This window comes from Shinella pollutisoli (assembly GCF_024609765.1).
GTDB classification, from domain to species: Bacteria; Pseudomonadota; Alphaproteobacteria; order Rhizobiales; family Rhizobiaceae; genus Shinella; species Shinella pollutisoli.
On sequence record NZ_JANFDG010000028.1, the window covers coordinates 1 to 56,708 of the forward strand.

Below are 56,708 nucleotides of genomic sequence, written 5' to 3' on the forward strand. Positions count from 1 at the left end.
GACGCGCCAGCATTGGCCGCATAACTTAAACCAAACGGTCTCCGGAAAAGCCGGGCCGGTTCATATCTACGATGTGCCTGACACCACGGTAGTTCAATAGGGGCGCGCTTTGTCGGGTTGCTCGCCCAATATGGCCAGCCTGCTTTCGGCCCCAAATCGGACATCCAGCGTGCGTAAGCTGAAGTCCGTGAACCCCTATACAGCAGTATCCAGAGTGTACATTCTGCAGGCTGCTGATAGTGAATGTGGGAACCATTGCCGCAAATCAGTATGGAGCTGATACGTTACAAGTCTCTGTGTCCTCATGCCCCCGCAACCAGATCAAACAAAAACCCCTGCGAAACAAACCGCAGGGGTTTTTGCGTTAAAGGCGCATTCGCTCAAGGCGTTCCTGGCGGCAAGCAAACGCACGCCCAAACCAAACCCCACACAACACAGGCCAACACGCATCCCATCAACGCACGCCGAAGGCACGGTGCGAGCGGCGGTAGCGCGCCGGCGTCACGTGGTAGGTCCGCCTGAACCAGTGGACAAAATGCGCGCAGTCCTGCGTCCCCGACGACGGGAATGGGGACGATGTCCCTGATGATGAGACCTCCCCGTCACGCCGCTGGCTGAAGCTGATCGGTAGGCTTTACCTATGCCGCCGCCAGTTGTGTCTGCCTTCCGGGAAACGGTCGGAAGGTCGCCAGGATCAGCACGGCCGCCAGCCCCATGCCCCACGACCCGACGTACATCAGCGCGTAGGAGTCGAAACGGTCGTAGATCAGGCCGCCCAGCAGCGGGCCGATCGACATGCCGAGGCTGCCGGCCATCGCCGTGCCGCCAATGATCGTGCCCATTATCCTGAGCGGAAAGTTCTCGCGGATGATCACCGCATAGAGCGGCATCGTGCCGGCATAGATGAAGCCGACGAGAGCCGCGACGGCATAGAAGGGACCGAGCGTGGAGACGAACATATAGGCAAGCACGCCGAAGGCCTGCGCCAGCAGCCCGATGACGAGAACGCGCTGCGCGCCGAACCGGTCGCCCGCGAGGCCGAAGCCGATACGGCCGAGCATGCCGGCAAGCCCCTCGACGCTATAGATCGATACGGCCGCCATCGTCGGAATGCCGCAGGTCACGGCATAGCTCACCGTATGGAAGATCGGGCCGGAATGGGTGGCGCAGCAGAAGAAGTTCGCCAGCATCAGGATGACGAACTGCGGCGAGCGCACAGCCTGCCGGACGGTCATGTCCGGCTGCGGCTCGTCGGCGATCATCGCGTCCGGCCCGGCCTCCAGCGCGGGCGGCCGGCGCACGAGCAGCGCCGCGGGGATCATCAGAGCCGCCGCGATGCCGGCGACGATCAGCATGGCCGCGCGCCAGTCGTGGACGGTGACCAGCCACGCCGCGAGCGGCGCCATGGTCAGCGGCGCCATGCCCATGCCGGCGGAGACCAGCGAGACGGCGAGGCCGCGCTGCGTGTCGAACCAGCCGGTCACGCACGCCATCATCGGGGCGAAGACGGCGGCGGTCGCAGCCCCAACCAGAAGGCCGAACAGCAGCTGGAACTCGACGAGCGACCCCGCCCGGCTGGCAAGCGCGAGGCTTGCCGCCAGCACGGCCGATCCCGTGAGCACCACCGGGCGCGGCCCGAACCGGTCGGAGAGGCCGCCCCACGCCATGCTGGCCGCCGCCATGGCGAGGAAGCCGATCGTCATCGCCGTCGAGATGCCGGTGACGGACCAGCCCGTGTCCTCCGCCATCGGCCGGAGGAAGATCGGCAGCGAGAACATGGCGCCGCCCGCGACGCAGCCGAGCAGGCCGCCCGCCGCGACGATCACCCAGCGGTAGGAATGGTTCATGACGATCTCCCGGATGTTGCCGCACCGCTCCCGCCTCCCGGCGCGGCCGATGCCCCAAGGACGTGCCGGCACCGCCGGCACCGACATCGGCTTCATTTCCTGCCGACATTTTTCGTGGCATCAGCCCTGCGGCTGCGACGGCTGCCAGCCGGCCGACGGTATGACGTTGATCATCCACGGCACGCCGAACCTGTCGACCAGCGAGCCGAAACCGGGCGACCAGAAGGTCTCGCCGAACGGCATGACCGCCTTGCCGCCTTCGGACAGTTGATCGAACCAGCGCCAGCCCTCCGCCTTGTCCCCGGTGTGCAGGGTGACGTCGAAGCCGTTCTTGGGCTTGTCGATGTTCGGCGCCCATTGGACGTCCATGTCCGCGCCCATCAGGGCCTGGTCGCCGACCTCCAGCCAGCAGTGCATCAGCCAGGTCTTGTACTTCCCGTCGGTGATCGGCATGCCCGGAGGCGCGTCGCCGTAAGGCATGGCCGCGGTGATCCTTCCGCCCAGGACCCTGGCGTAGAACTCGAACGCCTCCCGGCACTGGCCCTGGAAGCTGAGGCTGGTCACGATCTTCATGGTCTTTTCCTCTCTTGCCGGACGTCACGGCATCGCGGGTCGACCCGCCGGCACAGGTCGGCCGCTTCTATTGGGTTGATATCAACGCAATATGACGGTAGATGTCAACCATGCAGGTGCAATCTTCTGAAGCCGTTCGCCGGAGCGGTACCTGCCCTATCGCGATAAAATTCAACTGATCGGTTGACTATCCCGCCGATCATGCAATACTCAACCGCATGGTTGAACAAGAGCTCGACACGACCTTCCACGCGCTTGCGGACCCGACGCGCCGGGGCATGCTGGCAAGCCTCGCGCTCGGCGAAAAGTCGATCGGCGAACTGGCGCAGCCCTTCGCGATCAGCTTCGCCGGTGCATCGAAGCATGTGAAGGTGCTCGAAGGGGCGGGGCTGATCGCGCGGCGCAAGGTCGGCCGCATGCAGCTCTGCCGGCTGAGGCCCGAGCCGCTCGCCCGGGCCGACCTCTGGCTGCGCCAGTGGGAGACGTTCTGGACGGTCCGGCTCGACAGACTCGAAGCGCTGATCGAGGCCGAGAAGTCCCGCAGTTAGGAGAGAATCATGTCCTATATCGATGGCTTCGTCCTTGCCGTTCCAAACGCCAACCGCGAGCGGTTCCGCGCCATGGCGGTCCGCGTTGCGAAAATCTTCATCGAGCACGGCGCGGTGCGCGTGGTCGAGAACTGGGGCGACGACGTGCCTGCTGACGAGGTGACCGACCTCGGGCGCGCGGTTGCGCTGAAGGAGGGCGAGACGGTCGTCTTCTCGTGGGTCGAGTGGCCGTCGAAGGAGGCGCGCGACAAGGGCAACGAGACGCTCGCCGCCGATCCGCGCCTCCGGCCCGATTCCGGCGAGGCCGACATCATGGACCCCAGGCGCATGATCTTCGGCGGCTTCGTTCCGATCGTCGACATGCGCGCCTGATCAGGGAGGACGAAATGGCCAGAGCCACGCCTTTTCTCATGTTCCAGCACGGCAAGGCGGAGGCGGCGCTGGATTTCTACGTCGCGACCGTTCCCGGCAGCCGCATCGTTTCGCTCGAGCGGTTTGGCCCCGACGGCCCCGGCCCGGAGGGCACCCTGTTGCGCGCCCACGCAGAGATCGCCGGCCAGCCGGTGATGGCGCATGACAGCTTCATCACGCATGGCTTCGACTTCACGCCGTCCTTCTCCTTCTTCCTCGACTGCGCCGACGAGGCGGAGACCGAGCGGCTGTTCGCAGCCCTCGGCGAAGGCGGCCAGGTGCTGATGCCGCTCGACAGTTACGGCTGGAGCCGCAGGTTCGGCTGGATATCCGATCGCTTCGGCATCTCCTGGCAGGTCAACCTCCCATGAGCGGTCCGGTGATCCTCACACTGACGCGCGATTTCGCGGCTCCCGCCGATCGCATCTTCGACGCCTGGCTCGATCCGGCCGACGCATCCCGCTTCCTGTTCGCGACGCCGGCAGGCGAGATGAAGCGGGTCGAGATCGATGCCCGCGTCGGCGGCGAGGCCCTGATCGTCGAGCGACGCGCGGAAGGCGAGGTGCGCCATCGGCTGCGTTTCGAAGTGATCGATCGCCCGCGCCGCCTCGTGTTCCTGTTTTCGGCCGATCCCTCGGACGACGGCAAGCGGACGCGCGTCTCGATCGACATCGCCGCGACGCCCGCCGGCTGCACCCTGACGCTCACGCATGAGATGGAGGCGGCCTGGGCCGGGCATGCGCCGCAGGTCCGAAGCGGCTGGACGATGATCCTCGACGGCCTCACGCGCCTATTGGAGAAGACCATGATCGACATCGAACGCATCGCACCGGATACGATCCGGATGGAACGTCTGCTCGACGCGCCCGTCGAGACCGTCTGGCGCTGGCTCACCGAGCCCGACCTTCGCAGGCAATGGTTCGCCGGCGGCCGCATCGATCCGCGCGTCGGCGGAGAGATCGAGCTGGTCTTCGACCACGACGATCTCTCGGCGGATGACGTGCCCTATCCCGCGCAATACGCCGAATACAAGGGGGCGATCGGCCGCGAGCGGATCGTCGAGTACGACCCTCCGCGCCGTTTCGCCATCAGCTGGGACGAAGGCAGGGAAGGCACGGCGCTGTTCGAGCTGTTCGAGGCGGGCGAGCGCACGCGGCTGGTGCTCACCCACAGCGGCATCAGCGGCCCCGGCCCGATGGCGAATTTCGGCGGCGGCTGGCATGCGCATCTTGCCGTGCTGGAAGCCCGGCTGGCCGGGCGGCAGGTGCGCGATTTCTGGGCGCTGCACGCGCAGTCCGAGGAAGCCGTGGCGCGGCAGTTGCGCTAGCGTCCCGCCGGATTGCGCGGGCGGTCCCGCCGCGGCGAAGCCGGGGCCTGCATCGCCGCCGAGTATCGCGCGATCGGAGGACGACGGGCGGCATAATGCGGGGAACCGCGCCGGCCGGTGACTATACTCACCACCGGTCGGTGCGCATGGAAGGTCAGTAGGTCGGTGGCGTGATCGCGCTCAGGATCTCGCTTTGACCGTCATGCACGTTGCGGAAGCGGTGCGGCAGGCGGCTGTCGAAATAATAGCCGTCGCCGGCCTTCAGCACGCGCTTCTGGCTTCCCACGGTCACCTCCACCGCGCCGGAAAGAACCATGCCGGCCTCCTGCGCCGCATGCGTGAACTCCTCGCCCGAATCCGCGCCGACCGCATATTTCTCGTGCAGCATGAGCAATTGCCGGTTCGGATGGTTGAGGCCGATCACGCGGTAGGAGATCGTCTCGACCTTTCCGATCTCCACGAGGTCCGGCGCTGCATAGAAGGGCGTGTAGGGCAGGCTCGACTGCAGGTCGGAGAAGAAGCCGGGCAGCGTGGTTCCGAGCGCATCGAGCACGGCGCCCAGCGTATCGATCGACGGGCTCATCCTGTCCCGTTCGATGAGCGATATGGTGGAGTGCGAGATTCCGGAGCGGGCCGCCAGTTCCCGCACGCCCAGATCGCGGCGACGGCGGAGTTCACGAAGCTTGCTGCCGATCTTGGGCATATGGTCCCTTCCTGAGGATGGAGGCGAGGGGTCTCCCGGCCGGTCCGTTCCGAAGCGGTGAAAATACTAAACATGCGGTCGGCGGGCAATTGCCGGAGCGCGCCGCTTGGCGGATGCTGGCGCCAATCCCGACATGCAAGGAGGCCTCTATGACGTCGCGGCTCGCTGCCCTCAAGGGCAAATTCACCCAGATCAAATCGCCGAGAAGGGATGCGGTTTCGGATACCGCGTCGATCGAGCAGACCGTCAAGGACATCATCGCCAATGTCCGCGAACGCGGCGACGCGGCCGTGCGGGACTATTCCGTCGCCTTCGACAAGGCAGACGTCTCCAGCTTCGAGGTGACGGAGGAGGAGAAGCGGAAGGCCGTCGCCGAGCTCGATCCGCAGACGCGGGAAGACACGGAATTCGCGATCGCGCGCGTGCGCGCCTTCGCCGAGGCGCAGCTCGGCACGATCCTGCCGCTGGAGATCGATGCCCTGCCGGGCCTACATCTCGGCCACCGGGTGATCCCGATCGAGGTCGTCGGCTGCTATGTGCCGGGCGGCCGCTATCCGATTCTCTCGGCCCCGGTGATGACGATCGTCCCGGCCAAGGTCGCCGGCTGCGACCAGGTCATCGCCTGCCTGCCGCCGAACGCGCACCCGGCCATGATCGCCGGCTGCCATCTCGCCGGCGCCGACCGCATCTTCCGGGTCGGCGGCGCCCAGGCGATCGCGGCGATGGCCAACGGCACGGAGACGATCCCCGCCGTCGACAAGATCGTCGGCCCCGGCAACGCCTATGTGAACGAGGCCAAGCGCCAGGTGTTCGGCCAGGTCGGCATCGACCAGCTCGCCGGCCCGAGCGAGATCTTCGTCGTCGCCGACGAGACGGGCAACGCGGCGATGATCGCCACCGACCTCCTCGCCCAGGCCGAGCACGACGTGCGCACCCGCGTCGGCCTCATCACCACCGACCGCAGGCTCGCCGAGGCGACGCTAGCCGAGGTGGAAAGGCAGCTCAAGGACCTGCCGACCGCCGACGTCGCCGGCGCCGCCTGGCGCGACTACGGCGAGATCACGGTCTGCGCGGACGAGGCGGCGATGATCGCCTATTCCGACCATATCGCCGCCGAGCACCTCGAGGTGCATACCCGCGACGCCAGGGAGACGGCGACGAAGCTGCGCAACTACGGCTCGCTCTTCATCGGCGAGCTTGCGAGCGTCGTCTATTCCGACAAGTGCTGCGGCACCAACCACACGCTGCCGACGATGGCCGCCGGACGCTATACGGGCGGGCTCTGGGTCGGCTCCTACGTCAAGATCTGCACCCACCAGTGGCTCGACGAGCGCGGCGTCGCCGCCGTCGCCCCGCCGGCGGCGCGCCAGAGCGCGACGGAAGGGATGGAAGGCCATCGCCGCGCCGCGGCCCTGCGTCTCAGCCCCGGACAGTTCGCCGCCGCCGGCTGAATCCTTAAAGGCAGCCCACAGAAGAAACCGCCCGGCTCGCGCCGGGCGGTTTCTGCTTGTCGTCAAATCTTTCGTCCGCCCTGTCGTCACCCTCGGCCTTGAGCCGAGGATCGGGTCAAGGCCGGTCACGATGGAGGAGAGATTTCCGGATTTTGTCAGCAGTCCGGAAGCCGCCGGCTCGCGCCGGGCGGTTCATTCCAGAAGCAGGAGATCCTCGGCGGCGAAGGAGAAGCCGGCCGTCGTACCGACGTCGAGGCTTCGCACCTGGCTTGAGGAGACATTCGGCACGACCACGCTGAGCGGCGCGCCGCTGGTCTTCAGGGCGAGCTCGACATAGCTGCGGTCGCCGCGGAAGGAGAGCGCCGTCACGGTGCCTTCGCCCGCGATCCGGCCCGGGGCCGCGGCGGCGCCGGCGGCCTCGATGGCGACCTGCTCGGGCCGGACGGCCATCCGGAGCCTGCCGGAAGCGGTGGACGGAGCCGGCTCAGCGACGGAGATCGTGCCGAAGTCCGGGCTCTCGACGGTCGTCCGCCCGCCGGTGGCCGATCGGAGGACGCCGTCGAACAGGTTGATCGTGCCGATGAACTGGGCGACGTCGACGCTCTTCGGCCGGTTGTAGAGGTTCCTCGGCGTGTCGACCTGGGCGATCCTGCCGTCGAAGAGGACCGCCACGCGGTCCGACAGCGCCATCGCCTCCTCCTGGTCGTGGGTGACGAAGACGAAGGTGATGCCGACGCGCTGCTGGATGGCGCGCAGCTCCTTCTGCATCTCGTCGCGCAGCTTCTTGTCGAGCGCGCCGAGCGGCTCGTCGAGCAGCAGCACCTCCGGCTTCAGCGCCAGCGCCCGGGCGAGCGCCACGCGCTGCTTCTGCCCGCCGGAGAGCTTCTCGACGTTGCGGTTCTCGAGGCCCTTCAACTGCATCAGGTCGATGAGGCCCTCAATGGTGGCGCGCTTCTCCGCCTCGCTCGCCTTCCGGCGCTTCAGGCCGTAGCCGATGTTTGCGTAGACGTCGAGATGCGGAAAGAGGGCATAGCTCTGGAACACCATGTTGGTGTTGCGCCGGTAGGGCGGCACGTCGTTGACGCGCGTGCCGGCGATGATGACGTCGCCCGCGCTCGGCGCCTCGAAGCCGCCGAGGATCTTGAGCAGGCTCGTCTTGCCGCAGCCGGAGGGGCCGAGCAGGGAGAAGAACTCCCCCTTCGCGATCGAGAGGTCGATGCCCTTGAGGGCGACGAAGCTGCCATAGGCCTTCGACACGCCCTCGATGCGGATATGGTGGTTGCCAGACATCATTGCGCGTCCTGTTGTGCGGGATTGGTTGCGGAGCGGGCCTTGAGGGCTTCGGTCGCGAGGATGACCAGCACCGTGAAGGTCAGCATGCAGCTGCCGAGGGCGAGGATGACCGGAAGCCTGTCGGGGAAGCGGAGCTCGCCCCAGATGTAGACCGGCAGGGTCGCGTCCGTGCCGGAGACGAAGAAGGCGAGGATGAACTCGTCCAGCGATATCGTGAAGCAGAGGAGCAGGCTGGAGACGATCGCCGGCCAGCAGATCGGCAGCGTCACCCGGAAGAAGGTCATCCACCAGTTGTCGCCGAGGTCGCTCGCGGCCAGGAACAGGTTGCGGTCGAAGCCGCGCAGCCGGGCGGCGAGCGTCAGGAAGGCGAAGGGGATGCACAGGAAGACATGGGCGATGGAGACGGTGACGAGCGACAGCGGCATGCCGAGCCCGTTGAAGAACAGCAGCATGAAGATGCCGAGGATGATGAAGGGGATCGCCACGGGTGCGGCGACCGTCATCGTCACGAAGGTCCTGCCGGGCGCATCGTAGATCGTCACGCCGAGCGCGCAGAACAGGCCGAGCGCGGTCGCGACAATGCTCGCCGCGATCCCGACGGCGACGCTGTTGGAGAGCGCCGACAGGAGCGCCGGGGTCTGGAAGAGCTGCTCGTACCAGCTCCAGGTGAAGCCCTTGAGGGGCAGCGCCACGTAGATGGAATCGTTGAACGAGAACAGCGGGATGAGCAGGATCGGGAAATAGAGCGCGGCGATGTAGAGGAAGGCATAGGGCTTGAGCAGGCGGGAGCCGGACGAACGGAGCATCACTTCACCTCCACCTTGTGGACGCCGAGGAGCCGCGACGCCGCAAAGACGATCAGGCCGATGGCGAGAAGCGACATCAGCGCGATGGCGCTGCCGAGCGGCCAGTTGTTGAGCTTGGTGAACATTGCGAAGATCAGGTTGCCGATCATGATGCCGCTGGTGCCGCCGACGAGCTGCGGCGTCACGTAGTCTCCGACCGTCGGGATGAAGATCAGGATGCCGGCCGAGAAGACGCCGGACAGCGTCAGCGGCCAGACGACCCGGCGGAAGGCCTGGAGCGGCGTGTCGCCGAGATCGGCCGCCGCCTGCAACAGCGAGCGGTCGATCCGCTCCATCGACAGGAAGATCGGCACGACCGCGAAGGGCGCCCAGGAATGCGTGAGCGTCAGCACCACTGCGAAGCTGTTGTGGAGCAGCGCCTCGACCGGGGCCGATATGAGGCCGAGCGTGCCGAGGCCCGTGTTCAGAATGCCGTTGTAGCCGAGGATCAGCTTCCAGGAGAAGACCCGGAGCAGATAGCTCATCCAGAACGGCAGGGTGAGGATGGTGATCCAGAGCAGCTTGCGCCGTTGGACCTTGAAGGACACGTAATAGGCGACCGGATAGGCCGCGAGCACCGTGATCACCGAGGCGCCGAGCGCGATCAGCAGCGACTTGCCCAGCAGGAACAGGAACATCGGCTCCCGGAAGAAGCGCTGGTAGTTCAGGGTGGTCGGGGTATGGTCCATGTCGAGATAGGTCTGCGTCCAGATGCTGTAGCAGACGAGGCTCGCAAACGCGAAGGCGACGATGCCCGACACGACGAGAACCGCGGGCGCCGTCAGGAGAAGACCCTGGCGCGAGCCGCTGGCCGCAAAGATGGTCCTAGTCGTCAAGCTTGCCTCCTGCGGGCGGGAGCGTCCAGGGACCGAGGCGGCTGAGGCGCCCGGTCCATGCCGCGCTGTCATGGACGGTTGTCGCGATCGAAAGCGCCAGCCGCTCCCGGTGGCGGCCCGCGACGATCTGCAGGCCGGTCGGCAGGCCGTCGCGCCCGAGGCCCGAGGGCACGCTCACGGCGGGCAGCCGGCCGAACAGGTTGAACGGCAGCGTCATGTCGAAGAAGATGGCGCGTCCCCTGTCGTCGGTGCCGGAATAGTCGAACTCGGTCCGGCCGACCGGCGTCGCGGTGCGCGGCATGGTCGGAAGCAGCAGCGCGTCGCAGGTCTCGTAAATCCGGGCGATCTTCCGCCAGCCGTCGCTCAGCACGATCTGCGTGTGGGCAAGCTCGGCGGCGGAAAGGCTGCGGGCGAGATCGAAGAACTGCAGCAGCGTCGGGTCGAGCTCCGCGGCATGGTCGCGCTCGAAACGGCCGTAGCATTCGTGGATGTTGACGGCGAACATCTTGTAGCCCGCGTCGTAGAGCTCGGGCGTGAGCGCGAGGTCGACCTCCGTCAGGAGCGCGCCTTGCCGTTCGAGATCGCGCGCCGTCGACAGCGCGTTCTCGGCGACGTCGTCCTCGACCGACTGGAAGCCCAGGTCCGGGGAGAAGCCGATGCGCAGCCCGCGGGGGTCCCCGGCCATCGGCAGGGCGAGGTCCGGGTCGGCGGGCAGGGAGAGGGGGTCGCGGTCGTCCGGTCCGCTCGTCGCGCACAGGAAGGCGAAGGCGTCCGCCGTGGTGCGGGCGATCGGGCCGTGATGGGCGAGCGGATCGTAGAGATTGGGCAGGATGCCGAAAGGGATGCGGCCCAATGCGGGCTTCAGGCCGACGACGCCGCAGAAGCTCGCCGGGATGCGGACCGATCCGCCCATGTCCGACCCTTCCGCGAGCGCGACGCAGCCGGTGGCGACGGCGACCGCCGAGCCGCCGGACGACCCGCCGCTCGTTCGGCCGGGGTTCCACGGGTTTCTCGTCACGCCGGTTAGCGGGCTGTCGGTGACGCTCGCATTGGCGAATTCGGACGTGGTCGTCTTGCCGACGACGACGGCGCCCGCAGTCTTCAACCGCTCGACGACGACGGCGTCCTCGGACGGCACGTGATCCCTGAACAGGCGGGAGCCGAAGGCGGTTCTAAGGCCCGCCGTCGGCGTGAGGTCCTTGATCGCCACCGGCACGCCGTCGAGGCCGCCGAGCGGGCGTCCCGCCCGCCAGCGCTCCGCCGACGCTTCCGCCGCCTTGCGCGCGCCCTCCGCGTCGACGAGGCAGAAGGCATTCAGGACCGGGTTGACGTCCTCGATGCGCGCGAGGCTCGCTTCGAGCACCTCGCAGGGCGAAAACAGGCCCCGGCCGTATCCCTCGACCTGCTCTGCAGCCGAGAGCCAGTTCAGGGGATACGACGGGCGGTCGTTCTTCTCGTTGCCGGACATCGATACCGTTTCTCGTGATTGAGCTTGCCGGGTCCATGCCGGAGCACGGAAGCCTCAGAAGCCGGACTTCACCTCTTCCACCATCGTGGAATATTTCTCCCGCGTCGGCCCGTCTATCTCCTCGAAGAAGATACCCTTGGACAGGTTGCTGGTCGGCTCCTCGAGGCCGAGCTGCTGCTTCTTCTCCGCCGAGGCGATCTCGAATGACTTGCGGTTGGTGTGGCCGTAGCCGATCTCCTCGATCAGGTACTTGCCGGCTTCCGGTGCGATCCAGGCATTCATGAAGTCGTAGACCTCGTCGTCGCTCGCCTTGCCCTGCGTGGTGCGGACCACGCCGTCGAGCCAGGTGAGAATCCCCTCCTTCGGCTGCAGATAGGCGACCGGAACGCCCTGCTTCTTGAGCGAGTTGACAGAAGTGTTCCAGCCGACCGCGGCCACCAGCTCGCCGGAGGCGAGGCCCTGCTCCATGTCGGTCAGGCTCGACCAGTAGTAGCGCAGGTTACCGTGCTGCGCGCGCAGCACTTCCTTTGTCGCGGCGATCTGCTCGTCCGTCATCGAGAAGATCTCCGATTGCGGCACGCCGGCGCGCAATGCGGCCGGCAGCACGAGCTCCTCCAGGATGGTGCCCGCGGCGACGCGGCCCTGGTACTTGGGATTGGCGAGCAGCGCCCAGCTCGGATCGGCGATGTCGGCCTCGTCGACGAGGTCGGTGCGGTAGATGATCGAGGCATTGCCCCAGCAGGTGGGGCAGACGAAGGTCTCGCTCCCGTCCGTGATGCCCTTCACCGCCTTGACCTCGTCGAAGATGTCGGCCCAGTGCGACAGCTTGCCCGTGTCGATCGGACGGATTAGCTCGGCGTCGCGCCAGCGGCGGATCGACGACGTGTTGGGATGGGCGGTGTCGGCGGGAAAGCCGCCGCGCAGCTTCTGGAACGCGTCCTCGTCGTCGGACATGTAGGAGACCTTGGGAATGTCGCCGTACTTGTCCGCATAGGCGGGGAAGAGACCCTTGACGTGGTAGTTGGTGTAGGTCATCGCCGTCATGGTCGGCGCGGCGAAGGCCGCCCTGCCGAGGACCGGCATGCTGACGGCGGCCAGGCCGAGGGCCGCGAGCTTTTTGTTGAATTCGCGGCGCGAGGGATCGAAATTCGTTCGCGAGAAGGGCATCCACCGTTGCATAGTTCTCTCTCCCCGGAGATTGAGTGTAAGAAGATGCTTACGGAAGGGTATCCTTCCGGAAAGCCAGGCAATCCACGGATAAGCGGAAGCACGTGTCGTGCCTTGCTGCAGCACGGCTGCCGGCGAGGCTGTTCCTCTTCGTTCCCACCTTATTCGTTGGGCTCACTGTGATGCACGCCGGCCGCCTCAGGCAAGCGGTGGGACGGTCCGTGGTGAGTATATTGACCGACCCGGAGGAACGAGGCGGAAGAGGCATCTTGATTCTTATACGGAAGCGTTGCCTCCCTCCCGCGAAATGCGCCGCTCCGCGCCGCGGGAAGGTGAGAAAACTAAACACCGGAACATGCCGTGCACGCGGCGCCTCCGCCTGTGGCAGCCGCCTCGGACGGCTGCGGCTTTCTGTCCCGAGGCCTGCCGTCGACCTGCGGACCGGCCCGCATCGCAGGTGATCTTCGCGGGAAGACGGCTGCCGATCATGCACGGATTGTCGCACCGGGGATTTGACGCTGGTCAAAGCAATGCACGCGGATCGGGCGCATTCTTACCGAATTGCTGAACTCCGGGAGACTAGCCATGACTGCCGCAGATGTTCCTTCCGCATCCCCGACATCCGTTTCGACAAGAGAGACCAAGCTGCGGCTGGGCGCGCTGACGGCGCTCGTCATCGGCTCCATGGTCGGCTCCGGCGTCTTCAGCCTGCCGCAGAATATGGCGGCCGGGGCCGGGCCGCTCGCCATCATGATCGGCTGGGCCATCACGGCGGTCGGCATGCTGGCGCTGGTCTTCGTCTACCAGTCGCTGGCGACCCGCAAGCCGGCGCTCGATGCCGGCCCCTACGCCTATGCCAAGGCGGGCTTCGGGCCGTTCATCGGCTTCAACAGCGCATGGGGCTACTGGATCAGCGCCTGGGTCGGCAACGTCTCCTATGCGGTGGTCGTCTTCAGCGCGCTCTCCTACTTCTTCCCGGCCTTCGGCGACGGGAACACCTGGCAGGCGGTGCTCGGCGCGTCCGTCCTCCTCTGGGTGATCCATTTCCTCATCATGGCCGGCGTGCGCCAGGCGGCGATCGTCAACATGATCGTCACCGTCGCCAAGATCGCGCCCATCGTGCTGTTCATCGGCATCGTCGCCGTCGCCTTCAAGGTGGACGTCTTCAACGCCGATTTCACCGGCCTCGGCAATGCCGACCTCGGCTCGATCATGAACCAGGTGAGGAGCACCATGCTGGTGACCCTGTGGGTGTTCATCGGCATCGAGGGCGCGAGCGTCTTCTCGGCGCGTGCCGAGCGGCGCAAGGACATCGCCACGGCCACCGTGCTCGGCTTCCTGACCTGCCTCGCGCTCTATGCGCTGGTCTCGCTGCTGTCGGTGGGCATCCTCAGCCAGCCCGAGCTCGCAGCGCTCAAGAACCCGTCCATGGCGGGCGTGCTCGAGGCGGTCGTCGGCCCCTGGGGCGCCGTGCTCATCAACCTGGCGCTCGTCGTCTCGGTCATCGGCGCCTTCCTGAGCTGGACGCTGCTTGCGGCGGAGGTTCCGCATGTCGCCGGCCGCGACGGCACTATGCCGAGGTTCTTCGGCCATGAGAACGAGCGCGGCGTGCCTTCCACCTCGCTTCTCATCACCAATCTCCTGGTGCAGGGCTTCCTCGTCATCACGCTGTTTGCGCAGAGCACCTACCAGGCGCTGTTCTACATCGCGTCTGCCGCCATCCTGGTGCCCTACATCTTCTCCGGCGCCTACGCGGCGAAGCTCGCGATCACCGGCGAAAGCTACGGTGCCGGCGAGAGCCGCAACGGCCCCATGCTGATCGGCCTCCTGGCGACGGTCTACGGCCTCTGGCTCGTCTATGCCGCCGGCCTCTCCTATCTCTTCATGTGTGCCATTCTCTATGCGCCCGGCATCGTCTTCTTCGTCTGGGCGCGGCGGGAGAACGGCGAGCGCGTCTTCCACCCGGTGGAGGCGGTCCTCGCCGCCGCCCTGGTCGCGGTGGGCCTCTACGCCGCCTACGCGATGTGGACCGGCGCCGTCAGCGCCCTTTGAACCTGTCCGTCGAAAGGAACCGTCATGGCTGCTCTTGGCGCCCATTCCGAAGTCGGCCGGCTGCGCGAGGTGATCGTGCACCGGCCCGATCTCAGCCTCCGCCGCCTCACGCCCGACAACTGCAAGGCGCTTTTGTTCGACGACGTGCTGTGGGTCAAGCGCGCCCGGCAGGAGCACGACGTCTTCGTCGATGCGCTGCGCGAGCGGGGCGTCACGGTGCATCTCTTCGGCGAGCTGCTGGCCGAGACCATGGCCCTGCCGGAGGGCCGCGACTGGCTGCTCGACCGGCGCGTCGACGCCTCTGTCGTCGGCTACGACATGGTGGACGAGCTGCGCGGCTGGCTGGACGAGATGCCGGCCGACCAGCTCGCCTTGCTGCTGGTGGGCGGCATCGCCCGCGCCGAGCTGCCCTTCCAGCCGGCCGGGCTGACCGGCCGGACGCTGCTGCCGCAGGACTTCGTGCTGCCGCCGCTGCCGAACCAGCTCTTCATGCGCGACAGCTCCTGCTGGATCTATCGCTCGGTCTCCGTCAACGCCATGTTCTGGCCGGCGCGCAAGCCGGAGGCGGCGAATGTGGAGGCCGTCTACCGCTTCCATCCGCGCTTCCGCGACGCCGGCCTGCCCTTCGTCTCGCCCGACACTCCCGGTCCCGGCGTCAGCCTGGAGGGCGGTGACGTGATGCCGGTCGGCGGCGGCGTCGTCCTGGTCGGCATGGGCGAGCGCACGACGCCGCAGGCGGTCGGCGGGCTGGCGCGCAGCCTGTTTGCGGCCGGCGCGGCGACCCATGTCGTCGCCGCCCTGATGCCGCGCGACCGGTCCTTCATGCATCTCGACACCGTCTTCACCTTCTGCGACCGGGATCTCGCGACCATGTACCCGCCGGTAGTGGAGCGGCTGCGCACCTTCTCGCTGCGGCCGGGCGAGGGCGAGGCGGCCGTCGACGTGGTCGAGGAGACAAGGCCCTTCGTCGAGGTGGTGAAGGAGGCGATGGGGCTTTCGACGCTGCGCATCGTCTCCACCGGCGGCGACAGTTACGAGTCGGAGCGCGAGCAATGGGACGACGGCAACAACGTCGTCGCCGTCGAACCGGGCGTGGTTATCGGCTATGATCGCAACGTCTATACCAACACCCTGCTGCGCCGGGCCGGCATCGAGGTCATCACCGTGGAGGGTGCCGAGCTCAGCCGCGGCCGCGGCGGCGGCCATTGCATGACCTGCCCGATCGCGCGCGATCCGGTCTGATCCAGGAGGAAAGGACATGCCCGTCAACCTGCATGGCCGCAACGTTCTGACGCTGGACGATTTCTCCGGTGCGGAGATCCGCTACCTGCTGCGCCTTGCCGCCGATCTCAAGGCGGCGAAGCAGGCCGGCACGGAGGTGCCGCATCTTTCCCGCAAGAACATCGCCCTGATCTTCGAGAAGGATTCCACCCGCACCCGCTCAGGCTTCGAGGTCGCCGCCTACGATCAGGGCGCGCACGTCACCTATATCGGTCCTTCCGGCAGCCATATCGGCCACAAGGAATCCATGAAGGACACGGCGCGCGTGCTCGGGCGGATGTACGATGCCATCGAATACAGGGGCTTCAGCCAGCATCAGGCGGATGTGCTGGCCGCCCATGCCGGCGTGCCGGTCTATAACGGGCTCACCGACGAAGCGCATCCCACCCAGGTCCTGGCCGACTTCATGACGATGCGCGAGTTCACCCACAAGCATCTGTCGGACGTGACGCTCGCCTTCGTCGGCGAGGGCCGGGACAACGTGGCGAAGTCGCTTGCGGTCGGTGCCGCCAAGGTCGGCATGGACATGCGCATCGCCTCGCCCCGATCGCTCTGGCCGGACGAGGCGTTCTGCGACCATGTCCGCACGATGGCCGAGGCGAGCGGGGGCAGCTTCCGGGTGGACGAGGACGTGAAGGCCTGCGTGCTGGAGGCGGACTTCATCTACACCGACGTATGGCTTTCGATGGGCGAGAACGAAAGCGCCTGGGGCGAGCGCATAGAGCTGCTGACGCCCTATCGCGTGACCCGCGAGCTCATGGCGGCCACGGAAAATCCCCACACCAAGTTCATGCATTGCCTGCCGGCCTTCCACGACACGGAAACCGAGGTCGGAGAGGACATAGCGCGCAACTACGGCATCGATTGCATGGAGGTCACGGACGAGGTCTTCGAATCCGCCGCGTCGGTCGTGTTCGACCAGGCGGAGAACCGCATGCACACGATCAAGGCGATCCTCCTCGCCACCATCGGCACCTGAGATGAGGATCGTCGTCGCTCTCGGCGGCAATGCCCTCCTGCGGCGGGGCGAGCCGATGACGGCCGAGAACCAGCGCGCCAACATCCGGCGGGCGGCGGCCGTGCTCGCCGCGCTCGTCGCCGCCGGCCATTCGCTGGTCATCACCCACGGTAACGGGCCGCAGGTGGGCCTGCTCGCCCTCCAGGCGGCCGCCACCCCGGATGCGCCGTTCCCGCTCGACGTGCTCGATGCCGAAAGCGCCGGCATGATCGGCTATGTCCTCCGGCAGGAGCTCGGCAATGCCATAAGGGACAGGCTCTTCGCCGTGCTCCTGACGCAGGTGCGGGTCGATCCGCGCGACCCCGCCTTCGCCGCGCCGACCAAGCCCATCGGCCCCGTCTATGACGAAGCCGCAGCCCGCCGGCTGGCGGCGGAACGGGGCTGGCAGATCGCGCCGGACAACGACAAGTGGCGCCGCGTCGTCGCCTCGCCGAGGCCGGTGGAGATCCTCGAGGCGGAGGTGCTCGCCTTCCTCGTCGAGCGCGGCGTCATCGTCATCTGCGCCGGCGGCGGCGGCATCCCGGTGGTGGAGCTGGAGGACGGCAGCCTCGCCGGCATCGAGGCGGTCATCGACAAGGATTTCGCCTCCTCGCTCCTGGCGCGGCAGCTCGGCGCGGACCTTCTCCTGATGCTGACCGACGTCGATGCGGTCTATGCCGGCTGGGGCACGCCCCGGGCCCGCCCGCTCGGGCATGTGAACGCATCGGAGCTTGCGCCGGACGATTTTCCCGCCGGCTCCATGCGCCCGAAGGTCGAGGCGGCGATCGAGCTCGCCCGCACGGGCAGGGCGGCGGCGATCGGACGGCTCGAGGATGCGGCGGACATCGTCGCCGGAACGCGCGGAACGTGGGTGGAGGCGTGAAGGCCGCAGGGACCTTCGCTTGACCGGCATGGGATGCCTGTCGTTTGACGAATGCGAATAGAACGGAGAAACGGTGAAATGAGCTACAAATCCATTCTCGTGAACCTGGATATCGACGGGCCGATCGCTCCGGTCGTGACGGCGGCGACCGGGCTGGCGCTGCGCTCGGACGCCAGGCTGATCGGCTTCTGCGCTGCCGATGCATATCTGCCGGTGACGGGCCCCGAGGGCGCGGCGCTGGCCGCGGAGGTCATGCAGCAGATGCGGGACGACGACAGGCGCCGCTTCGAGGAGCTGCGCGGCGAGTTCGAGAAGCTGGTCGCGGGCGCGGTCGAGACCGAATGGCGCAGCGCCTCGGAAGGTCCGACATACGCGCTCGTCCAGACGTCGAGGGCCGCCGACCTCATTATCACCCAGGCCCGGCGCGGTGCCGCGACGGGCGACAGGGCGCGCGCGGCCGATCCGGGAAGCGTCGTCCTCCAGGCGGGCCGCCCGCTCCTGGTCGTGGGCGCGGACGCGCCGCAGCCGCCCGGCCGGAAGGTCGTCGTCGCCTGGAAGGATACGCGGGAGGCGCGGCGCGCGGTGATGGATGCGGTGCCGCTGCTGCGGACCGCCGAGGACGTCGCCGTCGTGACGGTGGCGCCGACCATCGACGATTGGGCGCGCGAGGGCATCGCCGACGTCGCCGCCTTCCTCGCGCGCCACGGGATAGCGGCGCGCAGCGAAGCGATCGAGAGTTCGCAGGAGAGCGAAAGCCTGCTCGAATTCATCGATGGGCACGATGCCGATCTCGTCGTGTCGGGCGCCTACGGTCACAGCCGCCTGCGCGAATGGGCCTTCGGCGGCGTGACCCGTTCGCTGCTCGACGAACTGCGGCTCAACCGCTTCATGTCGAGCTGACGACGGCATTCTCGCACGGCGGGAGAAAAGCGCATGCAGCCGGATCTTTCCTCGTCGCCGTCCGCCGATGCCGGGCCGGCCTATTGGGCGGTCCCCGCGGACGCGCTGCTGGCCCGGCTGGGCACGCGCAAGAGCGGCCTTTCCTCCGGCGAGGCAAGGGCCCGCCTGCGGGACGCGGGCCCGAACACGATCGGCCCCGGCGGCGGCACGTCGGCGGCGGCCGCCTTCCTGCGTCAGTTCCGCAGCCCGCTGGTCCTGATCCTCATCTTCGCGGCCGTCGTGTCGGGTCTCGTCGGCGAGGGCAGCGAGGCGGTCATCATCGCCGTCATCGTTCTGGCGAGCTGCGCCCTGTCCTTCACGCAGGAATACGGCGCCTCGCGCGCCATGCAGGCGCTGACGGCCCGCATCGCCCCGAAGGCCCTGGTGCTGCGCGACGGCAGGGAGGTCTCCCTTTCCGTCGACGAGATCGTGCCGGGCGACATCGTCCGGCTTTCGGCGGGAAACCTGATCCCCGCCGACGGCATCCTGCTGGAGACCCGCGACGTCAACGTCAGCGAGGCGGCGCTGACCGGCGAGACCTTCCCGGTGGTAAAGGCGACCGGCGTTTCGGCGCCCGACGCGCAGATCGGCCAGCGGACCAACGCGGTCTTCACCGGCACCTCGGTGCGCAGCGGCACGGCGACCATGGCCGTGGCGAAGACCGGCGTCCACACCGAATTCGCCGCGATCGCCGCCGCGATCGCGCATGTGGCGCCGGAGACGGAGTTCGCGCGAGGCATCCGCCGCTTCGGCTATCTCATGACGGAGATCATGCTGGTCATCGTCATCCTCGTCTTCTTCGCCAATCTCCTGCTGCACCGTCCGGCGGTGGATTCGCTGCTGTTCTCCCTGGCGCTGGCGGTGGGGCTGACGCCGGAACTCCTGCCCGCGATCATCAGCGTGACGCTTGCGCGCGGCGCCCGCGCCATGGCGGAGAGCGGCGTCATCGTGCGCCGGCTCGACGCGATCGAGAACCTCGGCAGCATGGACCTGCTCTGCACGGACAAGACCGGCACCCTGACCGAGGGCGTCATCCATCTCGATGCCTGCCTGGATGCTGCCGGCGCCGCGGCGCCGCAGGTGCGGCTCTGGGCGCTCCTCAACGCCACGCTGCAGGCGGGCATGGCGAACCCGCTCGACGAGGCCATCGCCGCCGGGAAGGGCGAGCGGGACGATCTGGCGGGCTACGCCAAGGTGGACGAGATCCCCTACGACTTCATCCGCAAGCGGCTTTCGGTGATCGTCCGCCGTTCGAACCAGCCGGACGACCTGATGATCTGCAAGGGCGCGGTGCAGGCGATCGTCGAGGCCTGCTCCTCCGTTCTCGTCGCAGGCGGCTCCGTGCCGCTGGACGCGGCGCAGGCGAGCGCCATCGATGACAGGGTGCGGACATGGAGCGGGCAGGGCTATCGTGTCCTCGGCCTTGCGGTGCGCCGCTTCCCCGCCCGCGCCGCCTATCGGCACGAGGACGAGGCGGACCTGGCTTTCGCCGGCTTCCTGCTCTTCCTCGATCCGCCCAAGGCGGGCATGGCGGAGACGCTGAAGGCGCTCGCCGGGCGCGGCATCAAGGTGAAGGTCATCACGGGCGATAATCGCTACGTCGCCGCGCATCTTGCCGAAACCATCGGCCTGCCCCATCGCCGCATCCTCACCGGCGCGGAGTTGGGCAAGCTGACGAAGGAAGCCCTGTTCGGGCGCGTGATGCGGACCGACATCTTCGCCGAGATCGACCCGAACCAGAAGGAACGGATCATCGCGGCGCTGCGCAGGCACGGCCGGGTCGTCGGCTATCTCGGCGACGGCATCAACGATGCGCCGGCGCTGCACGAGGCCGATGTCGGCATTTCGGTGGACGGCGCGGTGGACGTGGCGCGCGAGGCCGCCGACATGATCCTGCTCGAGCGCGACCTCGGCGTGCTGCTGCGCGGGGTCGACGACGGCCGCAGGACCTTCGCCAACACGATGAAATACATCTCGATCACCACCAGCGCGAATTTCGGCAACATGATCTCGATGGCCTTCGCCTCGCTCGCCTTGCCCTTCCTGCCGCTGCTGGCGCCGCAGATCCTGCTCAACAACTTCCTGTCGGACGTGCCCTCGCTGGCGATCGCCACCGACAGCGTCGACCGCGATCAGGTCCGCGCGCCGCGCCGGTGGGACATCGCCTATGTCCGTCGCTTCATGGTGACGTTCGGCCTGATCAGCTCGGTCTTCGATTTCATCACCTTCGCCTTCCTGCTCCTCGTCGCCGGGGCCGTGGCCGAGGTCTTCCAGACCGGCTGGTTCGTCGAATCCCTGATCACGGAGCTTGCCATCGTGCTCGTCGTGCGCACCCGCAAGCCCTTCTGGAAAAGCCGTCCGAGCGCGCTGCTTTCCTGGCTGACGCTGGCCGTCGGCCTCTTCGCCGTGGCGATCCCCTATCTGCCGGGTGCGGACTGGTTCGGCTTCGTCCCCCTGCCCCTGCCGGTCGTCGCCGGCCTGGTCGCGATCACGCTTGCCTATCTGGCGGCATCCGAAGCGGCGAAGCACTGGTTCTTCGCCCGCGAACGCCGCCGCGCAGGGAACCGGCGGATCGTTTGACCGGCGTCAAGGCGCCGCCGCGGGCGGAAGCGTTTGATCGAGCCTTGCCACGGAGACCGCCATGCCGCGCCGTATCCTCATCATCGTCGGCCATCCCGACCCTGGGCCGAAGCGGCTGTGCAGGGCGCTTGCCGAGAGCTATGCCGAAGGCGCCCGCTCCGCCGGGCACGCGGTCCGGTCCATCGACATCGCCACGCTCGATTTCCCCTTGCTGCGGACGGCGGAGGAATTCGCGGCGCACTCCATGCCGGCGACGCTGGAGGATGCGGTGCAGGCGATTAGGCAGGCCGAGCATATCGTCTTCGTCTTTCCGCTCTGGCTCGGCACCATGCCGGCGCTGCTGAAGGCCTTTCTCGAACAGGTGATGCGCCCCGGCGTGGCCTTCGCCTATCCGGAGGCGGGCAAGGGCGGCTTCGCCAAGACCCTGCTCAAGGGGCGTTCCGCCCGCGTGGTCGTGACCATGGGAATGCCGGCATTCTTCTACCGGCTCTGGTATCTCGGCCATGGCGTCGCGGGCATGCGGCGCAACATCCTGAACTTCGTGGGCATCAGCCCGGTGCGGGAGACGCTGTTCGGCATGGTGGAAGGCGTGAGCGATGCCACGCGGCGCGAATGGCTTGCGAGGATGCGGGCGCTCGGAGCCCGCGCCGCCTGACCCGGCATGCCTTCGCCGCCGTCAACGTGATGCGACGAGAGCCTGTGGGTCCGTGGCCGAAGCCGTCTCGATCTCGTGGAACCGGCAGCAATCCCGCCCGTCGCGCTTGGCTGCGTAGAGCGCATTGTCCGCCACGCGCATGGCCTCGTCCAGAGTGCCGCCGCCATGGCAGACGACCGCCCCGAAGCTCGCGGTGACGCGGCTGCCCGCCGGAAGGAGGCGGAACTCGTGCTGCGCCATGGCGGACATGAGCGCCTGCGGGAAGAGCCTCGCCTTGCCCTCGTCGCAACGTTCCAGCAGGACCGCGAACTCTTCCCCGCCCAGGCGCCCGCAGACACCCTGCCCGGAGGCCAGCCGCGTGAGGAGGCCGCCGAAATGCTGGATGACCTCGTCGCCCGCGGCGTGTCCGAAGCGATCGTTGACGGACTTGAAATGGTCGAGGTCCGCCATGACGAAGCAGCAGGGCGCCGACGGTGTCGCCGCCTTCAGGAGATTGCGGCCTTCCTCCAGGAACCCCTTGCGGGTGAGCGCTCCGGACAGCGCGTCGATCTGCGCCGCGGCGGCGGCCTTGCCCATGGCCTCGACGATGACGAGGCAGAGCAGGCTCAGGCCGAGCAGCAGGGACAGGATGGCGCCGATGGTCTGCGAAAGATGGGCATAGGTGCTGACGATATAGGTGTGCACCGATTGCCCCGTGGTGATCGCGGTCGCCAGCCCTGCCTTGAAGAGGAACTGAACGGAGCAGAGGGCAAGCACGCATCCGACCGCCCGGTCGATCGGCCGCCTGCGCCGGCTTGCGAGCGGTGCCGCGGCGGCGATGGCCGCCATCAGGACCGAGGAGCCTTGATAGGCGAAGGCATGAAGGATCGAGTCGCGCGGCAGATCGTAGATCACCGCCTGATGCGACAGGATCGACAGGAGAAAGAGCGCCCCGATTCCCGACAGGCGGCCGTCCGGCCGGTAGTGCCGCCACAGGCCGGCGGCGATCAGGGTGAGGGCGAGGAGAAAGGACGTGAACGAGAGGAACGACGTCAGCCTTTCCCAGGGGATGTAGGGCGCGAACGCCTCTATCGCGACCGTCGTCGCCGCGGCGACAAATCCGCCGGCGCACCAGTAGCCCAGCCTGACGTCGGATCGCCCGGCGAAGGCCACGAAGGCGGCGGCGAAGGAAAGGCCTATCGAAAAATTGACGATAAGCAGGAAAGTCGCGCCGTGCATGCCGTTATCCGACTGGTCGAGGTCAATTCGTTTCAACCTAGTCGATTTCATTGAACGAATAGTCAATAGGGCCGGATGCAGGCATGGCCGGTCGGCGGTGCGGCGACGTGGCGGAGTTTTCGCGCGGCGTGAACGGGTTCCCGACGGGTGGTCAGCCGTTGCGCGCCCTTTCGCGGAACTCGCCGGGCGGCAGGCCGAAATGCGCCTTGAAGACGCGCGAGAACTGGGTCTGGTCGCCGAAGCCCCAGCTATAGGCGATCTCGGCGGCCGTCTGGACGTTGTCGGGATCTTCCAGCGCTTCGCGGCAGGCGGCGAGGCGCTGCTGGCGGATCCAGCTTCGCACCGTCTCGCCGGTGTCCCTGAAGAGCTCGTGCAGATAGCGGGTGGAGATGCCGCAGGCGCGGGCGATGCGCTCGGGATCGAGCCGGAAATCCTGGAGGTTGGCGCGCACGTAGGTCTCGATGCGGGCGAGATGGGCACTGCGCACCGTCGAATTGCCCGAGGTCAGCACCCGCTCGTCCGCCTTGATCGCCAGCACCAGCAGGTCGACGAGCTGCCGGCCGACCGTCGTCCTCGTCTCCTGCGTCATCCCGTCGAAGCGGCCCGGCAGGAGATGCAGCATGTCGGTGAAGAGGCCGCCGGCGCCGTTGTTCGCCTCGAACTGCAGCGTGCAGAAGCGGTCGGGCGCGCGCATGCGGCCGGAGAGCGCATCGGCCTCCACCTTCAGCACCCACATGTCCGCGGGCTCGGCATGGCTGAACCGGTAGGGCTCGCTGCTGCGTTCGAGGAAGAACCCGCCGGGCCGGCATTTGACCTCGCGGCCGCATTGGGAGAAGAACACCTCGGCCCGTGCCGGCACCGTGACGAGGAATTCCTCCTCGCGGGCGCCGCGGAAATGATGCGGCAGGCGCAGGTACTGGAGCGCGTCGCAGGTCAGCCGCGAGATCGAGACGTCGCCGAACTTCCAGGTCGTCAGGTCGCCGGAGAACCGGTCGGCGTCGCGGAAGCGCAGGTCGAGCGGGAAATAGGCCGAGGCGATGGCCTCGTGCCAGTGGCGGCTGCGGTCGGGTGGGCGCGTTGCGCTCGTGGTGATGCTCGTCTTCATGCGGCTTTTCCCTCTTGCAGGAAAGGTACGCACAGGATGTCTCCCAGGCAACGAAAATGGCAGCCTGTGCGCCGTCGCGCAATCTGTTGTTCCTCCGCTGCAAAGACCGGCGCGGAAAACTCTGCCTAGATTGAAGCCGGCTTCAACGGTGCGACAGACGCCGACGGCCCGGGGAACGGACATTTCAGCACGTATCACGGTTTCCGGACCGTCGGTTCTCGCCCTCAACCAGCGTGAACACGATGCTTCATACACAGAATTCAAAGGTCGACCCGATCACCCTTTCGGTCGTGCGCGGCATGCTCGAGACCACCCAGCGCGAGATGACGCTGGCGCTGGAGAAGACGGCGCGCTCGTCGGTCTTCAACCTGGCGCACGACTATTCGACGGCGCTCTTCAACGCGCGGCCGGAGATGATCCTGCAGGGCCAGGATATCCCGATCCATCTCGGCTCGCTCATTCCCGCCATGAAGGCGGTCGCCGGCTTCTTCGGCGACGACATCCACGAGGGCGACCTGATCCTCCACAACGACCCGGCCTTCGGCGGCAGCCATGCGATCGACACCTGCATGTACAAGCCGGTCTTCTACAAGGGCGAGCTCGTCTACTGGACGGTCTGCAAGGGTCACCTCACCGATATCGGCGGCCCGGTGCCGGCCGGCTACAACCCGAACGCCACGGAAATCTACGCCGAGTGCCTGCGCATCCCGCCGGTCAAGATCTGGGACCGCGGCAAGCCGCGCCACGACGTCCTCAATATGATCCTCACCAACATGCGCGCGCGCCGCGACCAGGAGGGCGATTTCCGCGCCCTCATCGGCGCCTGCCAGGTCGGCGAGCGCAACCTGATCGCCATGCTCGACAAATACGGCAAGGCTGAGGTGGACGCCTGCGTCGACACGCTGCTCGACATGGCCGACAGGCACATGCGCGCGCTGATTTCCACCGTGCCCGACGGCACCTACGAGGGCGCTGCCATCCTGGAGGATGCCGGCCACGGCTTCGGCGATTTCGAGATCAGGGCGACGGTGACGATCACGGGCGACGCCTGCCATATCGCCATCGCCAGCCCGCCGCAGATCCCCTATTTCATCAATTCCTACGAGGGCAATTCCCATTCCGGCGTCTATCTCGGGCTGATGATGTTCGCGGCCCTGCCGCCGCCCTACAACGAAGGCCTCTATCGCTGCGTCAGCGTCGACTTCGGGCCGAAGGGCACGCTCTGCAACGCGCAGGAGCCGGCCCCGCATATGAACTGCACGACGACGCCGATGGAGACGCTGACGGACGCCGTGCGCCTCGCCTTCGAGAAGGCGATGCCCTCCAAGGTCTCCGCCTCCTGGGGCCACGCCAACGGGCTCAACATCGCCGGCCGCGATTCCCGCAACGGCGAGGAATTCGTGACCATGGTGCTCGCCACCATCATCTCCGGCGGCGGGGCGACGCCGAAGCAGGACGGCTGGCATGCGGTCGGCCCGGAATGCTGCTTCGGGGCGCTCACCTCCGGCGACGTCGAATTGCTCGAATACTCCTACCCCATCGTCATCCACCGCTATTCGCTGATGACCGATTCCGGCGGGGCCGGAAAGTTCCGCGGCGGCTCGGGCACGGCCTGGGAGGTGGAGCCGCTCAACGGCGACATGCTGTGCATCGGCTTCGGCGAGGGCCGCCGCATCCCGGCGATGGGAGCCGCCGGCGCGACCTCGGCGATGGTCGACACCAAGGTCGGCCGCGTCGAGCTGCGCCGCGGCGGCAAGGTCGAGGTCGAGCGCAAGAACATCATCGAGACCATCCGGCCGGGCGAGACCATCACCAACCTCAATCCCGGCGGCGGCGGCTACGGCAACCCGTTCGAGCGGCCGGTGGAGAAGGTCGTCTCGGACGTCAGGAACGGCCTCGTCTCGCTGGAAGGCGCCCGCCGCGACTACGGCGTCGTCATCGCCGACCCGGAGACGCTCGACGTCGACGCCGCCGCGACCGAACGGCTCAGAGCCACCGGCTAGAGCATTTTCGCTTTTCTTCGAATCGCGAAAACGCTCTATCCCTTTGTTTCTACACAATTCCGGACGCAAAACCGCTTCGCACTTTTGCTGGAATTGTTCTGAGGATCACCTATCATGACCCAGAATTCCTACCGCCTCGGCATCGACGCCGGCGGCACCTTCACCGACTTCGTCATCGCCGACCGCGCGACCGGCGAGGTCAAGCTGTTCAAGGCGCTCTCCACGCCCTCCGACCCGACCAGGGCGATCGAGAACGGCCTCGGGCTGATCGCCGCCGATCTCGGCCGGCCGATCGGCGAGATCATCGCCAATTGCGACCTCTGCATCAACGGTACCACGGTCGGCCTCAACGCCCTCATCACCCATCGCGGCGGACGCACGGGGCTGATCTGCACGGCCGGCCACGAGGATTCCATCGAGATCCGCAACGGCCACAAGGAGGACGGCTTCCGCTACGATCCCGAATATCCGGCGGCGACCATGCTCGTGCCGCGCTACCTGCGCCGCGGCGTGCGCGAGCGGGTGCTCTCGGACGGCTCCGTGCGCACGCCCTTGAACGAGGAGGACGTGCGCGAGGCCTGCCGGCTGTTCCTGAAAGAGGGGGTCGAGACGGTGGCCATCTCCTTCGTCTGGTCGGTGCTCGACCCGTCGCATGAGCGGCGCGCGGCGGAGATCGTCCGCGAGACGATGCCCGGGGCGATCCTCACCGTCGGCAGCGAGCTCTACCCGCAGGTCCGCGAATACACGCGCACCTCGACGGCGGTGACGAACGCCTATCTGGCGCCGGTGATGCGCCGCTACATCGAGGCGGTCGACGCCTATTTCCGCTCGCTCGGCGCGCGCCAGCCGGTGCGCTACTTCCAGTCCAACGGCGGGCTTGCGGTCGGCCAGGTGATGACGGACCGCTCCGTCTACGCCATCAATTCCGGCCCGGCCTCGGCCCCGCAGGCGGGCCTCTATGCCGGCGCGCCCTTCGGCCACGAGAACGTCATCACCGTCGACATGGGCGGCACCTCCTTCGACATCACGCTGACGCGCAACGGCCAGACCAACCTCAACAAGAACATCGACTTCCTGCGCTACCGCATCGGCGTGCCGATGATCCAGGTGGAGACGCTGGGGGCGGGCGGCGGCTCGATCGGCTGGGTCGACCCGCTCGGGCTCCTGCAGGTCGGCCCGCAATCGGCGGGCTCCGAGCCCGGCCCCGCCTGCTACGGCCGCGGCGGCGCGGAGCCGACCACCTCCGACGCCAACCTCGTGCTCGGCTATCTCAACCCCGAGGGCCTTCTCGGCGGCAAGCTGCCGCTCGACGTGGCGAAGGCCCGGGCGGCGATGGAGCGCGTCGCAAGACCCCTCGGCATCTCGGTCGAGCAGGCGGCCTACGGCATGTTCGCCATCGTCAACAACAACATGGTCAACGGCATCCGCCGCGTCTCGGTCGAACGCGGCTACGACCCGCGCGACTTCGTCCTCGTCGGGGCGGGGGGCGCGACGGCGGCGCATATCACGGCGCTGGCGCGGGAGATGGGCATCGACACCATCATCCTGCCCAAGCTCGCCTCCGGCCTCTGCGCCTTCGGCCAGATCATATCCGACGTGAAGTACAACTACATGGCGCCCGCACCGGTACGGCTCGACAACGCGGCCGCCTACGAGCGCATCGACAGCCTCTTCAACGAGATCGAGGCGAAGGGCGTCGCGCATCTCGAAGCGGACGGCTTTCCGCCCGAGGCGATCGACATCCGGCGTTCGATCGACATGCGCTATGTCGGCCAGGTGCACGAATGCACCGTCGACATCGGCACCTTTCCGATTACCGAAACGACGATCGAAAAGGTCAAGGACGCCTTCCATGCCCGCCACGAGGAGCTCTACACCTATGCCGAGTGCCACAGCGCGGTCGAGGTGGTGAACCTCGAATCGACCATCTACGGCCGCATCGAGAAGGTGCGCCCGCCGAAGCTCGCCGAAGGCGGCGGCGCGGAGCAGGCGCTCAAGGGCCATCGCGACGCGATCTTCGACCAGTCCGGCAAGGCGACCGCCACGTCCGTCTACGACGGCGCGAAATTCGGCGCGGGCGCGCGCATCCACGGCCCGGCGATCATCGAGGAGGTGACGACGACCATCGTCGTCGAGCCCGGCTGGACGAGCACACTGCACGAGAGCGGCAACTATCTGCTGACTCGGGAAAACTGACGGCGCGCCCCGCCTGCGGGCGGGGCCATTTGCAACAGGGAGGAGAAAGCCATGGCAGGCAGCCTGTCGGACACCGAAGCCGAAAGTTCGGACTATTCAAACGTGGCGGTTCCGCCGCAGGCGCGCATGCCGAAGGGCGCGCTCACCATGGCCTGGTGGGCGGTGTGCAGCGCCGTCTTCTACATCGTCGTCGGCGCGGCGATGGCGCTCAACTTCGGCACGTGGAATGCCATCGTCGGCATGGTGCTGTCGATCGTCGTCTACGGCGCCATCAATGCGGTGCTGAGCCGCTTCGCCATCCGCACCGGACTGTCCGTCGCGCTGTTCTCGCGCGTCCTGTTCGGCAATGTCGGGGCGGGGCTCGCCACGCTCATCTTCTGCGCCACCGCGATCTACTACGCCGTCTTCGAAGGCTCGGTGATCGCGGTCGGCATCAACACGATCCTGCCGTCGATCTCCTATCCGGTCGCGGCACTGATCGTGGTGCTCTACTCCGTCCCGCTGATCTTCGGCAGCATCCAGACCTGGCTCGACAAGTTCAACGGCGTGCTGCTGCCCTTCTATATTCTCGGCCTCGTCGTCGCCGTCGTGCTCGCCATCGGCGAATACGGCTACAGCGACAAGTGGCTGAACCTCGGCCCGGAGACGGGCGCGCCGGCCGGCGGCTGGTGGTCCTGCTTCGTCTACTACATGGGCGTCTGGGTGCTGATGATGTTCACCTTCGACTATGCCCGCTTCGGCCGGCAGGAGGATGCCGGCTATCACGCCTGGTTCAACTTCGGCATGCCCTTCTATGCCATGGCCTTCCTGGTGAGCGGCCTGTTCGGCATGTTCATGATCGGCACGGTGCCGGATCTCGGCGCGCTCTCGGAAGTCAGCGTGCTGCTCGCGCTCCTCAAGCTGATGGGCATCTGGGGCCTGCTCTTCGTCTGGGTGACCCAGACGCGCATCAACACGGCGAACTACTATCTTGCCGCCGTCAACATGGAGGCCCTCGTCCAGCTCTTCGGCCGGCTGCCCTTCGGGCGCATCGGCTGGGCGATCGCGGTCGGTGCCGTCGTCTACGTGCTGATGCTCGCCGACGTCTTCGCCTACCTGCTCTCGGCGCTCGCCTATCAGGGCATCTTCGTCGTCGCCTGGGTGGCCGTCGCCATGGCGCATATCCTCATCGACCGCTACAGCGCGCTCGTCGGCAGCACGATCGAGTATCGCTCCAGCCATGTGCCGGCCTTCAATCCGCTCGGCATCAGCGCGTGGTTCGTCGCGGCGGCGGCTGGCATCTGGCTGCATGTCTGGGGCGGCGCCTATGCGGAGCTTTCGGCGCCGGCGACCGCGGTCGTCGCCTTCGCGATCTACGCGGCAGGACTCACCCAGGCGCGCCGCTCCTGGTTCCTGGCGGCCGGCTGATCAGCGCTCCGGCAGGTGGAAGGCCTGCTGGAAATAGGAGCGAAAGGCGAGCATCGGCGGCGTGAGCTCCATGTTGCGCCGCCAGGCGAGACCGACGTCCATGGCGGGCACCGGATCGCTGACGGTGACCGTCTCGATGCGCCGGCCCTCCAGCGACCAGGGCCGGTGCACCATGTCGGAGAGGATCGCCACGCCCTGGCCGTTGGCGACCAGCGAGCGCACGGCCTCCACCGAGGACGTGCGCAGGATGACCCTCGGCTGATAGGGCGTGGCGCTCCAGTATTTCAGCGCCGAATGTGCGGCCTCGTCCACTGTCAGCATGATGTAGGGCTCCTCGGCGATCTCTTTCAGGCCCACCGTCTCGGCCTGCAGCAGCGGATGCTGCGCCGGCAGCCAGAGCCGGCGCGTCGAGCTCAGCACCTTCTCCGTCACGAGCGCCGGGTTGAGGATGTTGGAGGTGAGCAGCACCGACATGTCGTAGCGGTTGCTGAGCAGCCCTTCCTCGATGGATTCGCGGTTGAGCTCGAAGAGCTGGATCTCCAGCCTGGGAAAGAGCCGGCGCAGGCGCTCGATGTGCAGCGGCAGGAAATAGCCGATCACCGTATAGGTGGCGGCGATGGTCAGCGTGCCCTCGATCTCGCTGCTGACGACGTTGAGATGGGTCGCCTCGTCGACCTTCTTGAGGATCTCGTAGGCGTGGGAGAGGAACTGCCGGCCGGCGGGCGTCAGGTCCATGCCGTGCGGCGTGCGCAGGAAGAGACCGACGCCGACCGTGCGCTCCAGCTCCTTGATCGCCGTCGTCACCGCCGACTGCGAGATCGAGAGGTCGATGGCCGCCTGCGAGATCTGGCCGAGCTCGGCCGTCGCGACAAAGTAGCGGATCTGTCTGAGGCTGATCGTCAAGGCTGTGCGGGTCCTTCTGGTTTATCGTCTGAGCGTATCGAAAAAACAGAACGAGCGATATCGAAATGGGCATGAAGCCGCGCAGCTGCGAGCAATCGGGAGGCATCGACTTGTTTTTCCATACTTTTGCGTCGCAACAAAATGAGGCAATTGGTTCTGATTTTCAGAATTCGCATATGGAAAAATAGAATTTTTCAAATGCCGACAAAGCGCCTAGCGTTTCCTTGTCGAGGAAAGCATGCGAGGGACGAGACGGTGCGCGAGGCGGTCGACATCAATTGCGACATGGGCGAGGCCTTCGGCCGCTGGCGCGTCGGCGACACGGACGACGCATCGCTGATGCCGCTGATCAGCTCGGCCAATATCGCGGCCGGCTTCCATGCCGGCGATCCGAACCTGATGGACGAGACCGTGCGGCTCGCCGCCGAGCACGGCGTCGGCATCGGCGCCCATCCCGGCTACAACGACCTGCAGGGCTTCGGCCGCCGCAAGATCGCCGGCACCGCCCGCGAGCTCGTCAACGACGTCGTCTACCAGGTCGGCGCCATCCGCGAATTCGCCCATCGCCACGGCATGCGCCTGCAGCACGTCAAGCCGCACGGCGCGCTCTACATGGAGATGGCCGTCAATCCGGAGCTGTCGCAGATCTTCGTGCAATACATGCGCACCGTCGAGCCGAACGCCTATATCTTCTGCATGGGCGGCTCGGCGACCTGGCGCGCGGCGACCGAGGCGGGCCAGCCGGTCGTGCGCGAGTTCTACGCCGACCGCGACTATGACGACGGCGGCTCGATCGTCTTCACCCGCGATGCCGGCCGCCCCGATCCGGCGGCGATCGCCCGCAAGGTGCTGCGCGCCTGCAAGGAGGGCAAGGTCCGCACCGTGCAGGGCAACGACATCGCCATAGACTTCGAATCCATCTGCTTCCATTCCGACACGCTCGGCGCCTTGGACATCGTGCGCCGGATGCGCGAGACGCTCGTCGCCGCGGGCATCCGCATCGCGCCGGTCTCGGACGTGGCGCGGCGCTGACATTCACGTGGAGAGAGACATGAGCAAGATCGAGATCAGATCGCCCCTGCCGGGCACCTTCTACCGGGCGTCCGCGCCGGACGTCCCGCCGTTCAAGGCCGACGGCGACAGCGTGGCGAGCGGCGACGCGATCGGCCTCATCGAGGTGATGAAGACCTTCCAGGAGGTGCCGGCCGGCGTCGACGGCAAGAATATCACCTTCCTCGTCGACAACGAGGAGCCGGTCATGGCCGGCCAGGTCATCGCCGAGGTGGAGGCATGACCATCCGCTCGATCCTCGTTGCCAACCGCGGCGAGATCGCGGTGCGCATCATCCGGGCGGCGAAGGCGCTCGGCATCCGCACGGTGCAGGTCCACAGCGCGGCGGACGCCGACATGCTGGCCGTCCGCCTCGCCGACGCGGCCGTCGACATCGGCTCGCCGGCGCCGAGGAAATCCTATCTCAACATCGAGGCGGTGGTGAACGCCGCCAAGGCGGCCGGCGTCGACGCCGTCCATCCGGGCTACGGCTTCCTGTCGGAGAACGCCGATTTCGCCGATGCCATCGAGGCGGCGGGCATGGTCTTCATCGGCCCGAAGGGCGAGGCGATCCGCCTGCTCGGCGACAAGGTCGCCGCCCGCGCCGTGGCCGAGAAGGCCGGCGTCCCGACCGTTCCCGGCAGCGACGGCCGCCTCGCCACCATCGAAGAGGCGCGCGCCGTCGCGGAGAGAACGGGCTTTCCGATCATGATCAAGGCGGCGGCAGGCGGCGGCGGGCGCGGTATCCGCGTCGCCGCCGACCTCGCCGACCTCGAACGCCATTTCCCGCAGGCCTCGGCGGAAGCGCTCGCCGCCTTCGGCGACGGCGGCCTCTACCTGGAGAAGGTCATCACCAGGGCCCGCCATGTCGAGGTGCAGATCCTCGGCGACGGCGAGAACGTCGTCCATTGCTTCGAGCGCGAATGCTCGCTGCAGCGCCGGCGTCAGAAGGTCTGGGAGGAGGCGCCCTCCTTCCTGCTGCCGGCCGAGGTGCGCGCACGGCTTTGCGAGAGTGCGGTGGCGCTCGCCCGCGCGGTCGGCTATCGCGGCGCCGGCACGGTCGAATATCTCTATGACGAGACGACGCGGGAATTCTACTTCATCGAGGTCAACACCCGCATCCAGGTCGAGCATCCCGTCACCGAGATGGTGACCGGCATCGACCTCGTCGCCGAGATGATCCGCATTGCCGGCGGCGCGCCGCTGTCGGTTCGCCAGGAGGACATCCGGCTCGACGGCCATGCCATCGAGTGCCGCATCAACGCGGAGGACCCCGAGCGCGGCTTCATGCCCGCACCCGGCACCGTCTCCGGGCTTACCGTGCCGGAGGGCGAGGGCATCCGCTTCGACACCATGCTCTACGAGGGCTACACGATCCCGCCCTTCTACGATTCGCTCATCGGCAAGCTGATCGTCCACGGCGAGACGCGCGCGACCTGCCTCGAACGGCTGAAGGAAGCGCTCCAGGGGCTGGCGATCGAGGGCGTCGCCACGACCGTGCCGCTGCACCTGGCACTCGCCGGGGACGGCAACGTCGCGCGCGGCGCCTTCGACACCCGTTTCCTCGAGCAATGGCTCGAAACCGAATTCGCCGGGAAGGCCGGCCCGACCGCGGAGGTTGCCTGATGACCAGATATTCATTCGGAGGGGACGAGCACCTCTTCGTCGAATGCAGCGAGGAGATGTCGCTCGAAGCCTTCTTCAAGAGCCTTTCCATGGCGAAGGGCGTGCGCGAGAGCGGCATCAGGGGCGTCACCGAGATCTGCCCGGCCAACGCCTCCTTCCAGGTCAAGTTCGACCCGGACGTCATCCATCCCGACGACATATTGAAGGAAGTGCAGGCGATCGAGGGCGCGGCGGAGAAGGCGGAGCCGGTGCTGAAGACCCGCATCGTCGAGATCCCGGTCTTCTACAACGATCCCTGGACGCACGAGACGCTGATGCGCTTCCGCGAGCGCCACCAGGACCCCACCGGCACCGACCTCGACTACGGTGCGCGCATCAACGGCTACGGCTCGGTCGACGATTTCGTCGCCGCCCATTCCGGCTCGCCCTGGTTCGTCTCGATGGTCGGCTTCGTCGCCGGCCTGCCCTTCATGTACCAGATGGTCGAGCGCCAGCGGCAGATCCAGGTGCCGAAATATCTTCGCCCGCGCACGGACACGCCCCGATTGACGGTCGGCCATGGCGGCTGCTTCGGCTGCATTTATTCGGTGCGCGGCGCCGGCGGCTACCAGATGTTCGGCATCACGCCGATGCCGATCTTCGACCCGACCCAGACGACCAGCTATCTCAGCGACTTCATGGTCTTCTTCCGCCCCGGCGACATCGTCAAGTTCAAGCCGATCGACCGCGACGCCTACGACCAGGCGGTGGAGGACGTCGACAAGGGCCGCTTCTTCCCGCCGATTCGCGAGGTGAGCTTCGACCTTAGGGAATTCCAGAAGGACATCGACGGTTATAACGCCAAGCTGGAGGGCACGCTCAATGGCCATTAAGGTTCTCCACCACGGTCTTGCGACCACCGTCCAGGATCTCGGCCGCCCCGGCTATTTCCATCTCGGCATCCCGGTCGGCGGCGCGATGGACCGGTTTGCGCTGCGCGCCGCCAACCTGCTCGTCGGCAACGACGAGGGGGCAGCCGGGCTGGAGGCCGTCTTCATCGGCCCGAAGCTCGAATTCACTGAGGACGCGCTGGTCGCCGTCACCGGCGCCGACATGCCGGCCAAGGTCGACGGCGTCGTCCAGCCCGGCTGGAGCGCCTTCAAGGTCAAGGCCGGCCAGGTGCTGACCTTCGACTTCCTGAAATCCGGCGCCCGCATCGTCATCGCCGTCTCCGGCGGCATCGACGTGCCGGAGGCGCTCGGCAGCCGCTCGACCTATCCGATCGGCGCGCTCGGCGGCTACAAGGGCCGGCCGCTTGCCGCCGGCGACGAGCTGCCGGTCGGCAAGGGAAGTCTCGCCGGCGAGGGCCGGACGGTGCCCGAGGCGCTGCGCCGCAAGCCCGGCATGCCGGCGGAGCTGCGCGTGGTGCCTGGCCTCTACTGGCACCGGGTAACGGAGCAGTCGCAGGAGAACTTCTTCGCCGACGAATGGAAGGTCGCCAACGAGGCCGACCGCATGGGCTATCGCTTCAAGGGCGGGCGCAAGCTCGACTTCGTCGCGCGCGAACAACCCTTCGGCGCCGGCTCCGACCCCTCCAACATCGTCGACAGCTGCTATCCCTACGGCTCGATCCAGGTGCCGGGCGGCACGGAACCGATCATCCTGCACCGGGACGCGGTGTCCGGCGGCGGCTATTTCATGGTCGGCACGGTCATCTCCGCCGACATGGACCTGATCGGCCAGCTCCAGCCGCACACGCCGACCCGCTTCGTCAGGGTGACGATGGAGGAGGCGCTGGCGGCGCGCAAGGACCGCAAGGCCGCCCTCTCCGCCCTGCGCGACGCGCTGGCATAGGGGAGGGCGATGCGACAGGCCGCATCCAGATCGGTACCCGGGGCAATCGCACATCGAATGCGACGTCTCCGCTACCCCTTCTCCCCGGCGGGAAGAAGGTGGCCCGCAGGGTCGGATGAGGGGGTGGAACGCATCAGTTCGCTTGACGCGCGTCCCCCTCATCCCGCTGCCGCGACCTTCTCCCCGATGGGGAGAAGGGGCAAAAGGCATGCTCCTCATTCCATATGCGACGGCATATCGATGCCGGTCCGATCAGCCCAGCGCGGGCGCGAGATAAATGGAATGCGACATCTCCGCTACCCCTTCTCCCCGCCGGGGAGAAGGTGGCCCGAAGGGTCGGATGAGGGGGTGGGCCGCATCAGTTCGCTTGGCGCGCGTCCCCCTCATCCCGCTGCCGCGACCTTCTCCCCGATGGGGAGAAGGGGTAAAACGCGCGCTCGCCATTCCAAATGCAACGGCGCATCGATACCGCTCCGGTCAGTCCAGCACGGGCGTCAGATAGGCGGCCGTGACGCCGGGGCCTGGTATGATCGCCACGATCTTCATCTGGGCGATGGTGCGGTTGAGCGAGGCCTCCAGATGGGTCTCCATCATCGAGACGGCGGCCTCCGTCGCGCCGCGCCGCAGCAGCTCGGCGATCAGCCGCAGCTCGGTGATGATCGCCGGATCGCCCGGCAGGCCGAGGCGGCGCAGCAGCCGGTCGGTCGCCGTCACCGGCAGCAGGTTGTTGCGCACGAGGTCCTTCAGCCGCTCGTTCGGCGCGGCCAGCACGCAGCATTCGATGAATTCGGCCTGGATCGCCTCGACCTCGCGCAGCGAACCGGCCGCACTCGCCTCCTCCGCCGCACGCAGCCGCTGCAGCAGCGCCTCCAGCCGGGACTGGCTCACCGCCCGGGCGCCAAGCCGGATCGCCGGCGGCTCCAGCATCTTGCGCAGCACGAAATGGTCCTTGACCATCTGCGCGGTCAGCGGCCCGGCGATCCAGTGCGAGCTCTGGTTCTTGCGCACCAGCCCGCGCTCGCGCAGGCGCGTCAGCACGTCGCGCACCACCGTGCGGCTGACGTTGAAATGGTTGGCGAGCTCCATCTCGACGATGCGGTAGCGGCCGAAGACGACGCAGCCGGCGACGTCCGCCTCCACCCGGTTGTAGATGCGCTCCCAGGAGGAGCGGCTCTGCAGCGCCTCGTCGGCATGGCGCGGCACGACCATGCCGAGCGCCTTGATGTCGGTGCGGTTCGGCTCGATGCCTTCCCCCGGCGGACCGACGAGGAAGCCGCGCCCGGCGAAGCGATGGACGAGCCCCTCCGCCTCCAGCGTCTGCAGGGCCCGCTGCACGGGTGCGCGCGAGATCTGCAGGATGTCGGCGATCGGCCCTTCCAGCAGCACCAGGCCGGGCGGCAGGACGCCCGCCTCGATATTGCTGCGCAGCACGTCCTCGGCGATCTCGTAGCGCTTCTGCGTGCCGGTGGCTGCCTGCTCGTCCTTCATGGGTCTCGTCGTTCTCGGCCTCGGTCGGGTCCGCACTGTGACGCATTCTCCCGCGTAAGGAAAGGATAGCATAAATGATTATTGAATACAAAGTTTGCGACCTGCACGAGAGATTCTGAGCAGGACGGAAACGCCCGCATGCCCGAAAAGAGCGATGGCACTGTTCGGCCGACCTGCCGAAATTGCCGGCGCAAGCGATGATTTTTGCGCATATTGCGCGAAAAATCGCCAGATAGGCCCGCGATGCGCGAGTGGAAATCCGTCCGCTCCGGACGGGATCGCATGGGCCGTCCAAAGGATAAAGCCTGCCACGCAAATTCTGAAAAAGTCTATTGAATACAAAAATCATTCGTGGCATGGTTTTGAAAACAAGGCGCCCGGCAAGAGGCGTCGCAGGTGGAACGAAACGTCCAGGAATAGCGCTGCGGCGCGCATCCGGTCCCGGGTGCGCGAACGAGGCTCTTTGCCGTGCCGGATGCCATGCGTCCGGCGAGATGCAGGCACGCCGCGCGCAGTTCCGGCTCGAAACTGGTGGGAACAGACGTGTCATCCGTCCTCCAACTGAAGAACGTGCGCAAGGCCTTCGCGGGCGTGCCGGCGCTCGCCGGCATCGACGCCGCGCTCGCCGACAATTCCTACATCTCGCTGCTCGGTCCGAGCGGCTCGGGCAAGACGACGCTGCTCCGCGTCATCGCCGGCTTCGAGCAGCCGGACGGCGGAGAAATCCTCTTTGCCGGCCGGCGCATCGACGGCGTGCCGCCGCACGAGCGCGGCATCGGCTTCGTCTTCCAGAATTTTGCGCTCTTCCCCCATCTGAGCGTCGCCCAGAACATCGCCTTCGGGCTGGAGAACCGGGCGATCGACCCCGTCACCGACGGAAGGATCGTCGCCGCCAGGGTGCGCGACATGATCGGCCTCGTCGGCCTCTCCGGCCTGGAGGACCGCGCCATCACGCAGATCTCCGGCGGCCAGAAGCAGCGCGTGGCGCTCGCGAGAACGCTGGTGACGGAGCCGAGCATGGTCCTGCTCGACGAGCCGCTCGGCGCGCTCGACGCCAACCTGCGCACGCGCATGCGCGGCGAGCTGCGCACCATCCGCGAGCGCTGCGGCGTCACCTTCTTGCACGTGACGGGCAGCGAGACCGAGGCGCTCGCCATGGGCGACACCGTGCTGGTGCTCGACCGCGGCCGCATCGCCCAGTCCGCCGATGCCGGCACGCTCTACAGCCGGCCGGCCTCGGCCGACGTCGCCCGCTTCCTCAACTGCTACAACATCTTCCCCGGCGAGATCGCCGGGGAGAGCTTCGTGAGCCCCGTCGGGGCGCTCGCGCTCGGCGGCCTCACCCAGGCCTCCGGCAAGCCGGGCTACGCCATCCGCTACGACCGCGTGTCGATCCGCCCGCGCGACGCCGCGCCCGCCGGCGACGAGGTCCGCATCGAGGGCAGCTTCGTCGCCAGCGAATATTCCGGTGCGGCGGTCAATTCCTTCTTCACGCTCGACGACGGCCGCGTCTTCGAGGTCGAGACGCATCTGAGCCATGCTGCGCCGGAGGCCTACGAGGAGCGCGGCCGCTACGCCCTCGTCTGGAAGCGGGAGGATGCCCTTGTCTTCGCCTGAGCCTATTGGCGCTGGCCGCCTTTGGAGCGAGACGCCCGCCGCATCTTCCCTTCTCCCCTCGGGGAGAAGGTGGCCCGAAGGGTCGGATGAGGGGGCTGAGCGCGAGGAGCGCCTTGGCTTTTCCCGCCTGCGGCGTCCCCCTCATCCGCCTGCCGGCCCTTTCTCCCCGCCGGGGAGAAGGGGCATGAGGCCGTCGCCTCATGCCCTTTGTCCGTCTGCCCTTGCCCCATCGGAGAACGAGAATGACGATGGCCGCCACCAGCCATGACACCGCTGCCGAAACGGCGGAAACCAGCACGCGCAAGCAGCCCGACCGCACGTTCTGGCTGCTCGCTCCCGGCGTCATATGGATGCTGCTCTTCCTCGTCGCGCCGATCCTGATGATGGTCTACGTGTCCTTCTGGACGCAGACGACCTTCAAGATCGAGCCGACGCTGACGCTGAAGAGCTGGGTCACCTTCTTCTCCAGCGACACCTATCTCGGCGCACTGTGGACGACGATCCGCATCTGGCTGGTCGTGCTCGCCTCCACCCTCCTCGTCGGCTATCCGGCCGCACTCTTCGTCGGGCTCTTCGTCCGGAACAAGACGCTCTCGACGGTGCTGCTCGTGCTCTGCGTCATCCCCTTCTGGACCTCCTTCCTGATCCGCGTGCTCGCCTGGCGGCCGATGCTCGGCAAGGAGGGGGCGATCAACATGATCCTGATGTCGCTCGGCGTCATCGACCAGCCGATCGAGGTGCTGCTCTTTTCCGAACTGTCGGTCATCATCGGCATGACGCAGATCTACTGCGTCTTCATGGTCGGGCCGATCGCCTTCATGCTGGGCCGCATCGACCCCGCGGTGATCGAGGCGGCGCAGGATCTCGGCGCCGGCTTCTGGCGCATCCTGCGCACCATCATCCTGCCGCTCTCCATGCCCGGCGTGGTGGTCGGCGCGATCTTCGTCTCCGTCATGGTGCTCGGCGAGTTCGCGACCTCCGCGGCGCTCTCCGGCCGCAAGGTCAACCTGCTCGGCAACATCATCGTCACCCAGGTGGGTTCGCTCAAATGGGCCTTCGCCGCCGTCGCCGGCGTCGTCCTGACCATCCTGATGGGCGCGGTCGTCGCCGCGCTGCTGAGGGTCGTCGACCTCAGGAAGGAGCTCTGACCATGAACGCCACCGGCATCAAGTTCGGCCTCGGCCTCTACACGGCGCTGTTCATCGTCTTCCTCTACGGTCCGCTCGCGGTGCTGGCGATCCTCTCCTTCCAGACCGGGCCGGAGGGCGGGCCGCAGTTCCCGATCATCGAATGGTCGACCTACTGGTACAAGCACCTCTTCGGGCTCACCCCGCCGTCGCGCATCGCGCCGCTGCCGATCGAGCAGGCGCTGGTCCGGTCGCTGACGCTCGCCGTCATGACCATGATCGTCTCGACCGTGCTCGGCGTCACCGCCGCCCAGGCCTTCCGCAAGAAGTTCCGCGGCTCGGGCGTCGTCTTCTACCTGATCGTGCTCGGCATGATGGTTCCCGGCGTGCTGGTCGGCCTCGGCATGGCGCTCGTCGCCAACACGCTCGGCATCGACCGGCACTGGTGGGGCACCGCCTTCGTGCTGCACGTCGTCTACACCTTCCCCTTCGCCTTCCTGGTGATGCTGGCGATCTTCAACCGCTTCGACCCGTCGGTCGAGGAGGCCGCCTGGTCGCTCGGCGTCACGCCGGGGCGCACCTTCCGCAAGATCACCTTCCCGCTGATCTTCCCGGGCGTGCTGTCGGCCATGCTCTTCGCCTTCACGCTCTCCTACGACGAGTTCTCGCGCACGCTCTTCGCCTCGGGCCGGGACCTGACGCTGCCGCTCGCCATCTACGGCACCTTCTCGGTGGAGGTGCATCCCAACGTCTTCGCCTTCGGCGTGCTGACGACGCTGTTCTCCTTCGCGCTGCTCGGCACCTATGCGGTGCTGATGGGCCTGTCGGTGCGCCGCGCCAAGCGCTTCGCGATCCAGGAGGAAGCGTGATGCCGGCCCGTCCCGCAATCGTTACCGGTGCCGGCTCCGGCATCGGCCGCGCCATCGCCGTCAAGCTCGCCGTCGTCGGCCATGCGGTGACGGTGAACGATCTCTCGCTCGAACGCGCCGAGGCCCTGGCCGGCGAGATTCGCGCGGCGGGCGGCAAGGCTGCGGCCGTGGCGGGCGACGTCTCGGCGGAGGCGGATGCCGGCGCCATCCATGCAGCCGCAGTCGCCGCCCATGGCGACGTGGGGCTCCTCGTCAACAATGCCGGCATCGTCCACCAGGCGCTGTTCGAGGACCTGACGGTCGGCGATTTCGACCGGATGTTCGCCGTGCACGTGCGCGGCACCTTCCTGATGACCAAGGCGGTGCTGCCGGCGATGCTTTCCGCCGGCGAGGGCATCGTCGTCAACGTCGCCTCGCAGCTCGGCCAGATCGGCGGCGTCGAGCTCGTCCACTATTCCGGTGCCAAGGCGGCGATCATCGGCATGACGAAAGCGCTCGCCCGCGAGGTCTCCGCCCGCGGCGTGCGCGTCAATGCGGTCGCACCCGGGCCGATCAACACGCCGCTGGTCATGGCGCTGTCGGAGGACTGGCGTGCCGCCAAGCGCGCGGAGCTGCCGCTCGGCCGCTTCGGCGAACCGGAGGAGGTGGCCGAGGCCGTCGCCTTCCTCGCCTCGCCCGCCGCCAGCCTCTTCGTCGGACAGACGCTCGGACCGAACAGCGGAGATGTGATGCTGTGACCCCGAGGATGTTCGCCTATCGGATGAACCGTTTGCCGCATCTGCCCTTCTCCCCGCCGGGGAGAAGGTGGCCCGAAGGGTCGGATGAGGGGGTTTTGCAACGAAAACCTTTGCCTTCGGCATCCCCCTCATCCGCCTGCCGGCACCTTCTCCCCGGCGGGGAGAAGGGCAGACGCGGCGACGTCCCGCCGCACGCGATCACTCCCCTTTGAATCCGGAGACATCCATGACCGCACAGACACACCGTATCGTCATCGTCACCGGCGCCGGCATCGGCATCGGTCAGGCGACGGCAAAGGCCTTCGGGGCGCTCAGCGACCACGTCGTCGTCACAGACATCCTGGAGAAGGAGGGCCGCGAGACGGCCGAGGCCATCAATGCTGCCGGCGGCTCGGCCGAGTTCCGCTTCTACGACGTGCGCTCCACCGAGGCGGCCGACCGGCTCGTCGCCGATGTCGAGGCGCGCCACGGCAGGATCGACGTGATCGTCGCCAATGCCGGCATCGCCCACCGCACGCCGCTTGCCGAGCTCACCGACGAGAAGTGGGACCTCACCTTCGACATCGACCTCAAGGGCATCTTCCGCCTCGTGCGGGCGGCGGCACCGGGCATGCGCGCCCGCGGCTCGGGCGCCATAGTCGCGCTCTCCTCGATCATGGGCGTCGCCTACGGCTGGGACGAGCACGTGCACTATTCCGCCGCCAAGTCCGGCGTCGTCGGCCTCGTGCGGGGGCTGGCGGTCGAGATGGCGCGCGACGGCGTGCGGGTGAACGGCATCGCGCCCGGCTACATCCGCACCGCCCAGCTCCTCTCCGAGGAGAACTCGCTCGGGCCCGCGGGCGCGGAGAAGGCGGCGGAGTTCATTCCGATGGGGCGGCTCGGGACGCCGGAGGACATCGCCGATGTCGCCGCGTTCCTCGCCTCCGACAGCGCGAGATACATGACCGGCCAGGTGCTGGTCGTGGATGGCGGCCTGCTCGTGGGCCGGTACTGAACCGCTCCGTCACGGCGAAGGGTAGCGCCGCGGCGGGGTAACGAGGGGTCGCGGGGGCGCGGCTCCGGGGAACGACAAACAAAACTGGAGAAGAGAACATGTTGAAGTCGCAAATCAATCGCCGCTCGCTGCTGAAGCGCTCGGCCGGCATGATGGCACTCGCCATGGGCGGCGGCACGCCCTTCCTGTCCTCGCGCGCGGCCTATGCTCAAGGTGCAGACCTCGCCGGCCAGCAGCTTCGCACCATCGGCCTGTCGGTGACGGTGCAGGAACGCATCCTGGAGGAGTTCAAGAAGCTCTCCGGCGTCGGCTCCACCTCCGGCACGGCCGCGACCTTTCCGGACGCGCAGACCAAGATCCTCTCGGGCTCGAAGGACTACGACTGCTGGGAGATCATCGCCGAGCGCCTGCCCGCCATCGTCATGACCGACAATGTCGAGCCGATCCCGGCGGCCTCGCTCAAGAACTGGGCGAACATCCGCGACACCTTTACGACGCCCGACGCGAAGTGGGACCGCGCCGCGCAGATCGTCGGCCAGATCTGGGCGGACGAGGCCCAGTCCGTGCTGAACATGGTGCCGGCCGTCTACAACTACGACTCGATCGGCTACAACCCGGATGTGCTCTCCGAGGAGGAGGCCAACACCTGGACGTCGATCTTCGATCCGAAGTGGAAGGGCAAGTCCGGCCTCAACACCGACCCGCTGATCGCCTTCGGCCAGGCCATCATGGCGATGAACACGCTGGGCCTCTCCGACGTCAAGAATCCCGGCAACCCCACCGCCGCCGAGATTGACGAGGCTGCCGCCTTCCTCGTCTCGAAGAAGAAGGAAGGCCAGTTCCGCGCGCTCTGGGGCGATTTCGGCGAGCTGGTCAACCTCATGGCCTCGGGCGAGATGGTCGTCAGCGACGCCTGGCAGCCCGCCGTCATGGCCGTCAAGGCGCAGGGCAAGCCCTGCAAGTACGCCGTGCCGAAGGAAGGCTATCGCGGCTGGGCGATCGGCCCGTCGATGATCGCCGGCACGACCAACCGCGAGGCCGTCATCGCCTATGCCGACTACTGGCTGTCGGGCGAGCCGGGCATCACCGTCTCCGAGCAGGGCTACTACTCGCCGTCGACCAATATCAAGGACGTCATGGCGCCGGAGAAATACGCCTTCTGGTACGAGGGCAAGCCCTGGGTCGGTGCCGAGGAGCGCGGCATCAAGGAGGGGGACCTCCGCGACGGCGGCTCGCTGGAGGAGCGCTCCAAGAACGTCGCCTACTGGCACCAGTGGCCGGACGAATACGACCACCTGATCCAGAAGTGGGACGAGTTCCTCAACGCATGATCCCAAGACTTGAGGACCGGGGCATCCGCCCCGGTCCCCGACCGATCCGTTCGGGAGACGCCCCATGATATTCGACCTGGAACTCAACAATGTCGGCAAGGTCTACGACAACGGCACGCCGGCCGTCATCGACTTCAACCTGTCGGTCGCCAAGGGCGAGTTCATCGCCTTCCTCGGGCCGTCCGGCTGCGGCAAGACGACGACGCTGCGCATGATCGCCGGCTTCGAGAGCATCTCCTCCGGCGACATGCTGATCCGCGGCGAGCGTATGAACGACGTGCCGCCGCAGCGCCGTCCGACATCGATGATCTTCCAGAACTACGCGCTCTTCCCGCACATGACCGTGCACCGCAATGTCGGCTACGGGCTGGAGGTGAAGGGCATGCCCAGGGCCGAGCGCGAGGCGAAGGTGGACCGCATCCTCGCGACGCTGGGGCTGGAGGACATCGCCGGGCGGAAGCCCGACAAGCTCTCCGGCGGCCAGCGCCAGCGCATCGCGCTCGCCCGCGGCCTCGTCGTCGAGCCCGACATCCTGCTGCTCGACGAGCCGCTCGGCGCGCTCGACGCCAATCTCAGGAAGGCGATCCAGAACGAGCTGAAGCTCCTGCAGAAGAGCCTCGGCATCACCTTCGTCTTCGTCACCCATGCCCAGTCGGAGGCGCTCGCGCTCTCCGACCGCATCGTGGTGATGAACCAGGGCCGCATCGAGCAGGTGAGCCCGCCGCACCAGCTCTACACGCGCCCCAACACGCCCTTCGTGGCGCAGTTCATCGGCCGCAACACCGTGCTTTCCGGCGAGGTCGCCGGCAACGAGGGCGACGACGTCGTGGTGACGACCGGCATCGGCACGCTCGCAGGCCGGGCCAACGGCGCGCTTTCGGGCAAAAGCCGCGTCAGCCTCGTCGTCCCGGCCGAGGCGATCGAAGTCCATGCCGCCGGCCGGCGCGAAGCGCTTGGCCATGCGCGCAACCTCGTCGACGCCCGCATCGAGCGCTCCGAGGTGGTCGGCCACATCGCCCATCTGACGGCGCGCCTCGAGGACGGGCGGGCCGTCGCGCTGGAAGCCCATGTCGACAAGTACCGGCCGGGCGATTTTCCGGCCGGAAGCCAGGTGTTCCTGAGCTGGAACCCCGCCGAGGCGACGGTCATTCCCGCTTAGGACGCTTCAAAAATCAGGGAAAACCAAAGGAGAGATACCCATGGCGAAGGAAATTTTTTGCAGTTTCGGCATCGACGTCGATGCCGTGGCCGGATGGCTCGGCTCCTATGGCGGCGAGGATTCGCCGGACGACATCTCGCGCGGCCTCTTCGCCGGCGAGGTCGGCAGCCCGCGGCTCCTGAAGCTCTTCGAGCGCTTCGGCATCAAGACGACCTGGTTCATCCCCGGCCACTCGATCGAGACCTTCCCCGACGAGATGCAGGCGGTGGCGGACGCCGGCCACGAGATCGGCATCCACGGCTACAGCCACGAGAACCCGATCGCCATGACCCGCGAGCAGGAGACGGAGGTGCTCGACAAGTGCATCGAGCTCGTCACCAAGCTCTCCGGCAAGCGGCCGACCGGCTATGTCGCGCCCTGGTGGGAATTCTCCAACGTCACCAACGAGCTGCTGCTGGAACGCGGCATCAAGTACGACCACTCGCTGATGCACAAGGACTTCACGCCCTATTACGTGCGCGTCGGCGACAGCTGGACGAAGATCGACTATTCCAAGAAGCCGGCCGACTGGATGGTCCCGCTCAAGCGCGGCCACGAGACCGACCTCATCGAGATCCCGGCCTCCTGGTATCTCGACGACCTGCCGCCGATGATGTTCATCAAGAAGTCGCCGAACAGCCACGGCTTCGTCAATCCGCACGACATCGAAGAGATGTGGCGCGACCAGTTCGACTGGGTCTATCGCGAGATGGACTATGCGGTCTTCCCGATCACCATCCATCCGGACGTGGCCGGCCGGCCGCAGGTGTTGATGATGCTGGAGCGCCTCTATGCGCACATGATCAAGCATCCGGGCGTGAAGTTCGTGACGATGAACGAGATCGCCGACGACTTCGCCAGGCGCTTCCCGCGGAAGAAATGACGGAAGGTCCCCTCATCCGGCCCTTCGAGCCACCTTCTCCTCAAGGGGAGAAGGAAGTCGGGGCGCCGCGTCGTCCCCTTCTCCCCATCGGGGAGAAGGTGCCGGCAGGCGGATGAGGGGGCCTTGCCAAGCCAAGCAACGGAAAGGAGGCGCCATGTGTTCGCTTTGCGGCGTGCTCGGTGGAAACGAGCACTGGACGGATGCCGCCGCGCGGCCCGGCGTCTTCACGCGCAATGTCGAGCGAATCGACCGGCGGCGCGAGCGTGCGCGGCGGGTGGCCGCGGCCAACCGTGTGCTGGCCGCCTTCGGCATGAGCCTTTCCGACTGGCAGGGCTCGTCCTTCGTGCTCGCCACACGCACCGGCAAGAGCGAGATCGTCGAGGATCTCGGCCATCTCTGGCCGGCGGCCGAGCGGCTGTCGGGCCGCGCCTGCGATCCGCTCGATCCAGACCTCATCCGCCGCATGGAGGAGGACGGGCATGGCTGACGCGCCCGTCTTCACCCCCGTCCACCTGCTGACCGGCTTCCTCGGCTCGGGCAAGACGACGCTCCTGAAGCGGCTGCTCGCCGACCCCGCGCTCGCCGACACGGCCGTGCTGATCAACGAGTTCGGCGAGGTCGGCCTCGACCATCACCTGGTCGAGCGGATCGACGAGACGATGGTGCTTTTGCAGTCCGGCTGCGTCTGCTGCACCGTGCGCGGCGAGCTCGCCGATGCGCTGCGCGATCTCCATTCCAGGCGCGAACGCGGCCTCGTGCCGCCCTTCACGCGCGTGGTGATCGAGAGCACCGGGCTCGCCGACCCGTTCCCGGTCCTGTCGACGCTGAAGTCAGATCCGGTGCTGCGCCATCATTTCCGCGCCGGCAGCGTGGTGACGACCGTCGACGCCGTCAACGGACTCGCCCAGCTCGATACCTATGTCGAATCGAACCGCCAGGCGGCGATCGCCGACCGGATCGTCCTCACCAAGGCGGATCTCGCCGCCGACGGCGCCGTGCCGGCCGCCCTCATGGCAAGGCTGGCGCAGATCAATCCCGACGCCGTCCGCCATGTCGCGACCGCCGACGGCCCCGCTGCCGAGACCCTGCTCGGCGATACGGAGGCGCATCGCGCGGGCAAGCTGCAATCGGCAAGCGGCTTCTATTGCGACGCGCCCGCCACGCTGCTTGCGGCGGACGGCACGGCGCACCGCTCGGCCATCTCCTCCTTCGTCGTCGCCGTCGACGGGCCGGTCGACTGGACCGGCTTCGGCGTCTGGCTCACCATGCTGCTCAACCGCCACGGCGAGCGGGTGCTGCGGGTGAAGGGCATCCTCGACATCGCCGGCGAGGAGCGCCCGGTCGCCATCCACGGCGTGCAGCACCTCGTCCATCCGCCGGTGCATCTTGCCGCCTGGCCGCCGGAGGGGCGCGGCTCGCGCATCGTCTTTATTGTTGACGGTCTCGACGCGAACCTGTTGAAACGGTCTTTTGACGCCTTCGCGCGTGCCGGGAAAACGCGCGAGGGCGCACAGCCGGAGGCAGCGGCGCAGGTTCGCAACGTCCAGAGTTCCTGATGAACAAGCATTCCCCGAAACCGGCAACCGCAGCACCGGCCGTCCACACGGCGGGCCGGCCGAAGCTGCGCGTGCTCGGCACCGCGATCTCGCTGCTGGAGGAGCTGCGCGTGAAGGCCGAGGCCGATCTCGGCATCGAGGTCAGCTTCGACAACAACGATTTCATCGTCACCCAGCACAAGGCCGCGCAGGAGCCGGACAGCTACGACATCTACGACCAGTGCTTCCACAATCTCGACATCGTCTGGTACTGGCGGGCGATCCAGCCGATCGAGATCTCCCGCATCGCGCTGTGGGACGAGATCAACGACCTGACGAAAACCGGGCAGATCGGCCCGAGCGCCCGCATGGGGCAGGGCGACGTGCCGGCCCGCAAGCTCTACGTCCAGCCGTCTTTCGCGCTCGGCGACACGCCGACCGGGCGCATCTCGATGCTGCCGACGACGCACAATTTCGACAGCTTCGCCTACCGGCGCGACGTGGTCGACGACCTGCAGCCGATGACGAGCTGGGCGGCCTTGCTGGACGAGCGCTGGAGCGGCCGGGCGGCGCTCGTCGACGAGCCGGCGATCGGCATCTTCGACGCCGCGCTCGCCGCGCAGGCGGCCGGCCTCATGAGCTTCGGCAATGTCGGCAACATGACCGTCGCCGAGATCGACCAGTTGATGGATATCCTGGAGGCCAGGCGCAAGGCGGGCTTCTTCCGCTCCTTCTGGCGCACCGCGGAGGACGCCGCCCGCCTGATGATAGACGGCGAGACCGATATCCAGAGCATGTGGTCGACCGGCATCGGCATCCTCAACAGCCAGGGCTTTCCCGTCGAGCAGGCCGCGCCGGCGGAGGGCTATCGCGCTTGGCACGGGGGCCTCTGCCTGTCGCGCCGCCTCGGCGGGCGCATGCTCGACGTCGCCTACGAGTATCTCAACTGGTGGATCTCCGGCTGGCCGGGGGCGGTCGTCGCCCGGCAGGGTTACTACATCTCCACCCCGGAGCGCTCGCGCCGCTACATGAGCGCGGCCGAATGGGACTACTGGTACGAGGGCCTGCCCGCGCGCGAGGACCTGCCCGGCCCCGACGGGACGGTCCGCGTCAAGCGCGGCGCGGTGCGCAGCGGCGGCTCCTACTGGCAGCGCGCCAACGGCATCGCCGTGTGGAACACGACCATGGATGAACACAACTATCTTGTCCGCCGCTGGATGCAGCTCGTCGGACGCGCAGAGAAGGATATTTGACGATGCCGACGCCGCGCTCGGTCGCCCAGCTTTCCGTGCTCCTGCAATCGGGGGCGCTCGACCCCGTCGTGCTCGCCGAGGAGACCCTTGATGCCATCGAGGCGCACCCGGACGCGGCGATCTTCACCTGCCTTACGAAGGAACGCGCGAAGAGGGAGGCCGAGGCCGCCCGCCGCCGCCTGCGCGAGGGCCGGTCGCTCGGCGCGCTCGACGGCGTGCCGATCGCCTGGAAGGACCTGTTCGACATCGAGGGCCTGCCCACAACCGCCGGCTCGCGGGTGCTCCGGGGCGCCGAGCCCGCCGGCAGGGACGCGGCCGTGGTGCGCGCGCTGGCGGGCGCGGGCATGGTCAGCGTCGGGCGGGTCAACATGAGCGAGTTCGCCTTCTCCGGCCTCGGCATCAATCCGCATTACGGCACGCCGCGCAACCCCGCCTCGCCCGACGGCGAGCATCGCCTTCCGGGCGGCTCCTCCTCGGGCTCGGGCGTCGCCGTGGCGGCCGGCCTCGTGCCCGTCTCGATCGGCACGGATACGGGCGGCTCTGTGCGCATCCCCGCCGCCTTCAACGGCATCGTCGGCTACAAGGCCTCGCGCGGCCGCTATCCGATGGAGGGCGTGTTTCCGCTTGCAAGGAGCCTCGATTCGCTCGGGCCGCTCTGCCGCACCGTCAAGGACGCCGTCCTCGTCGACGCGGCCATGCGCGGCCTGCCGGCGGCGGAGGCCCTGCCGCGCCCCGCCCCGGCCGATCTTTCCCTCGTCATTCCCGAAACCGTCTTCTTCGACGGAGCCGAGCCGGAGGTCGTGGCGGCCTTCGAAACGGCCGTCGAGCGGCTGGCGAGGGCAGGGGCGCGCATCCGCCGGCAGGCTTTCCCGGAATTCTCCGCGATCTTCGAGCTGATGGCGAAACACGGTGCGCTCGTCACCGCCGAGGCCTTCGTCCTGCACCGCGAACGCATCCAGGGGCCGGCGGCGGCCGAGATGGATTCCCGCGTGGTCAAGCGGACGCTGCTCGGCGAGAAGATCACGCTTGCCGACTATCTGGAGACGCTCGCCGCGCGCGAGCGGCTGACGGCCGCCTTCGAGGCGCGGCTCGGGCCGGACAGCCTGCTGATCGCCCCGACGCTGCCGCATGTCGCTCCGGCGCTCCAGCCGCTGCTCGACGACGAGGAGCTGTTCTTCCAGGCGAACGCGAAGACGCTGCGCAATACCCTCGTCGGCAACTTCCTCGACTGGTGCGGCGTGTCGCTACCCTGCGGGACCGGCGCGGGCGCAATGCCTGTCGGGCTCCTCATCTCGGCGCCGAGGAACGCCGACGACCGCCTTCTCGCCGCCGCGGCGGCGATGGAGAGCCCGCTCGGCGACCTGTCCCGTTCCGCCGAATAGCGAAGGGCGGCGGATGCCAGCTCCGAGCACGCCCTCGAAGGCTTCGTGATGTCGACGGACCGGTGGCGCCGCCTCGGCGGCGTCAGTGATGGGCGTGCTGCTCGTTGCGCTTGCGGGTCGCGGCCGCCTTCTTGGCGGAGGCGGAGCGCTCCGCCTTCGGCCTTGCCGCGGATGCCGCGCCGCCCTTCCGCCCGCCCTTTTCGGAAGAGGCATGGCTTTCGGGATGGCCGCGGCCGGCGCCGGATTTCTTGCCGCCCCCGCTCTCCTTGTTCACGGTGGCCCAGGCGCGCCGTTCGGCTTCCTTCTCGGAAACGCCGCGCTTCTCGTATCCTTCCTCGATATGTTCGGCCTTGCGCTTCTGCTTGTCGGTATATGAGGATTTGTCGCCGCGGGGCATCGCGTCTCTCCTTGTCCCTGGTTCCGATCGGTCTCCAACTGCCCGGGCAGGACATTGTTCCCCCGGGGCGCGCGCCTCTATTCGCCGGTCTGGGTGTGGGAGGCTGCGACCGGCTTCGATTCCGGCGATCCGCGGAACCGCAGGAAGATCGAGAGGACCACGATGACGGCGGTCGACAGGAATTCGGACTGCCAGTTCTGGAAGGATTCGAACCAGAACTTCGCGCCGCCGAGGTGCTGCCAGAGCGTCGGCGCGGGTTGCCCGTGACGCAGCGCCTCCGCCGCTTCGGCGACGGCGCTTTCCTGCAGGTGGAGGGCGAAGCTGAGAACGAAGAGAAGGAACAGGACGATGCCGAGGGAGTAGGAATAGAGCGTGCGCGGCACGCCGCCGAGGCGGACCGGGAGCGGCGCGTTCGGGTCGTTGCGATGGCGCGCGGGGTCTTCGTCCTGCTCGGCGCTTTCGTCGGGGTCCCGCGATTCCGCCGAGCCCCGCTGGAAGAGGAATGCCGTCAGCACCACGTAGGCCGACATCTGCAGGAACTCGCTCTCCCAGTTCTCGAACACCGCGGACAGGAAGTGTCCGCTGAGCACGTAGCCGGCGAGCGTCACCAGGGGCTGGTGGTGCTGCGCCAGCTCGTCGTTGTAGACCGACAGCCCCGTCAGCAGCATTCCGATCAGCGTCGCGGCGGTCGCGGCGGCCAGGGTGATGGTCAAGCCATTGTCTCTCAATCGGTCCACTTGCCGCTCCCGCCGTTCTCCGAGGTTCTCCGGCCGAAACTGCCTGGAACGAGCAAAGTTCCTCCGCGCCTGCGGAGCGTGCTTGGAACAATCCGTGCGGTCTCCGGTTCGGATCACGCAAAGGAGAACCGACATGAGACCCTATATTCTGGCATTCGCTCTGGCGGCGGCGATCACCCCGGCAAGCGCACAGAGCACCGCGGAAGAGACCGGCGTGAACTCCGCGCTCGGCATTCCGCCCGAAACGGTGGACTTCGTGCGGATGGCCGCGCAAAGCGACATGTTCGAGATCGAGTCGAGCAAGCTGGCCGTCGAGCGCGCCCAGGGGCCGGTGAAGGCCTTCGCCGAGAAGATGGTGCAGGACCATCAGAAGACGAGTGCCGAGCTCAAGCAGCTGCTGCAGAACGCCAAGCTCGACATCGAGCTTCCGACCGCGCTTTCGGAGGATCACCAGGAAGCCCTCCAGGAGCTCGGTAAGCTGCAGGGCGCCGAATTCTCCGAGGACTACGTCGACAAGCAGGTGGATGCGCACGAGGACGCCGTCGACCTCTTCAAGCGCTACGGCGAGGAAGGCAGCAACGCGGACCTCAAGACATGGGCCGCCGCGACCGCTCCCCATCTGCAGCAGCACCTCGACATGGCACGCGACCTGGACGAGTGACGGGCAAGGCCGGGCGGACCGGCCTTTTCCCGACGGCCTGGATTTCCACGCTTGGAGAACGAGATGACCGACATACGCTATCCCATTCCGGCGCAGCCGCATCGACAACGGACACCGTTCCCCGGAACGGAAGGTGCCGGATGGGAGGGCGGGCGATGAAGGCGCTGACCTGGCACGGAAAAAGCGACATCCGCTGCGAGAGCGTTCCGGACCCGAAGATCGAGGACAGCCGCGACGCGATCATCAAGGTGACGGCCTGTGCGATCTGCGGCTCCGACCTGCACATCTTCGACGGCGTCATTCCCTCCATGCAGCACGGCGACATCGTCGGCCACGAGACGATGGGCGAGGTGGTCGAGGTCGGGGCCGGCAACGGCAAGCTCAAGGTCGGCGACCGGGTCGTGGTCCCCTTCACCATCGCCTGCGGCGAGTGCTTCTTCTGTGAGCGCGGCTACTATTCCGGCTGCGAGCGCTCCAACCCGAACCGCGAGAAGGCGGCGAAGCTGTGGGGCAACTCGCCGGCCGGCCTCTTCGGCTATTCCCATCTGCTCGGCGGCTTCAGCGGCGGGCAGGCGGAGTACATGCGCGTGCCCTATGCGGATGTCGGTCCGATCAAGGTCCCGGACGGATTGACGGACGAGCAGGTCCTGTTCCTCTCCGACATCTTCCCGACGGGCTACATGGCGGCGGAATTCTGCGACATCAAGCCGGGCGACACGATCGCCGTCTGGGGCTGCGGTCCGGTCGGGCAGATGGCGATCAGGAGCGCCTTCCTGCTCGGCGCGGAGCGGGTGATCGCCGTCGACACCGTTCCCGAGCGCAAGGCGCTGGCGGAGGCGGGCGGCGCGCTCGTCCTCGATTTCCGCACCGAGGACATCTACGACCGCATCATGGAATTGACCCATGGCCGCGGCGCCGATGCCTGCATCGATGCCGTCGGCACGGAGCCCGACACCATGTCCGGCGTCGACGCGCTCGTCGACCGCGTGAAGGTGGCGACCTTCATGGGGACGGACCGGCCGCACGTGCTGCGCCAGGCGATCCATTGCTGCCGCAACTTCGGCACGGTCTCCGTCGTCGGCGTCTACGGCGGCTTCCTCGACAAGATCCCGATGGGTTCGGCGATCAACCGGGGCCTCACGTTCAGGATGGCCCAGACGCCCGTCCAGCACTACCTGCCGCTCCTGCTGGAGCGCATCGAACGGGGCGACATCGATCCCTCCTTCGTGATCACCCACCGCGCGGGCCTGGAAGACGGGCCCGAGCTCTACAAGACATTCCGCGACAAGAAGGACGGCTGCATCAAGGTCGTCCTCAAGCCGTGAACCCGGGAGACAGGACCATGGAAGAGAAAGGTCGCAGGCTTGCGGTCGTCACCGGCGCCTCCTCCGGCATCGGCCTGGAACTCGCGAAGATCGCCGCGCGGGAGGGCTATGATCTCGTCATCGCCGCCGACGAACCGGAGATCGATGCCGCCGCCGAGATGCTGCGGACGACGGGCGCCGTCGTCTCCGCGATGCAGGTCGACCTGTCGACGAAGGACGCGGCGCTGCGTTACGCGCGCTTCGTCGCCGATACGGGCCGGCCCGTCGACATCCTGCTCGCGAACGCGGGAACGGGGCTGGGAGGCGGCTTCCTCGACCAGGACCTCGACAGGGCGCTGCACGTCGTCGCCACGAACGTCGTCGGAACGCTCGCCCTGATTCATGCGATCGGCAACGGCATGCGTGCCCGAGGGCAGGGACGGATCCTGATAACCGGCTCCATCGCCGGCTTCATCCCCGGCACCTACCAGGCCGTCTACAACGGCACGAAGGCCTTCCTGAACTCCCTGTCCTTCGCGCTGCGCCGCGAGCTGAAGGATACCGGCATCACCGTCACCTGCCTCATGCCGGGCGCGACGGACACGCGCTTCTTCGAGCGGGCGGGCATGCTCGACACGGAGGTGGGCCGGGCCGAGAAGGACGATCCGGCCGAAGTGGCGGAAACCGGCTTCCGGGCCATGATGGACGGCGAGGGCGACGTCGTCTCGGGATGGAAGAACAAGCTCCAGTCCGCGCTCGCCAACGTCACGCCCGCCGGCATGCTCGCCGAGCAGCACGCCAGGATGGCGGCCCCCGGCGACGCGGAGGAATGATCGCGGTCAGTCGGTCCGCGCCTTCAGCAGAAGCCCGAGGATGTCCTCCCGTCCGGCCGGGATCAGCGAGAGCTGCTCGGAAACGGCCTTTGCCATGCGGCGCGTATGGTCCGCATAGAAATCGAACCGGCCCTCGAAATCGACCAGCGGGACGACGAGGCTCATGGTCGCCAGGCAGCGCCCTTCCGCGTTGAGGACGGGCGAGGCGATGCAGGCGAGATGAGGGTCGACCTGGCCGTGAAGGGCGAAGACGTCGCTGTCGCGCGCGGATTCGATCGAGGCGATGAAGGCGTCCGGCGTCATCACCGAGCCGTCGCGCAGCACGTAGTCGCGCTCGTCGATGTTGTCGAGGATCTCCTGTCGGCCGAAATCGCGCAGCAGGAACCGGCTCGACGCCGTTCGCGGCAGCGGGTGCCGGCTTCCCTCGGCCGACAGCAGGTAGCTCGGCCGGCGGGCGACCGCCGCCATCAGCACGAGCTGCTTCCAGCTGTCGAGCGCCACGAATTCCGCGAGCTGGTCGGCGTCGGCGGCAAGCTGCTGCACGGCGGCCCGGATGAAGCGCGCGAAGTCGAGGTGCTTCATCGCCACCTTGCCCAGCACGGCGACGCTGCGGCCGAGCTGGTAGGCGCTGTTGTCGACCTTCTCCAGATAGCCGCGCGCCTCCAGCCGCTCGATCAGGAGATAGGTGGTGGAGCGGGGAGACGATATCCCGACGCAGATTTCCGGAACGGTGCAGGGCGTTCCCCGCGCTGCCAGGAAATCAAGAATGTCGAGCACCCGGTCGGTGCCCCTGCCCCTCGATGCTTCCGCTTTGCTTTCCGCCATCGTCTCCCCGCGCTCGCTTGCCCCCTCGTGAACCGCTCCACCCATAAAGTCGGGTCCGCGTCAAAGGAATGGTTGACACCAAGTGGGGCGTGTGTAAAGTTCAGTATATAGGACTTAGTCCAATATATTGGATTTGTCCAGAGGCAACACCGAGAGATCGCGAGGGAGGAAATCGCATGGCGCGGATCGTTACCGTTGGGGCAGCACAGCTTGGGCCGATCGCCCGCTCCGAGGGGAGGGCCGAGGTCGTCGAGCGCCTCGTCGCACTGATGCGGCAGGCGAGGACGCACGGTTGCGATCTCGTCGTCTTTCCGGAGCTGGCGCTGACGACGTTCTTCCCGCGCTGGTTCATGGAGGATCAGGCCGAGATCGACACGTTCTTCGAACGCGCGATGCCGGGGCCCGAGACGCAGCCGCTGTTCGACGCTGCGCGCGAGCTGGGCGTCGGCTTCTACATCGGTTACGCCGAGCTTACCGAGCAGGACGGCCGCACGCGTCACTTCAACACGTCCATCCTCGTCGACAAGCAGGGCGAGATCGTCGGCAAGTACCGCAAGATCCACCTGCCGGGCCATGCCGAGCACGAGCCCTACCGGCCGTTCCAGCATCTCGAGAAGCGCTATTTCGAGACGGGCGACATGGGCTGGCCGGTGGTTCGGGCGTTCGGCGGCCTCATGGGCATGTGCATCTGCAACGACCGCCGCTGGCCGGAGACCTATCGCGTGATGGGGCTCCAGGGCGTGGAGATGGTGATGGTCGGCTACAACACGCCGCGCCACAACCCGCCGTCGCCCGAGCACGACAGCCTCAGCGATTTCCACAACCACCTGGTCATGCAGTCGGCCGCCTACCAGAACGGCACCTGGGTCATCGGCGTCGCCAAGGCCGGTGTCGAGGAGGGCTGCGAGCTGATCGGCGGCAGCGTCATCATCGCGCCGAGCGGCGAGATCGTCGCCAAATGCGTAACGATGGGCGACGAGCTCGCCGTCGCCCGCTGCGATCTCGACATGGGTATTTCCTACAAGAACACGATCTTCAACTTCGCCGCGCATCGGGAGCCGCAGCATTACGGCATGATCGTCGAAAGAAAAGGCGCAATAATAGAAAAATAATGCATCGAATTGAAGGCTTGGAATACTTCGAATTGGTGAAAAAGAGAGGGTACAGAAATGCTGAAAAGAAGAACTGTCGTGACAGCCCTTGCGATTGCCTCCGGGCTGTCGGTTCTGGGAGTGGGGAGCGTCAGCGCCCAGGAGAAGGTCCTCAAGATCGGCCAGCTCGGCGTCATGAGCGGCCCGGCCGCCTCCTGGGGTCTCGTCAACCGCTATGCGGCGGAAGCCCATGCCAAAATGATCAACGCCAACGGCGGCTGGGAGATCGACGGCGAGAAGTACCGCGTCGAGATCGTCAGCGTCGACGACCGCAACGACCCGCGCACGGCAATCGCCGGTGCCGAGCGCCTCATCTATCAGGAAGGCATCAAATACATCATCGGCACCAATGTCGACGATACCACGCAGGCGATCCTGCCGATCCTGAAGGCCGGCGGGGCCTTCGCCATCTCCTACGGCCACACGCGTGAAATGTTCGTGTCGCCGAACGACAACACCGCGCTCGGCAACATCGCCGGCTACCAGATGTCGCCGATCATCTACAAGTACCTGGTCGAGCAGCGCGGCATCAAGAGCGTCAGCTTCATCGCCCGCAACGACCTCAACGGCCTCGGAAACCGCGACGCCGGCGTGGCCGCGGCCAAGGAACTGAACCTCGAGATCGTCTCCGCCGACGCGACCTACGAGCCCGGCACGAGCGACTATTTCCCGGTCCTGTCGCCGCTCGTGCGCGCCAATCCGGACATGATCGTGCTTTCGGGCGTCGCGCCCTCCGACGCGGGCCAGCTGCTGCGTGCCGCGCGCGAGCTCGGCTACGGCGGCATCATCAGCACGGAGACGGCGCACGACGCGACGGTGCTCAAGGAAACGGCGGGAGACGCGGCCAACGGCTTCATCTCGCAGGGCGGCGCCAGCACGCCCGAGATCCGCACGCCCTATGTCGAGGACTTCATGAAGGCCTACGCCGAGGTCGCCGGCGAGTGGAACGACGAGGCGGGCACGAAGATCTACGCGCTCGAGACCATCCTCCAGACGCTGAAGCTCGCCGGTGCCAAGGCGATCGACGACGTCGAGGTCTTCAAGGCGGCGATCCCGAAGCTCGACATGGAGAACCCCTTCGTCAAGGGCGGCGAGCCGAAGCTGCGCTGGGTCGGCGAGAAGTGGTTCGGCCATCAGCGCCAGCTTGCCGTGCCGGTCGTGGTCAACGAATATCAGAACGGCGAATTCG

General features: G+C 67.2%; 52 protein-coding genes (1 of these 52 running past the window's edge). 37 read left to right on the top strand and 15 right to left on the bottom strand.

Translation table 11 applies throughout. The features are described 5' to 3' along the window. Window positions 1–638 precede the first annotated feature (638 nt). The gene (locus tag NNZ72_RS20050) at window positions 639–1,847 is read right to left on the bottom strand and encodes an MFS transporter (protein WP_257317334.1); all 1,209 of its coding nucleotides are present in this window, start codon (window positions 1,845–1,847) and stop codon (window positions 639–641) included. A 120-nt stretch (window positions 1,848–1,967) separates the two neighbouring features. Further along, the gene (locus NNZ72_RS20055; RefSeq protein ID WP_257317335.1) at window positions 1,968–2,420 is read right to left on the bottom strand and encodes a VOC family protein; all 453 of its coding nucleotides are present in this window, start codon (window positions 2,418–2,420) and stop codon (window positions 1,968–1,970) included. 218 nt (window positions 2,421–2,638) lie between these two features. On the opposite strand from NNZ72_RS20055, the gene NNZ72_RS20060 reads away from it, so the two are divergent. The 4 genes from NNZ72_RS20060 to NNZ72_RS20075 are packed head-to-tail and all read left to right on the top strand — an operon-like array spanning window position 2,639 to window position 4,706. Then, entirely contained in the window at window positions 2,639–2,968 is a 330-nt protein-coding gene (locus NNZ72_RS20060) for an ArsR/SmtB family transcription factor (protein ID WP_257317337.1), read from the top strand. Between the two features lie 9 nt (window positions 2,969–2,977). Then, window positions 2,978–3,340, top strand: coding sequence for a DUF1428 domain-containing protein (locus tag NNZ72_RS20065; protein WP_257317338.1), 363 nt, complete (start codon window positions 2,978–2,980; stop codon window positions 3,338–3,340). A 14-nt stretch (window positions 3,341–3,354) separates the two neighbouring features. After that, window positions 3,355–3,750, top strand: a complete 396-nt coding sequence (locus tag NNZ72_RS20070; protein ID WP_257317339.1) for a VOC family protein — start codon at window positions 3,355–3,357, stop codon at window positions 3,748–3,750. Next, window positions 3,747–4,706 carry an SRPBCC domain-containing protein gene (locus tag NNZ72_RS20075; protein ID WP_257317340.1) on the top strand — a complete coding sequence of 320 codons (960 nt, stop codon included), beginning with the start codon at window positions 3,747–3,749 and terminating at the stop codon, window positions 4,704–4,706. Before NNZ72_RS20070 ends, NNZ72_RS20075 begins: the two co-directional genes overlap by 4 nt. Window positions 4,707–4,860: 154 nt before the next feature. On the opposite strand, the gene NNZ72_RS20080 is transcribed toward NNZ72_RS20075, so the two are convergent. Next, complete coding sequence (locus tag NNZ72_RS20080) at window positions 4,861–5,409, bottom strand: cupin domain-containing protein (protein WP_257317341.1); 549 nt, start codon at window positions 5,407–5,409, stop codon at window positions 4,861–4,863. A gap of 149 nt (window positions 5,410–5,558) precedes the next feature. On the opposite strand from NNZ72_RS20080, the gene hisD reads away from it, so the two are divergent. Next, the gene (gene hisD, locus NNZ72_RS20085; protein ID WP_257317342.1) at window positions 5,559–6,860 is read left to right on the top strand and encodes a histidinol dehydrogenase; all 1,302 of its coding nucleotides are present in this window, start codon (window positions 5,559–5,561) and stop codon (window positions 6,858–6,860) included. A 192-nt stretch (window positions 6,861–7,052) separates the two neighbouring features. On the opposite strand, the gene NNZ72_RS20090 is transcribed toward hisD, so the two are convergent. Genes NNZ72_RS20090 through NNZ72_RS20110 form a run of 5 tightly spaced genes read right to left on the bottom strand, consistent with a single transcriptional unit; the run spans window position 7,053 to window position 12,481 of the window. After that, window positions 7,053–8,153, bottom strand: a complete 1,101-nt coding sequence (locus tag NNZ72_RS20090; RefSeq protein WP_257317343.1) for an ABC transporter ATP-binding protein — start codon at window positions 8,151–8,153, stop codon at window positions 7,053–7,055. Then, the gene (locus tag NNZ72_RS20095; protein WP_257317344.1) at window positions 8,150–8,959 is read right to left on the bottom strand and encodes an ABC transporter permease; all 810 of its coding nucleotides are present in this window, start codon (window positions 8,957–8,959) and stop codon (window positions 8,150–8,152) included. The genes NNZ72_RS20090 and NNZ72_RS20095 overlap by 4 nt, the downstream gene beginning before the upstream one ends. Next, a complete protein-coding gene (locus NNZ72_RS20100) occupies window positions 8,959–9,834 on the bottom strand; it encodes an ABC transporter permease (protein ID WP_257317345.1) in 876 nt (291 codons plus the stop codon). The genes NNZ72_RS20095 and NNZ72_RS20100 overlap by 1 nt, the downstream gene beginning before the upstream one ends. Further along, entirely contained in the window at window positions 9,824–11,302 is a 1,479-nt protein-coding gene (locus NNZ72_RS20105) for an amidase (RefSeq protein ID WP_257317346.1), read from the bottom strand. Before NNZ72_RS20105 ends, NNZ72_RS20100 begins: the two co-directional genes overlap by 11 nt. A 54-nt stretch (window positions 11,303–11,356) precedes the next feature. Continuing rightward, window positions 11,357–12,481, bottom strand: coding sequence for an ABC transporter substrate-binding protein (locus NNZ72_RS20110; RefSeq protein ID WP_257317347.1), 1,125 nt, complete (start codon window positions 12,479–12,481; stop codon window positions 11,357–11,359). Window positions 12,482–13,054: 573 nt separating this feature from the next. Here NNZ72_RS20110 and arcD point away from each other — a divergent pair. The 7 genes from arcD to NNZ72_RS20145 all read left to right on the top strand — a co-directional run bounded on the left by arcD (window position 13,055) and on the right by NNZ72_RS20145 (window position 21,856). Continuing rightward, window positions 13,055–14,521: an arginine-ornithine antiporter gene (gene arcD / locus NNZ72_RS20115; protein WP_257317348.1), complete on the top strand. Its 1,467-nt coding sequence runs from the start codon at window positions 13,055–13,057 to the stop codon at window positions 14,519–14,521. Window positions 14,522–14,545: 24 nt separating this feature from the next. Then, the gene (locus NNZ72_RS20120) at window positions 14,546–15,763 is read left to right on the top strand and encodes an arginine deiminase (protein WP_257317349.1); all 1,218 of its coding nucleotides are present in this window, start codon (window positions 14,546–14,548) and stop codon (window positions 15,761–15,763) included. Between the two features lie 16 nt (window positions 15,764–15,779). Next, a complete protein-coding gene (gene argF, locus NNZ72_RS20125; protein WP_257317350.1) occupies window positions 15,780–16,781 on the top strand; it encodes an ornithine carbamoyltransferase in 1,002 nt (333 codons plus the stop codon). 1 nt (window position 16,782) lies between these two features. Then, window positions 16,783–17,682 (top strand): carbamate kinase, encoded by a 900-nt coding sequence (arcC, locus tag NNZ72_RS20130; RefSeq protein WP_257317351.1) that lies wholly within the window; start codon window positions 16,783–16,785, stop codon window positions 17,680–17,682. 78 nt (window positions 17,683–17,760) lie between these two features. Then, window positions 17,761–18,582, top strand: coding sequence for a putative universal stress family protein (locus NNZ72_RS20135; protein WP_257317352.1), 822 nt, complete (start codon window positions 17,761–17,763; stop codon window positions 18,580–18,582). 33 nt (window positions 18,583–18,615) lie between these two features. Further along, window positions 18,616–21,201 (top strand): magnesium-translocating P-type ATPase, encoded by a 2,586-nt coding sequence (mgtA, locus tag NNZ72_RS20140; protein WP_257317353.1) that lies wholly within the window; start codon window positions 18,616–18,618, stop codon window positions 21,199–21,201. A gap of 61 nt (window positions 21,202–21,262) precedes the next feature. Continuing rightward, a complete protein-coding gene (locus NNZ72_RS20145) occupies window positions 21,263–21,856 on the top strand; it encodes an NAD(P)H-dependent oxidoreductase (RefSeq protein WP_257317354.1) in 594 nt (197 codons plus the stop codon). Between the two features lie 21 nt (window positions 21,857–21,877). Here the strand turns inward: NNZ72_RS20145 and NNZ72_RS20150 are convergent, their stop codons facing one another. After that, window positions 21,878–23,074, bottom strand: coding sequence for a GGDEF domain-containing protein (locus NNZ72_RS20150; protein ID WP_257317355.1), 1,197 nt, complete (start codon window positions 23,072–23,074; stop codon window positions 21,878–21,880). A 151-nt stretch (window positions 23,075–23,225) separates the two neighbouring features. Further along, complete coding sequence (locus NNZ72_RS20155) at window positions 23,226–24,179, bottom strand: AraC family transcriptional regulator (RefSeq protein ID WP_257317356.1); 954 nt, start codon at window positions 24,177–24,179, stop codon at window positions 23,226–23,228. A 242-nt stretch (window positions 24,180–24,421) separates the two neighbouring features. Here NNZ72_RS20155 and capB point away from each other — a divergent pair, with 242 nt between their 5' ends. From capB to NNZ72_RS20170, 3 genes are all read left to right on the top strand, one after another. After that, a complete protein-coding gene (capB, locus tag NNZ72_RS20160; RefSeq protein ID WP_257317357.1) occupies window positions 24,422–26,182 on the top strand; it encodes a caprolactamase subunit beta in 1,761 nt (586 codons plus the stop codon). Between the two features lie 114 nt (window positions 26,183–26,296). Next, window positions 26,297–28,378 (top strand): caprolactamase subunit alpha, encoded by a 2,082-nt coding sequence (gene capA / locus NNZ72_RS20165; RefSeq protein ID WP_257317358.1) that lies wholly within the window; start codon window positions 26,297–26,299, stop codon window positions 28,376–28,378. Window positions 28,379–28,429: 51 nt separating this feature from the next. Beyond that, window positions 28,430–29,785: a purine-cytosine permease family protein gene (locus tag NNZ72_RS20170; protein WP_257317359.1), complete on the top strand. Its 1,356-nt coding sequence runs from the start codon at window positions 28,430–28,432 to the stop codon at window positions 29,783–29,785. On the opposite strand, the gene NNZ72_RS20175 is transcribed toward NNZ72_RS20170, so the two are convergent. Then, window positions 29,786–30,688 (bottom strand): LysR family transcriptional regulator, encoded by a 903-nt coding sequence (locus NNZ72_RS20175; protein WP_257317360.1) that lies wholly within the window; start codon window positions 30,686–30,688, stop codon window positions 29,786–29,788. A gap of 255 nt (window positions 30,689–30,943) precedes the next feature. Here NNZ72_RS20175 and NNZ72_RS20180 point away from each other — a divergent pair, with 255 nt between their 5' ends. Genes NNZ72_RS20180 through NNZ72_RS20200 form a run of 5 tightly spaced genes read left to right on the top strand, consistent with a single transcriptional unit; the run spans window position 30,944 to window position 35,197 of the window. After that, window positions 30,944–31,720, top strand: coding sequence for a 5-oxoprolinase subunit PxpA (locus NNZ72_RS20180; protein ID WP_257317361.1), 777 nt, complete (start codon window positions 30,944–30,946; stop codon window positions 31,718–31,720). A 19-nt stretch (window positions 31,721–31,739) separates the two neighbouring features. Further along, entirely contained in the window at window positions 31,740–31,982 is a 243-nt protein-coding gene (locus NNZ72_RS20185; protein ID WP_257317362.1) for an acetyl-CoA carboxylase, read from the top strand. Continuing rightward, the gene (locus NNZ72_RS20190; protein WP_257317365.1) at window positions 31,979–33,364 is read left to right on the top strand and encodes an acetyl-CoA carboxylase biotin carboxylase subunit; all 1,386 of its coding nucleotides are present in this window, start codon (window positions 31,979–31,981) and stop codon (window positions 33,362–33,364) included. The genes NNZ72_RS20185 and NNZ72_RS20190 overlap by 4 nt, the downstream gene beginning before the upstream one ends. Next, window positions 33,361–34,236, top strand: coding sequence for a 5-oxoprolinase subunit B family protein (locus NNZ72_RS20195; RefSeq protein WP_257317418.1), 876 nt, complete (start codon window positions 33,361–33,363; stop codon window positions 34,234–34,236). The genes NNZ72_RS20190 and NNZ72_RS20195 overlap by 4 nt, the downstream gene beginning before the upstream one ends. After that, complete coding sequence (locus NNZ72_RS20200; protein ID WP_257317366.1) at window positions 34,226–35,197, top strand: 5-oxoprolinase subunit C family protein; 972 nt, start codon at window positions 34,226–34,228, stop codon at window positions 35,195–35,197. The genes NNZ72_RS20195 and NNZ72_RS20200 overlap by 11 nt, the downstream gene beginning before the upstream one ends. 477 nt (window positions 35,198–35,674) lie before the next feature. Here the strand turns inward: NNZ72_RS20200 and NNZ72_RS20205 are convergent, their stop codons facing one another. Then, complete coding sequence (locus NNZ72_RS20205) at window positions 35,675–36,685, bottom strand: GntR family transcriptional regulator (RefSeq protein ID WP_257317368.1); 1,011 nt, start codon at window positions 36,683–36,685, stop codon at window positions 35,675–35,677. 543 nt (window positions 36,686–37,228) lie between these two features. On the opposite strand from NNZ72_RS20205, the gene NNZ72_RS20210 reads away from it, so the two are divergent. From NNZ72_RS20210 to NNZ72_RS20265, 12 genes are all read left to right on the top strand, one after another. Beyond that, window positions 37,229–38,302, top strand: a complete 1,074-nt coding sequence (locus tag NNZ72_RS20210) for an ABC transporter ATP-binding protein (protein WP_257317369.1) — start codon at window positions 37,229–37,231, stop codon at window positions 38,300–38,302. A gap of 242 nt (window positions 38,303–38,544) precedes the next feature. Continuing rightward, window positions 38,545–39,450 (top strand): ABC transporter permease, encoded by a 906-nt coding sequence (locus NNZ72_RS20215; protein WP_257317370.1) that lies wholly within the window; start codon window positions 38,545–38,547, stop codon window positions 39,448–39,450. Between the two features lie 2 nt (window positions 39,451–39,452). After that, a complete protein-coding gene (locus tag NNZ72_RS20220) occupies window positions 39,453–40,298 on the top strand; it encodes an ABC transporter permease (RefSeq protein ID WP_257317373.1) in 846 nt (281 codons plus the stop codon). Continuing rightward, entirely contained in the window at window positions 40,298–41,035 is a 738-nt protein-coding gene (locus NNZ72_RS20225; protein WP_257317375.1) for an SDR family NAD(P)-dependent oxidoreductase, read from the top strand. Before NNZ72_RS20220 ends, NNZ72_RS20225 begins: the two co-directional genes overlap by 1 nt. Window positions 41,036–41,261: 226 nt before the next feature. Continuing rightward, window positions 41,262–42,029, top strand: a complete 768-nt coding sequence (locus NNZ72_RS20230; RefSeq protein ID WP_257317377.1) for an SDR family NAD(P)-dependent oxidoreductase — start codon at window positions 41,262–41,264, stop codon at window positions 42,027–42,029. Between the two features lie 98 nt (window positions 42,030–42,127). After that, the gene (locus NNZ72_RS20235) at window positions 42,128–43,360 is read left to right on the top strand and encodes an ABC transporter substrate-binding protein (protein WP_257317379.1); all 1,233 of its coding nucleotides are present in this window, start codon (window positions 42,128–42,130) and stop codon (window positions 43,358–43,360) included. A 64-nt stretch (window positions 43,361–43,424) separates the two neighbouring features. Beyond that, window positions 43,425–44,519: an ABC transporter ATP-binding protein gene (locus tag NNZ72_RS20240; RefSeq protein WP_257317381.1), complete on the top strand. Its 1,095-nt coding sequence runs from the start codon at window positions 43,425–43,427 to the stop codon at window positions 44,517–44,519. Between the two features lie 40 nt (window positions 44,520–44,559). Continuing rightward, complete coding sequence (locus NNZ72_RS20245) at window positions 44,560–45,441, top strand: polysaccharide deacetylase family protein (protein WP_257317383.1); 882 nt, start codon at window positions 44,560–44,562, stop codon at window positions 45,439–45,441. Between the two features lie 154 nt (window positions 45,442–45,595). Continuing rightward, window positions 45,596–45,928, top strand: a complete 333-nt coding sequence (locus tag NNZ72_RS20250; protein WP_257317384.1) for a hypothetical protein — start codon at window positions 45,596–45,598, stop codon at window positions 45,926–45,928. After that, window positions 45,921–46,997 (top strand): CobW family GTP-binding protein, encoded by a 1,077-nt coding sequence (locus NNZ72_RS20255; RefSeq protein ID WP_257317387.1) that lies wholly within the window; start codon window positions 45,921–45,923, stop codon window positions 46,995–46,997. Before NNZ72_RS20250 ends, NNZ72_RS20255 begins: the two co-directional genes overlap by 8 nt. Beyond that, window positions 46,997–48,229: an ABC transporter substrate-binding protein gene (locus NNZ72_RS20260; protein ID WP_257317389.1), complete on the top strand. Its 1,233-nt coding sequence runs from the start codon at window positions 46,997–46,999 to the stop codon at window positions 48,227–48,229. Before NNZ72_RS20255 ends, NNZ72_RS20260 begins: the two co-directional genes overlap by 1 nt. Window positions 48,230–48,231: 2 nt before the next feature. Continuing rightward, window positions 48,232–49,611: an amidase gene (locus NNZ72_RS20265; RefSeq protein ID WP_257317390.1), complete on the top strand. Its 1,380-nt coding sequence runs from the start codon at window positions 48,232–48,234 to the stop codon at window positions 49,609–49,611. Between the two features lie 82 nt (window positions 49,612–49,693). On the opposite strand, the gene NNZ72_RS20270 is transcribed toward NNZ72_RS20265, so the two are convergent. After that, entirely contained in the window at window positions 49,694–50,008 is a 315-nt protein-coding gene (locus tag NNZ72_RS20270; RefSeq protein WP_257317391.1) for a plasmid stabilization protein, read from the bottom strand. Between the two features lie 77 nt (window positions 50,009–50,085). Then, window positions 50,086–50,745, bottom strand: coding sequence for a DUF6766 family protein (locus tag NNZ72_RS20275; RefSeq protein WP_257317392.1), 660 nt, complete (start codon window positions 50,743–50,745; stop codon window positions 50,086–50,088). Between the two features lie 133 nt (window positions 50,746–50,878). On the opposite strand from NNZ72_RS20275, the gene NNZ72_RS20280 reads away from it, so the two are divergent. The 3 genes from NNZ72_RS20280 (at window position 50,879) to NNZ72_RS20290 (ending at window position 53,543) form a co-directional block, all read left to right on the top strand. Then, a complete protein-coding gene (locus tag NNZ72_RS20280; RefSeq protein WP_257317393.1) occupies window positions 50,879–51,406 on the top strand; it encodes a DUF4142 domain-containing protein in 528 nt (175 codons plus the stop codon). Between the two features lie 155 nt (window positions 51,407–51,561). Beyond that, complete coding sequence (locus NNZ72_RS20285; protein WP_257317394.1) at window positions 51,562–52,731, top strand: zinc-dependent alcohol dehydrogenase; 1,170 nt, start codon at window positions 51,562–51,564, stop codon at window positions 52,729–52,731. Between the two features lie 17 nt (window positions 52,732–52,748). Beyond that, window positions 52,749–53,543 (top strand): SDR family NAD(P)-dependent oxidoreductase, encoded by a 795-nt coding sequence (locus tag NNZ72_RS20290; RefSeq protein WP_257317395.1) that lies wholly within the window; start codon window positions 52,749–52,751, stop codon window positions 53,541–53,543. A 6-nt stretch (window positions 53,544–53,549) separates the two neighbouring features. Here NNZ72_RS20290 and NNZ72_RS20295 read toward each other — a convergent pair whose 3' ends face one another. Next, on the bottom strand, window positions 53,550–54,368 hold the full coding sequence (locus tag NNZ72_RS20295; protein ID WP_257317396.1) for an IclR family transcriptional regulator: 819 nt from the start codon (window positions 54,366–54,368) through the stop codon (window positions 53,550–53,552). A 176-nt stretch (window positions 54,369–54,544) separates the two neighbouring features. Here NNZ72_RS20295 and NNZ72_RS20300 point away from each other — a divergent pair, with 176 nt between their 5' ends. Together NNZ72_RS20300 and NNZ72_RS20305 are read left to right on the top strand one after the other, a co-directional pair. Beyond that, complete coding sequence (locus NNZ72_RS20300) at window positions 54,545–55,480, top strand: N-carbamoyl-D-amino-acid hydrolase (RefSeq protein ID WP_257317397.1); 936 nt, start codon at window positions 54,545–54,547, stop codon at window positions 55,478–55,480. A gap of 78 nt (window positions 55,481–55,558) precedes the next feature. Next, on the top strand, window positions 55,559–56,708 hold the 5' portion of the coding sequence (locus tag NNZ72_RS20305; protein WP_257317398.1) for an ABC transporter substrate-binding protein. 29 nt of this gene lie beyond the right edge of the window; only the first 1,150 of its 1,179 coding nucleotides appear in the window; the start codon lies at window positions 55,559–55,561; its stop codon lies off the right edge, out of view.

Bases quoted from the DNA above. Each gene is read 5' to 3' on its own strand.
- NNZ72_RS20050 (WP_257317334.1), bottom strand. From the start codon at position 1,847: ATGAACCATTCCTACCGCTGGGTGATCGTCGCGGCGGGCGGCCTGCTC.
- NNZ72_RS20055 (WP_257317335.1), bottom strand. From the start codon at position 2,420: ATGAAGATCGTGACCAGCCTCAGCTTCCAGGGCCAGTGCCGGGAGGCG.
- NNZ72_RS20060 (WP_257317337.1), top strand. From the start codon at position 2,639: ATGGTTGAACAAGAGCTCGACACGACCTTCCACGCGCTTGCGGACCCG.
- NNZ72_RS20065 (WP_257317338.1), top strand. From the start codon at position 2,978: ATGTCCTATATCGATGGCTTCGTCCTTGCCGTTCCAAACGCCAACCGC.
- NNZ72_RS20070 (WP_257317339.1), top strand. From the start codon at position 3,355: ATGGCCAGAGCCACGCCTTTTCTCATGTTCCAGCACGGCAAGGCGGAG.
- NNZ72_RS20075 (WP_257317340.1), top strand. From the start codon at position 3,747: ATGAGCGGTCCGGTGATCCTCACACTGACGCGCGATTTCGCGGCTCCC.
- NNZ72_RS20080 (WP_257317341.1), bottom strand. From the start codon at position 5,409: ATGCCCAAGATCGGCAGCAAGCTTCGTGAACTCCGCCGTCGCCGCGAT.
- hisD (WP_257317342.1), top strand. From the start codon at position 5,559: ATGACGTCGCGGCTCGCTGCCCTCAAGGGCAAATTCACCCAGATCAAA.
- NNZ72_RS20090 (WP_257317343.1), bottom strand. From the start codon at position 8,153: ATGATGTCTGGCAACCACCATATCCGCATCGAGGGCGTGTCGAAGGCC.
- NNZ72_RS20095 (WP_257317344.1), bottom strand. From the start codon at position 8,959: ATGCTCCGTTCGTCCGGCTCCCGCCTGCTCAAGCCCTATGCCTTCCTC.
- NNZ72_RS20105 (WP_257317346.1), bottom strand. From the start codon at position 11,302: ATGTCCGGCAACGAGAAGAACGACCGCCCGTCGTATCCCCTGAACTGG.
- NNZ72_RS20110 (WP_257317347.1), bottom strand. From the start codon at position 12,481: ATGCAACGGTGGATGCCCTTCTCGCGAACGAATTTCGATCCCTCGCGC.
- arcD (WP_257317348.1), top strand. From the start codon at position 13,055: ATGACTGCCGCAGATGTTCCTTCCGCATCCCCGACATCCGTTTCGACA.
- NNZ72_RS20120 (WP_257317349.1), top strand. From the start codon at position 14,546: ATGGCTGCTCTTGGCGCCCATTCCGAAGTCGGCCGGCTGCGCGAGGTG.
- argF (WP_257317350.1), top strand. From the start codon at position 15,780: ATGCCCGTCAACCTGCATGGCCGCAACGTTCTGACGCTGGACGATTTC.
- arcC (WP_257317351.1), top strand. From the start codon at position 16,783: ATGAGGATCGTCGTCGCTCTCGGCGGCAATGCCCTCCTGCGGCGGGGC.
- NNZ72_RS20135 (WP_257317352.1), top strand. From the start codon at position 17,761: ATGAGCTACAAATCCATTCTCGTGAACCTGGATATCGACGGGCCGATC.
- mgtA (WP_257317353.1), top strand. From the start codon at position 18,616: ATGCAGCCGGATCTTTCCTCGTCGCCGTCCGCCGATGCCGGGCCGGCC.
- NNZ72_RS20145 (WP_257317354.1), top strand. From the start codon at position 21,263: ATGCCGCGCCGTATCCTCATCATCGTCGGCCATCCCGACCCTGGGCCG.
- NNZ72_RS20150 (WP_257317355.1), bottom strand. From the start codon at position 23,074: ATGCACGGCGCGACTTTCCTGCTTATCGTCAATTTTTCGATAGGCCTT.
- NNZ72_RS20155 (WP_257317356.1), bottom strand. From the start codon at position 24,179: ATGAAGACGAGCATCACCACGAGCGCAACGCGCCCACCCGACCGCAGC.
- capB (WP_257317357.1), top strand. From the start codon at position 24,422: ATGCTTCATACACAGAATTCAAAGGTCGACCCGATCACCCTTTCGGTC.
- capA (WP_257317358.1), top strand. From the start codon at position 26,297: ATGACCCAGAATTCCTACCGCCTCGGCATCGACGCCGGCGGCACCTTC.
- NNZ72_RS20170 (WP_257317359.1), top strand. From the start codon at position 28,430: ATGGCAGGCAGCCTGTCGGACACCGAAGCCGAAAGTTCGGACTATTCA.
- NNZ72_RS20185 (WP_257317362.1), top strand. From the start codon at position 31,740: ATGAGCAAGATCGAGATCAGATCGCCCCTGCCGGGCACCTTCTACCGG.
- NNZ72_RS20190 (WP_257317365.1), top strand. From the start codon at position 31,979: ATGACCATCCGCTCGATCCTCGTTGCCAACCGCGGCGAGATCGCGGTG.
- NNZ72_RS20200 (WP_257317366.1), top strand. From the start codon at position 34,226: ATGGCCATTAAGGTTCTCCACCACGGTCTTGCGACCACCGTCCAGGAT.
- NNZ72_RS20205 (WP_257317368.1), bottom strand. From the start codon at position 36,685: ATGAAGGACGAGCAGGCAGCCACCGGCACGCAGAAGCGCTACGAGATC.
- NNZ72_RS20215 (WP_257317370.1), top strand. From the start codon at position 38,545: ATGACGATGGCCGCCACCAGCCATGACACCGCTGCCGAAACGGCGGAA.
- NNZ72_RS20220 (WP_257317373.1), top strand. From the start codon at position 39,453: ATGAACGCCACCGGCATCAAGTTCGGCCTCGGCCTCTACACGGCGCTG.
- NNZ72_RS20225 (WP_257317375.1), top strand. From the start codon at position 40,298: ATGCCGGCCCGTCCCGCAATCGTTACCGGTGCCGGCTCCGGCATCGGC.
- NNZ72_RS20230 (WP_257317377.1), top strand. From the start codon at position 41,262: ATGACCGCACAGACACACCGTATCGTCATCGTCACCGGCGCCGGCATC.
- NNZ72_RS20235 (WP_257317379.1), top strand. From the start codon at position 42,128: ATGTTGAAGTCGCAAATCAATCGCCGCTCGCTGCTGAAGCGCTCGGCC.
- NNZ72_RS20240 (WP_257317381.1), top strand. From the start codon at position 43,425: ATGATATTCGACCTGGAACTCAACAATGTCGGCAAGGTCTACGACAAC.
- NNZ72_RS20245 (WP_257317383.1), top strand. From the start codon at position 44,560: ATGGCGAAGGAAATTTTTTGCAGTTTCGGCATCGACGTCGATGCCGTG.
- NNZ72_RS20250 (WP_257317384.1), top strand. From the start codon at position 45,596: ATGTGTTCGCTTTGCGGCGTGCTCGGTGGAAACGAGCACTGGACGGAT.
- NNZ72_RS20255 (WP_257317387.1), top strand. From the start codon at position 45,921: ATGGCTGACGCGCCCGTCTTCACCCCCGTCCACCTGCTGACCGGCTTC.
- NNZ72_RS20260 (WP_257317389.1), top strand. From the start codon at position 46,997: ATGAACAAGCATTCCCCGAAACCGGCAACCGCAGCACCGGCCGTCCAC.
- NNZ72_RS20265 (WP_257317390.1), top strand. From the start codon at position 48,232: ATGCCGACGCCGCGCTCGGTCGCCCAGCTTTCCGTGCTCCTGCAATCG.
- NNZ72_RS20270 (WP_257317391.1), bottom strand. From the start codon at position 50,008: ATGCCCCGCGGCGACAAATCCTCATATACCGACAAGCAGAAGCGCAAG.
- NNZ72_RS20280 (WP_257317393.1), top strand. From the start codon at position 50,879: ATGAGACCCTATATTCTGGCATTCGCTCTGGCGGCGGCGATCACCCCG.
- NNZ72_RS20285 (WP_257317394.1), top strand. From the start codon at position 51,562: ATGAAGGCGCTGACCTGGCACGGAAAAAGCGACATCCGCTGCGAGAGC.
- NNZ72_RS20290 (WP_257317395.1), top strand. From the start codon at position 52,749: ATGGAAGAGAAAGGTCGCAGGCTTGCGGTCGTCACCGGCGCCTCCTCC.
- NNZ72_RS20295 (WP_257317396.1), bottom strand. From the start codon at position 54,368: ATGGCGGAAAGCAAAGCGGAAGCATCGAGGGGCAGGGGCACCGACCGG.
- NNZ72_RS20300 (WP_257317397.1), top strand. From the start codon at position 54,545: ATGGCGCGGATCGTTACCGTTGGGGCAGCACAGCTTGGGCCGATCGCC.